The following is a 51525-nucleotide window of genomic DNA, read 5'->3' on the forward strand; positions in this document are numbered from 1 at the left end:
GATTAGAATCAATGTCATGCGCTTGTACAACCAATTTTTGTGCCGGACAGCCGTGGGACAAGCCCGGCCATGACGGCCTCCTGGAAATGTGTGACTCCCTTAGCCCTAGAGGGGGGAGGGTCGAACCGCGCAGCGATTCGGGGTGGGGTTTCACGGCAAAGACTCGGGGAGCCCCCTTCCAGGGCGCCGGCCTCGCCTCGGATCAGGAAATATAGCTGAGATAGGGCTTGTAATAGGGCAGCACATGCCGCATCGGCGCGCCCCCCCACAGCCCGAGCGCAATGAGCAGATTATAATAGACATTCTTGGCTGGCATGCCGCGCAGGACGGCGGCGACGCCCCTGGCGACGCTGCTCCGCGTGTGCCAGTCGACATTGAAGGAGAGCGAGCAGTCGAGGCTTCTCACATGGTGCAGCACGCCCGGCGGCATATAGAGAAGGTCGCCCGCCTCGACGACGACCTCGGCGCGCCGCGCGTCGCGGAAGAGCGGGAAGCGATCGAAGTCCGGGCGTTCCGCATCGACGCCGCACCAGCGCCAGTCGCGCGGATAGCATTTGGCCAGATCCTCGTGCGGAACCAGAATGAAGCGCTTGCGGCCCCACACCTGGAAGAACAGATTGTGCGTGAGCAGGCAGTCGAAGTGCAGAGGCGTGAGGCTGGCGGTCGGGCCGAGAAACATCTGGGCGAAGCTGGTCCAATGCGCGCCGTACCAGCGCGGGAAGAAGGCGCTCGGAAAAGGGGCGAGATCGAGCGCGGCGCCCGGCAGCATGCTGGTCAGGGGAATATCGTGAAGATAGGCGGGCGTCGCGGCCTCGCCGCCCGCGGCGACGAGACGCTCATGAGCTTCGAGGCCATCGATATAGGCGTCGAGCCGCGATCGCGTCACCCGAATGCCCGTCGCGCTCCACTCTTTCAGAACGACCGGCCTGCCGCCGGCTTTTTCGCGCAGGCCGGAGAGAGTCCAATGCGCGAGCGCATCGCATCGAGACAAGGCGCGGCGCAGGACGACCGGGCGTCGCCGCGCCACATGGCTGCGCATGAACTCCTCCGGCGAGAGCTCGTCGCGCTCCTCGACCGCATAGCCGTTCGAGCTGGTCACCTTTCGCATCCTCCAAACCGGGCGGCTCGGCGCGCCCAAAGTCGCGCCGCCCTCCTCGGAAGACGACGCGCCGTTCCCGAGGATGACGCCAGTACGCCGATTTTTTTCGCTTCGCCGCGCCGCGTTGACGCGCGTGGCGCGCACCCATAGTGTGCGCGCCTTCTTCGCAACCGCAGCAAAGCGACGCCATGCCCACGCCCGACTCTCTGCCCGCCGATCTTCTCGAAGCCGCCCGCGTCTCGCCGGCCTGGCCGTTCGAAGAGGCGCGCAAGCTCGTCAAACGCGTGCAGGAGACCGGGCAGACCAGCGTGCTGTTCGAAACCGGCTACGGCCCCTCGGGCCTGCCGCATATCGGCACGTTCGGCGAGGTGGCGCGCACCAGCATGGTGCGCCACGCTTTCGAGATTCTGACCGAGGGCGAGATCGCGACGCGCCTCCTCGCCTTCTCCGACGATATGGACGGGCTGCGCAAGGTTCCGGACAATATTCCCAACAAGCAGCTGGTCGCCGCCCATCTCGGCAAGCCGCTCACGAAGGTGCCGGACCCGTTCGGCACGCACGCCAGCTTCGGCGCGCATAATAATGCGCGGCTGCGCGCCTTTCTCGACGCCTTCGGCTTCACCTACGAATTCGCCTCCTCGACGGAATATTACGCCTCCGGCCGCTTCGACGTCGCGCTGCTGCACATGCTGGCGCGCTACGACGAAGTGATGAAGATCATGCTGCCGACCTTCCGCCAGGAGCGCGCGGCGACCTATTCGCCGTTTCTGCCGATCCATCCTGAGACCGGGATCGTGATGCAGGTTCCGCTCGACGCGATCGACGCCGCCGCCGGGACGATCTCCTGGCGCGATCCGCAGACGGGCGACGCCTTCGTCACCCCGGTCACCGGTGGCAAGTGCAAGCTGCAATGGAAGCCCGACTGGGCCATGCGCTGGTATGCGCTCTCGGTCGACTACGAAATGGCGGGCAAGGACCTCATCGATTCGGTGAAGCTGTCCTCGGCCATCGTGCGCGCGCTCGGCGGACGCCCGCCCGAAGGCTTCAATTACGAGCTCTTCCTCGACGAGAAGGGCCAGAAGATTTCAAAATCCAAGGGCAATGGGCTGACGATCGAGGACTGGCTGACCTACGCCAGCCCCGAGAGCCTCGCCCAATTCATGTATCAGAAGCCGACCGCGGCCAAGAAGCTCTACTTCGACGTGATCCCGCGCAATGTCGACGACTATCTCTCCTTCCTCGAGGCCTATCAGCGGCAGGCGTGGAAGGAGCGGCTCGGCAACCCCGTGTGGCACGTGCATTTCGGCGCGCCGCCGGAGCCGGAGACGCTCGCCCATGCCGGCGAGGCCAAGGGGACGACGATCTCCTTCTCCATGCTGCTCAACCTCGCGACCGTCGCCAATGCCGAGGACCCTTCGGTTCTCTGGGGCTTCCTGCGCCGCTATGCGCCGCAGGCGTCGCCGCAAGATCATCCGCGGCTCGACAAGCTCGTCGGCTATGCGGTGGCTTATTTCCGCGACTTCGTCCGGCCGGCCAAGCGCTATCGCGCCGCCGACGAGGTCGAGCGCGGCGTGCTGACGGCTCTGTCCGAGACGCTCGCGGCTCTGCCGAGGGACGCGAGCGCCGAAGAGATTCAGACGGCGCTCTATGATGTGGCGCGCGCCGTCCCGCGCTATCAGGACTTCAAGGCCAAGGGCGCGACGGTGGAGCGGCCGGGCGTGTCGAATGATTTCTTCAACATGCTCTATGAGGTTCTGCTCGGCGAGAGCCGCGGCCCGCGATTTGGCTCCTTCGTCGCCCTCTTCGGTATCGAGGAGACGCGCGGTCTCATCGCCGAGGCGCTCGCGGGAAAGCTGGCGACGCCGGCCGCGCAATAGTGCGCGGCCGCAAGGCTCACCAGGCGAAGCCGCGGATCTCGAAGGACTTCGCGATCGAGAGGCCGGCGGTGAACTGATTGCGCGAGCCGAGATCGGAGGGGATCGGGCTCGCGCCGACGCTGCCGGTCAGCCGCTGCAGGCCGCCATAAATGGTCGCGTTCAGGTCCTTGGTGAAATCGTAGCGGAAGGTGGCGAGCCCGCCCGCCGAGGTGAAGCCGCCGGTCGCCTCATAGGGCGCGAGCCGGCCGTTGAGAGCCGACTCGGCGGGTGTCACCGAAAAATAGGCGTTCGCATAGCGATTGTCGCCGAGGCTGATGCGCGGCCCGATCGACACGGTGGCGCGGCCGTCTCCGCCGAAAATATCGGCGCCGAGAGCGGCGACAAACCCCTCATGGCCGTCGATTCCCTGCCTCAGCTCGGCGCGGGTGCGAAAATGGTCGCCGGCGCGATATTCGATGAAGCCGCCGATCTCATGGGTGAGCGAGACGGAGTGCACGCCGGTCAAGCCGTCGCGCTGGCCGCGCTTGAACACGAAATTGGCGACCGGCCCGAAGCGCAATCCATGCGTGTCGACGAGCGCGAAGCCGAAGCCGTCGTCCGGCGTCGAGAACAGCTCCGGCTCGCCGATGCGGCGAATGTCGATGGCGGGGAAAGGATAGGGCCGCAGCCTCGCCGAGCCCGGGAAGCTCGGCGCCAGCGCGCCGATGCCGCGCAAGGTCACGATCCAGCCGCCCGGAACCGCGGCCATCGGCGAATCACCCGCGTGGCCGGCGCTAGCCCCGGCGAGAAGCGCGAAGCCGAGCGCGGTTCGAATGGCATGCGAGCGCGTGAGCGGCAAGATCGGTCCTCCCTCGGGCGACGTAACCCAATGTTCACATTTTATCAGCCCGCGGCCCGAGGCGCCACAACCCGTCCCGGCCTCGGTTCAGCCAGCCAGTCTACACGCAGTTGCGGCAGCTTCGTGGTGTGGCCCGCGCAGGCGCGGGCCGCAGCATCCGGCGGCGCAACGACAAGGTGCAGAACGAGCGGCGTCGCCCCTGCGGCGGCGCCCTTGCGTTGACGGCCGTTCTCGCCGAGGCTAAGTTCGCCTCCATGCCGCACGCCGAAAACCAAAGCTCGAGCCCGTCTCTTTCGACGCCCGCCGCCGCGGACTCTCTCGACACGCCTGCTGCGGCGTCGACGCCTGTCGGCGCGAGCGCTCCCGCCGCTGCGGCCACGCCGAAGCCCGCGGCGCCCGCCGCCGCCAGGCCGACGCCCGCTGCAAAGCCCGCGGAGCCGCCGTCGGCAAAGCCGCCCGCCGCGCCCGCCGCCGCAGCCGCTCCCAGACCCGCCGCAAAACCCGCGCCGAAGCCCGGCGAGAGGCCGGCCCGTCCACCGGGCGCAGGCGCGCCGAAGCCGGCTGCGCCGCCAGCGGCGAAGCCGAACCCTGCCGCCGAAGCTCAGAACGCCGCCGCGCCGGCGCCTGCCGCTGCCGCTCCCAAGCCCGCGGCGGCCCCTAGGCCTGCCCCTGCCCCTGCCCCTGCCCCGGCGGCGGCCTCTGCTGCTGCCGCCCCTGCTTCGGCCAAGCCTGCCGCCGAGACCGACCTCGCGGCTCGGATCGCGGCGCTCACGGCAGAAAAGGACAAGATCGCCGCGGATGCGCGAGCCGCCGCCGAAGCGGCGAAGAAGGAACTGAACGCCGCGCGCGCGCAGATCGCCTCGCTCACCGCAGAGAAGGCGCAAGCGCAGACTCAGCTCGAATCGGCGCGCGACGACCTGCGCAAGCTGACGGACCCCGCGGCAACCGGCGACGCGGCTCGGGCGCAAGAGCAGATTCGGCTGCTCACCGAGGAGCGGAACCGGCTCTCGGCCGATTTCGCGCGCGTGTCGGCCGCGGCCGAAGCCGTCGCCCTCGAGCTCGCCGCCGCTCGCGAGCACATCGCCGGACTGAGCGAACTTCGGGATCGCGCCGGCGCCGAATCCGCCGAGATCCGGGCCTGGGCCGAGAATGTGCTGGCCCATGCCAATCGTCTGCACGAGCGGCTGCAATTGCTCGATGGAGAGAGCCTGACGGCCTTCATTCGGCGCCGCTACTTCCGCCGGGGCTGAGACCGAGCCGCCGCGAGCGCCAGGGCTGTTCGCTCGCGAGGACGTGGCGGCTCACACGGCGATCAGCTCCCGCTCGGTCAGCAGGAAATCGAGCCGTTGGTCGTGCGGCTCCGTCGGCACGGCGTCCGCCTCCTGACAGGCGTAGGCGACGCCGATTGCGATGACACGCTTCTTCGCGCGCAGCTCGGTCAGGGTCGCATCATAAATGCCGCCGCCATAGCCGAGACGACTCCCCTTGCGGTCGAAGGCGGAAAGCGGCGCGAACAGGATGTCGGGCTCGAGCGCCGGCTTGTCCTCCGATGGCTCGGAAAGGCCAAAAGGACCTTTGACCAGTTCGTCGCCCGGCGTGAAGGCGCGGAAAATCAGCGGACGGCGCACCGACGTCATCACCGGCAGAACCGTCGCGATCCCGGCCGCGGCGAGCGCCTCGATGAAGGGGCGCGTATTGAGCTCGCTGCGAATCGGCCAATAGACGGAGACGACATCCTCGGCGCGCAGGGCCAGCTCGCGCGTCAACGCCAGCGCGCGCTCGGCGACGCGCAGAGACGCCTCATGAGCTTCGTGCTGGGAAACGAGATCGCGGCGAGCGAGCGAGCGCCGGCGCAGGTCGGTCTTGACGTCGGCGGACATGAAACCCATTCGTCGAGAGAAGCGCGGGCCGCGTGAGCCGTGGGACATCGATCCCGGGAACCTACAACGTAGGTGGGCGCCGTAGTGACCGAGCCCACGGGCAAGGCCAGGGACAGCTCCCTTGGAGATCGATAAGGCCCCGGGGAATTAAAGTCCGACACGCACCCCGCAGCGCCGCTAATACAATGTAGTCCGACGAGGAAGCGAGCGCCAGAGGCATTCGATCGCGGAGGCATTCGATCGCGGACATGGGCCGCCCCCTCGGCGGCTACGAAGAATTCGACACGACCATCGACGCGAGGCCGCCGACGAGATGCGCGGAGCCATGCGCGAGGACGGCCGATTCCAAGCCGAAGCGCCAGTAGAGCCAACCGAATGCGAGGCCCGGCGCCAAATTGGCGATCACGACCGCGCCGACCAGCCATGCGGGGGGCTGGCCCACCACGCCGTAGAGGACTGGCAAATGCCCTAAGCCGAAGAGAATTGCCGCGACGACGATCGCGGACCAGAGGACCCACGGGGCCGGCGCGGCGGGCGCGCCGCTCAGCCGCCAGAGCAGCCAGGCGACGAATGTCATCAGGCCCCATCGGCAGATGATCTCCTCGCTCAGCCCGCCGTAGAGAATTTTCGTGATCATCGGGGGCGTCACGGCGAGCATGCGCTCCACCTCCGGGCCGTCCAATGAGAGGAAATAGGGCTCGGTGACCGCTGCATACCCGGCGAGCAGCAATCCGACGATCGCCGCCACGACGATCGCCGGCCCCGATTGCCGCTGCAGAATCCCCAGCGCCGCCGAGGCGTCGCCTTGGGCCGCCGCGCGGAGCGCCGGCGCGTCGAGCGAGACGCGCTGCGCGAGCGCGGAGCCGATGAACACCGCCACGATGACGAGAACGCCCGGCTGGATCAAAGACAATCCGCGGATCGCCATGGGCGGCAGGTTCACATCGGTGGGAGCCAATGTCTCCACAGGCGTCAGCATCAAGGATAGGACGCCGAGAAGTCCGAGAATCGAGAGAAGAAGAGAAAAAAGCATCATCGCAGCTTTCTGACGGTTTCGCGCGAGCTGAACGCGCCACGATCGCTCGAACGGCCACGGCGGCCGAGGCGCTTTCGAAGTTGTTCATTCACTCTTCGGAGGCGGCGGAAAGCCGTGCGCGAAGCGCCGTCTCGAAGCTCGCCGGATCGTCGGGGCTAATGAGCAGCTCCCGGCTGGTCCGCGGCTTGATCAAGACGAGGTTCGACAGATTCGTGGCGTAATAGTCTATAGAATTCTTGAAGGCCGAGGAGCTGTAGACGCCGTAATAGCCGCCGAACCCGCCCGAGCCGAACACCCGCATCTGCGAGCCCATGTCGCTCGAGGACACGCGTTTCGCAAATTCGATGTCGTGCAGCGCGAGGCGCCGCGGGCCGATGGCTCGATCGATAACGAGCTCGTCCTCGGTGATGGCGTAGCCGGTCGTCCTGAACAGCCAGCCGACCACGAACAATCCGAAGACGAGGCAGGCCACGGTCCATGACCATACGCCGAGGCGGTCTCTGTTGGCATACAAGGTATTCAGCGCGAAAAGGATGCCGAGCGCCGTAACGGTGCTGATGATTCGCGCGAGATTGTCCAGAGACGCCGGGAAACGCAGGATATCTCCCATCTTTCCTCTCTATAGACGCCGCGACGCTCCGGCCGCCACATGCTTTCATTACGATCGATTTTCGCGCCGCCGGCGACTAAAGTTTTCCATTGAATTATCGCCGACCAGCGCCGGTGCGGCGTCGATCATATCATCGTTCTCGATAGGCTCTAAGCTCTCGAGCAGCGGCGAGGATATGCTGGGCAGCAGCTCGTCGTCAAGGAATCGCGCAAGCAAAAGGTCCGGCACCAGCTCTTGAAAATGCTCCGCTACGACCTTGCGAACCTTTGGATCGAGATAGGCGCGCAGACAAGCTTGACACTTATGTGCATACGCGTTTTCCCACGCGATGGTCTCGTCCTTCGTAGCCGCCCATTGCAGTAGCTTCACAGGCCCCATAAATTTCATCCAGATCTTGACATAGTCGTCTTCGGCGACGGCGGTCGCCTCCCGCAGGAAGTCGTCTCCTCGAGCCATGCCGACGTTGAGTTCTGCAATCGCCCGTTGACCAAGGCCGCAGCATCCAGCGATAATTCCATCGGGATATAATGTGTAATGACTGAGGACGCTCTCGCAACCCATCGAGGCTCCAACGTTGCTCGCATTCAGCGCGCGAGCGGGGTCCATCCCTTCGGATTCGTAGGGGTCGAGAGACATCCAGGGATTTTCTGTGATATTGTCGGCACGAATGCAATCGGCGCGTATAATTTCAGGGTGCTGAAGCAGTGTCTCTTTGCTGATGAGCTTCTCGGCTCGGGTCTCGACCATGATGTGGACCGTCAGATTCCGAGCCCTCGAAGCAATAATACCCGCGACGACTCGCTCGATTGGAACATATTTGGCGTGTTCGTCGCCAGTGCTAAAATTGATTTCCGTCAATCCCGCCCCGACAAGCTGGTCGAGCATTCGGCCCGTCGTTGCTTCCACTGCCCAATGCCCATTGGTGACAAGGCGCGTTGGCATGCCTAGCGACGCCGCATGGGAAATGGCGCGCAAAAGATTGTCCCAGAGCAGGGTGGCCTCGCCACCCGTGAATACGACGATCTGGAAATTCAGCACCTTCGCTTGGTCGATCGCGTTCAGCATGACGGAAAGCGGAAGATTGGAAATCTTGCATCGGCCGACGAATGTTCCGCAGTCATTGCAGCGGGCCGTGCAGGCGCTTGTCGGCATGATGGTGAGAGAGCGGGGATGCGCGTGCTGGACGGAACCGCGCGACTGACCCGCACCCTCGGCCGCAGGAGGCAGGTCTTCGACAAAGTTATCCAGGTCTTCGACAAAGTTATCTGAGCACATGGTGGTCTTCTTTCAATTCGAATTTCGGATATGAACGTCTGATCGCGCGGCATCTACTCGACGGTACGGAGCGCGGATCGAGTCTCGACCTCGATCACGGCGCTCCGCGCCGGCACTTTTCGCAGCATCGCGGGAGCCGGCGCGCGACTGCCTCGATGTCGAGCGATGGCTTACTGATCGGAAAAAGTGGCGTGGGGATCAAACAGTTTACCCGACGCCGCGTATTCGCGCGCGTGATGAATGATCTGGTCGGCGATGCCCCGGAAATTCGCCCCGCTGACGCCGGGCGCGCCAGCGCTGTAGCCGCCGATGTAAGAGTGAGCGTAGAGCCAGGATATCGAAAATATAGCGATGATGGAGTAAGCCAACACAGCTGCGATCGCGAAGACAGGAAGAACTATGCCGGCAGGCTGGACCCTCGCCGCCCCATCAGGAAGCGCACCTCGGACGTTTTCGGCATAGAAGAGTGCGGCGGCTTCTTCTTTAGTAAGGTTTGACATCATGCCGCGCGCGAGATCACTGGTGATCGCCGCGCGATCGATGCGGTTTAAAGATAGCGCTCCAGACTTGATCTGCTCATCGATTTTTTTCGAATATGCTCTGATCCAGTTCACGAACTTCGGATTGCTCAGCAGTGTGAAGGTGAGACGATTCGATTCCGAGATGGCCAGCGATCGAAACGGCGTCGTCGCCCCCGGCGCGACCGCCGTCATCAGAACCCCGACGGGATTCGAGAGGAACGCGATCCGTAAGGAGTCGTTCGTGCTCATTCGCCTGCCGAGGTCACGAAAATGCAGCAAGAGTTCTTCATGTTGCTTCGAAGAAATAGAGACGATCATCGGATGACTCTGATCCGGGGACGGCGCCGACCCGCCCGCCAGCGCTTTCTCGGAATTCGTCACCAGCGGAAACGCCGCCATTGCCGCGACAGAAGATGTAAGAATAGCTCTGCGTGTTGGTTTCTCTGTGCGTGGACTAGTCTCGCCGAAGCTCAATCCGTCATTATTAGGACCAACGCTGCTCTTAGCATTGTCACTATCGTCGCTCATCTCATTTCTCCAAAAAATAAATATGCATCCTGCCTTCCAACGTTTCGGCCAGGTCAGGCAAAGTGGTTTCGGATAGCCAGAAAACGAATCCAGAAATATTCCACGCAACAGCTGTTATGCCAGAAAATACTTCTGTCGCCGTAGGTTCCGAAGCCGTCCATCGACGTAAAACTAATAGCACTAGGTATAAAATACGGCAACATCTACGAGCTGTAAAAAAGTAATACACAACTATTGGCTGCGATCGGCTGGCCTCGCATTTGCTTACGTAACTATCCCATTTTTGGTCTTGTGGAAATTCATCGAGTCGCCGGACGATGGTCGTAACTCGCTCGCGCTTCAGCAACAGGAGAAACGACCAAACCTGTGGCATTCAGTCGCATAAAGACGGCCCCTGTCCGGGGAAGGTCGCGACCGCCCCGAAGACGCGGCCAGCTGCCGCGCTCGGCCCTCAAGCGTGTGCGATCGGCCGAACATCGCCGTCGACGGGACGGCGGGCGCCGTCGCCGGAACTCGCCAGGCGCTCGACTCGCGTCAGGGTGAACAGACCCATCGGCGGCAGCACGCGCCGATCGATGAGCCGCATGTCCGGCCGCGCGTCGATCCAATCGCCGATAATCGACCAGGGAAAATGCACGCGCCAGCCGAGCAGCGAGGCGACGCGCTCGCCGATGAAGGATTCGAGCGTCGACAAGGGCCAGTCCGGCGAGCTCACATGGTTGACGAGCACGATCTCTCCGCCCGGGCGGACGACGCGGGCGAATTCGTCGAGCGTGTCCTCGGGACTCGGCGCGACGGTGAGCAGATAGGGCGCGACGACACAAGCGAAGCTGGCGTCGGGAAAAGCGAGGCGGCTCGCGTCCATCCGGGCGAGGCCGAGGACCTGCGCGAGGCGCTGCCGGCCGATGCGGACGGCGGCGCGCTTCAGCATCGGCTCGGAGAGGTCGACGGCGACGACCCGCGCCCCGGGCCGGAACATCGGCAGCTCCAGCCCGGTGCCGACCCCGACGTCGAGGATGCGCCCGTCGGCGCGCGAGGCGATCGCCGCCACCGCGATGCGCCCCGGTCCGAGAAGATTGGAGAAGATCAGATCATAGACCGGCGCCCAGCGCGCATAGGCCGCTTCTATCGCCGTGCGGTCGAGCGCGTGAGCGAAGATGCGAAAGCCCGGGCGCGCGTCGGTCATGTCGCCTCCCCTCCCGCCGCGAGAATCGGCTCCGGCCGATCCGCGGCCTCCGCCGCGGCGATGAACCCGCCGCCGAGCACCCGCGCGCGGGCGCCGTCGCGGTCGTAGAACACGCAGGCCTGGCCCGGCGAGACGCCGAACTCGCCCGTCTCGAACAGCACCTGCGCGCCGCCGCCGGCGAGCGGCAGCAGCCGCGCCGGAACCGGCGGGCGCGTCGAGCGCACGCGCGCCTCGATCGGGAGACCACCCGCGGGCAGATCGGACAACTCGCCCTCGCCGATCCAATTGACGTCGCGCAATCTGACGCTGCGCGTCTCCAGCGCCTCGCGCGGGCCGACGATGACGCGCGCCCGGGCGGCGTCGAGCCTCACCACATACAGCGGCTCGCTCGCGCGGCCGGCGACCGCGGCCCCGAGGCCGAGGCCGCGCCGCTGGCCGATCGTGTAATGGATGACGCCGGCGTGACGGCCGAGCACGCGGCCGTCGATATGGACGATCTCGCCCGGGGCCGCGGCGCCCGGCGACAGGCGCTCGACGATATCGGTGTAATGGCCGCTCGGGACGAAGCAGATGTCCTGGCTGTCCGGCTTCTCGGCGACGTCGAGGTCGAAGCGGCGCGCGAGCTCGCGCACCTGCGGCTTGGCGTATTCGCCGAGCGGAAAGCGCAGCATGTCGAGTTGCGCGCGGGTCGTGGCGAACAGGAAATAGCTCTGGTCGCGAGCGGCGTCCATCGCGCGGAAGAGGCCGCGGCCGCCGCGCGTCGCCCGCGAGGAGATGTAATGGCCCGTCGCCAGGGCGTCGGCGCCGAGGTCCTTCGCCGTCTCGAACAGATCGACGAATTTCACGAACTGATTGCAGGCGACGCAGGGCACGGGCGTCTCGCCGCTGGCGTAGCTCTGGGCGAAGGTATCGATCACGGTCTCGCGGAAGCGGGTCTCGAAATCGAGCACGTAATGCGGGATGCCGAGCCGGGCCGCGACGCGGCGGGCGTCGTGAATGTCCTGCCCGGCGCAGCAGGAGCCCTTGCGATGCGCGGCGGCGCCGTGATCGTAGAGCTGCAGCGTGACGCCGACGACGTCATAGCCCTCCTCGGCGAGCAGAGCGGCGACGACGCTCGAGTCGACCCCGCCGGACATGGCCACGACGACGCGGGTGTCATGCGCGGGCTTGGGCAGGCCCAAGCTGTTGGAGGCCCTGTTCGAGGCCGAAGCCCGGCTGTCGGGGATGGGTGCGCCTTCCGTCGTCATGTCGAAGAACCGTCCAAAGCGCGTTTCAGCGACGACCGCCCGCGGCAGGAAAATTCCGCCCGGACGGCTGCCGCTCGGTTTTCTCAGAGCGCTTTCCGATCGAACGGAATTTTTGTTCGATCGATCAGAGTTCGCTCCAAATCAAGAAAGCATCATCCCGGTCGAGTGGCAATCGCCCGGCCCGCGGCCGCCGACGCCTCAATCCCTATCTGCCGTTCCCGGACGGTCGTTCAAGGCCGAAAGCGATGTTTTCTGGCGTCCTTCGGCGTCGAAGTTCGACGGCGCGAGAAAGGCCTCGAAGGCGGCTTTGCGCGCCGGCCACTCGCGGTCGAGCATGGAGAACCAGGCCGTGTCGCGGCTGCGTCCCTTGACGATCATGTGCTGCCGGAACAGTCCCTCCGGAACGAAGCCGAGGCGGAGCGCGGCGGCTTTGGATTTTTGATTGGCGTCGTCGCATTTCCAGACATAGCGGCGGCAGCCGAGCGTCTCGAAGGCATGAGCGGCGAAGAGATATTGCGCCTCCGTCGCCGCCGTGCTGCGCTGGAGCGCCGGGGCATAGACGACCCAGCCGACCTCGATCGCGCGATGCGCCGGCTGGACGTCGAGATAGGCCTGAAATCCGACGGCGCGGCCGTTTCGCTTGTCGATCACGGCGAAGAACAGCGGCTCCTCGCTTCGCGCCTTCTCCTCGACGTCGGCGCGGAAGGCCGCAGCGTCGGCGAAAGGCCCGTTGAACATATAGCGCCACAAATCCTCGCGCTCGGCCCCATGCGTCGCCGCATAGAGATCGTCGGCGTGAGCGGCGGCGAGCGGGACGAGCGTCGCGCGCGCCCCCTCGAGGCGGACGCGGGCCGGCGAGCGGAAGCCGGCGGTGGGGGGTGTCGGGGGAGCGGGCGGCGCTAATTGTGACATTATTGTCCCAGTGTTCGAGCGAAAGCGTTCCGAGGCGTCATAACGCATCGATTTGGCATGGAACATGCCGTAGCTTGTCGACCGGCCTCGACGCCGGCGCCGGGAGGATGCGGACCCGCGGAGTCTTCATGAGGAGATCTGTCGATGACGCCCTATTCGATCATGATCCTGATCTGCTCCCTTTCTGTGGCGCCGAGCGACTGCCGGCCCGAAACGGCCATCGACGTGGTGCAGGGCCCGAAGGTTTCGAACATCCAGCAATGCGGGCTGATGGGCCAGTCGACGATCGCCGGCGTGGCGATCGCGCCGCGCGACGGAGAGGAATATATGAAGATCGTGTGCCGGCGTCCGGCGTAGTCTAACGGCTTGCGTCGACGAATTCGAAGGCTCGAGAGCGAGCCTCTAAGGCTCGCGATCCAGGGCAGCGCTAGGACCGCGAGCCTTAGAGGCTCGCTCAAACGGTCGAGAGCCGCGTCATGCCCGCGCTTGTCGCGGACGAGCCCGGCCCTGACGGCGGAACCCCCGGGAATCATCGACCCGACTTCGGAGCCCCCTGTCACATTACCGCCGTATTGTCCGCGCCGTCCATCGCTGCTAAGAGGCCGGCTTGGTCTTCGAGTAAGGATCCCAGTCTATGGCGGCGATGAAAATTCTCGCTGGCAACTCCAATCGCGCTCTCGCCGAAAATATCGCCGCTTATCTCGGCGTTCCGCTGTGCCGCGCGCAGGTGCGGCGCTTCGCCGACATGGAGGTGTTCGTCGAAATTCAGGAGAATGTGCGCGGGCAGGATACATTCATCGTGCAGTCGACGTCTGCGCCGGCGAATGATCACCTGATGGAGCTGCTCATCATGATCGACGCGCTGAGGCGGGCCTCGGCGCGGCGCATCACCGCGGTGCTGCCCTATTTCGGCTATGCCCGGCAGGACCGCAAGCAGGGGCCGCGCACGCCGATCTCCGCCAAGCTCGTCGCCAATCTCATCACTCGCGCCGGCGCCGACCGTGTGCTGACCGTCGATCTGCACGCCGGGCAGATCCAGGGCTTCTTCGACATTCCGACCGATAATCTGTTCGCCGCGCCGGTGATGGTCGCCGACATCAAGCAGCGCCAGAACTTGCGCGACGTGATGGTGGTCTCGCCGGACGTCGGCGGCGTGGTGCGCGCGCGCGCGCTCGCCAAGCGCATCGACGCGCCGCTCGCCATCGTCGACAAGCGGCGCGAGCGCGCGGGCGAATCGGAGGTCATGAACATCATCGGCGACGTGACCGGCCGCAATTGCATCCTGATCGACGACATCGTCGATTCCGGCGGCACTTTGTGCAACGCCGCCGAAGCGCTGCTGGCCAAGGGCGCGAATTCGGTCTCGGCCTATATTACCCATGGCGTGCTGTCGGGCTCGGCGACCGCGCGCATCGCCGGCTCCAAGCTGAAGGAGCTGGTGCTGACCGACACGATCGCGCCGACCACTGCGGTGCAGGAAGCGCACAACATCCGCGTCATCCCGATCGGCCCGCTGATCGGCGAGGCGATCGCGCGCACGGCGCGCGAGGAGAGCGTGTCGAGCCTGTTCGATTGATAAGGCGCTCCTTCTCCCGCATGGAGAAGGAGCGTTGCTACATCACGACCGTCAGCCGCTGCGCCGCTCGCGTGACGCCGGTGTAGAGCCAGCGGGCGCGGTGCTCGCGGAAGGCGTGGGATTCGTCGAACAAGGCGACAGTATCCCATTGCGAGCCCTGCGCCTTGTGCACGGTCAGCGCATAGCCATAGTCGAACTCGTCCGAATCCTTGCGCTGCGCGTAAGGAATTTCGGCGTCGCCGCCGTCGAAGAATTGCGGCAGCACGCCGACCCGCTGCAGCTTGCCCGCCGCCTCCTCCGATTCGACGAGCAGGCGCACCTTGCCGCGCCGCACCGCGCCCGCGCTCTTCACCGCGAACAAAGCGCCGTTGAGCAGGCCCTTCTTGCGGTTGTTGCGCAGGCAGACGAGCTTTTCGCCGGTCTGCGGCAGCGCGCCGGAAAAGCCGCGCAGCTGCCGCAGCCGGGCGTTATAGGCGCGCCGCGTGCGATTGAGGCCGACCAGCACCTGATCGGCGCCGGTGACGAGCGCCGGATCGAGCCCGTCGCGCCGCACCACCTGCGTCTCGCCATAGACGCCATAGTCGAGCCGCCCGCCCTCGCGAATGATCATCGACAGGCGCACGATCGGATTATCGGCGGCCTGCCGATGCACCTCGGTCAGCATCACATCGGGCTCGGCCTCGGTGAAGAAGCCGCCGCCCTTGACCGGCGGCAATTGCGCCGGATCGCCGAGCACCAGCACTTTTTTACCGAAGGAGAGCAGATCGCGGCCCAGCTCCTCGTCGACCATGGAGCATTCGTCGATGATGATCAGCGTCGCCTTGGCCGCCTCGCTGTCCTCGTTGAGCTCGAAGCTCGGCTCCTCGGTCTCCGACTCGGTCGCGCGATAGATGAGGCTGTGAATGGTGCGCGCATCCTTGCAGCCCTTGGAGCGCATGACCAGCGCCGCCTTGCCGGTGAAGGCGCCGAACACGACCTCGCCGTCGACGCTCTCGGCGATATGGCGCGCGAGCGTCGACTTGCCGGTCCCGGCGTAGCCGAAGAGACGGAAGAGTTGCGCGCGCGGTTCCTCGAGCCAAGCGGCGACGGCGGAGAGGGCGCGCTCCTGTTCGGGGGACCAGACGGGCATGGGAAGGGAATCTCGAGTGGAGGCACCGTGGAAGATGGCGGAAGCTGCGTCCTTCGGCAAGGCTGCCGTCGGCGTGGCGCTGCGTTCGGGATGTTGCCGTCGAGACTGCCGCGGCGTCATGTGACTCCTGTTCTGCGCCGAGGGCGGACTCGCCACGAAAACCGATTGTTAGATTCATCGTGTTGTTTTTATTCGCGCTGAGCGGCATGTGGATTGATGGATCAAAACATGGAACTTGCCCTATCCAACCACGAGGAATTGCGGCTTTTCGAAAACGAGATCGTCTCTCGAATCCGAAACTTGGAGTTCTCGCTCGCGGAACGGCGCGTCGAGGACGCGATCGATCGGGCGGCGTCCGCTTCGTTGAAGGCTGCGAGCGGCATTCCGGCTGGATCCGTGCGGATCGATGGATGGCGCCACCTGTGCTCCGATCTCGTGAAGGCCGACGCCGCCTTGCGGGAGGAGGCCTGCGCCGGAGCGGTGTTTGCGGATTTGGTTCTCGACAACCGCACTTCCTCTCCAGGCCTCTGTCTGGATCGAAGTTTTTACGGTGGTTTCGAACAGCGCGAAAACGGCTTTGCAAGGGGAGTGGGCGATTTTCCGCGCATCGGCGCCGGGCGGCCGGTTTGTGTAATCGGGCTGGAACCGCTGATGGCGCTTCAGCGTGCGCCGCGGACGGGCAACCCCGATCATTTTCGGGCGCGCGTCGACCGCCTGCTCGCCGGTCTGATGCTGATCATCAAGGTTCATAAAGCTTTGTACACTCACCTGACGGCCGATGGGCTGCCACTGCCGGTCAGCATCTTTCTGGAAACGGATCGAAGCAGGCCGGAAAGCGACGATCTTGGACCACATAGTTGGAGCTTTATCGAAGGGTCGGCGATCAAAATACTATCGCCACGTGAAGCCGACGACGTTCTCGCCGAACGGCGAGCGCAAGACGACAGCGATCATCAGCTCGACATCAATAGGCGCATCGCCGAGTTGCGTGAACTCCACCGGCTGATGCGTCTGTATCCATTCTACCGCATCATCGGCCGCCGCCGGCTGGGTGACGTGGTGACCAATCTATTGCAGCTTTGGTGCAAGAGCTTGCGGATACCGGAAGTGGGCGTCGATTGGCGGACAAGCCGCGCCGAGTTCGAACGAGCGCTCCAGACAATCGCCGGAGCAACGGATGTTTCTTCCGTCGAAGATGCGCTCGACTTTCGCCACGTCGACGCATTGCACAGGAATTGGCTGAAAATCGCCAAGGAACATGGCTATGCCATTCCGCAGCCCCAGCGCACTCTTTTTGAGATCGCGCTGGCGCACTCGCTCGAATTCGGCGGCCCGATCGTGCGATGTCGGTGGGAGCTCGCCGAAGATTACTCCGTAATCTCAGGCCGCGAGACATAGCGCTCGATTGCCGGCTTCAAACGGCCTTTCCGCAAGAGACCGCGTTCTTGAAAGCGGCAAACGGTCAGCCAAAGCCCGCCGTCGACAAGCTGCCAAAAATGATTTTCAGACGATCCGCAGCGTTGCGCCGCCCTCACGCCCCATTCCCCGTAAAACTCCGCGGCGCCGGCGCCAGCACTCTCGCCGCGCCGCCGGAAATCTCCAGCACCGACAGGCCGCGGTCATTGGAGCCGTCCGCCTTGAAGCGGAACACGCCGTCGGCGCCATTGAAGCCGGACGGATTGGTGAGCACGCTCTCCGAATAGCGCTGCGAGCCCTGGCTGCGCGACAGCGCGATGGCGAGCGACACCGCGTCATAGGCGAGCGTCGCGATGCGGGCCGGATCGGAATTGAACTTGGCGCGATAGCGCTGGGCGAGCGCATTGAAGCCCGTGTTCTCCGGCGCGACGAACCAGGCGCCTTGCAGCGCCGGCAGCTTCAACACGCGCGCGTCGTTCCAGAGGCCCGTGCCGAGAATTTGGATGCGCTTCAGATCGAGCCCCGCCGCCAGCAATTCGCGCGAGACGGCGGCCATGGCCTCGGCCTGCTCGGGGACGAACAGAGCGTCGATCTGCTCGCTCGCCGCGGCGATGCGCTGCACCGAGGGCTGCAAGGCGCCGGGCTTGTACCGCTCGATAGTGAGGACGCGCAGGCCATGCTCGGCGGCGCTCTGCTGAAACTGGGCCAGCGCGACATTGCCATAATCGCCCTCGGGCGCCAGCACGGCGACGGATTTCTTGCCGCGCTCGGCCGCATAGGCGACGATGCGGTCGACATAGGATTCGACCTGAAAGGACAAGAGATAGACGCCATGGCCGGCGACCGAGGAATCGGTCGAGAAGGCGATGACCGGCTTGCTCGCGCTGCGCGCGACGCGCGCGGCCTCGCGCACCGAGCCGGCGAACACCGGGCCGATGACGATCTCGGCGCCCTCGCTCAGCGCCGCCTGCGTCGCCTGCGCCGCGCCGGCGGGCGTCGAATGATCGTCCTTCACCAGGATCGTCACGTCGTTGGTGCCGCTCTCGGCATAGGCGAGCTTGGCGGCGTTGCGCAGCGAGGCGCCGACCTGACTCGGCCCGGAGGCCTGGCTCAGCGGCACGATCAGCGCGATGCGCGTCGCGCCATTGCCGATCAGCTCGCCGCTGTCGGCGAGCGGCCCGACCTCGACCTGGCCGACGGGGGCGGCGAGCTTCAGATCGCGCGCGCCCGGCACACCGGGACCCGAGAGCGGGTTGCAGGCGAAAAGCGACAGCGACGCGCCGGTAACGAGCAGCGCGCGCGCCAGCCCCGCAAAGCTGCGACGTGTAAATTCGCCGACATGACCCATGATTCGAACCAAGCCTCCCGCTCGAACGGCGCGACGCGATCACCGTTCTATACGCGATCGCGGAAAGCAAACGGCAACCCCTAAAATTTACCAGATGTGATTTTTGCGGGGAAATTGCGGCCTTGAAGGCCGCGCCGCCGTTCTATAAAACGAACGAGCGGCCGATTATCAGAACAGAAGCCGCGCAGGCGCAGGAGAATTTCGATGTCCGCGAGCAGAGAGGATGCGCCTCGGGCGCCGGGATACGCCGCTTTCGGCCTGCGCGCCGAGGCGGAGAAGATCGAGCCGGGACTGCATCTCGTCGCAACGCCGATCGGCAATCTGAAGGATATTTCCTTCCGCGCGCTCTCCACTCTCGCCGCGGCCGACGCCGTGGTCGCCGAGGACACCCGCGTCACCAAGACGCTGCTGGCCCATTATGGGATTGCGACGCCGCTCGTCGCCTATCACGAGCACAATGCGCAGGTGATGCGGCCGCATCTGATCGCGCGGCTCGAGGCCGGCGCGGCGCTGGCGCTCGTCTCCGACGCCGGCACGCCGCTCATTTCCGATCCCGGCTACAAGCTGGTGGCGGAGGCGCTGGAGCGCCGAATCAAGGTCACCTCGGTGCCGGGACCTTCGGCGGTTCTGGCGGCTCTCGTCATCGCCGGCCTGCCGACCGACCGCTTCTTTTTCGAGGGGTTCCTGCCGCATAAGAGCGGCGCGCGGCGCGCGCGCCTCGCCGAACTCGCGCGCATTCCCGGCACTCTCGTGTTCTTCGAATCGCCGCGGCGCGTCGCCGAGACGCTGGAAGATTGCGCCGCCGTGCTCGGCCCCCGCGAGGCGGCGATCGCGCGGGAGCTGACCAAGCTCTACGAATCGGTGCGCCGCGGCCGGCTGGATACGCTCGCCGCCGCGCTGCGCGACGAGGAGCCGCCGAAGGGCGAGATCGTGCTGCTGATCGCGCCGCCGGAGGCAGGGGCGGAGGAAACGAGCGAAGCCGATCTCGACGCGAAGCTCGAGGCGGCGCTCGCCGATCATTCGGTGAAAGACGCCGCGAGCGTGGTCTCGGCCTCGACCGGCCGGCCGCGCCGCGAAGTCTATGCGCGGGCGATCAAGCTCGCGGCGGGGCGTCCCTCGTGAGCGCGGACAGCGACGCGCGGCGCGCGCGCCATCTCGGCGGGCTGCGCGCCGAGACGATCGCGACTCTCTGGCTGCGCTGCAAATTCTATACGATCCTCGCGCGGCGCTACCGCCTGCGCGGCGCCGAGATCGACATCATCGCGCAGCGCGGCTGCACGATCGCCTTCGTCGAGGTGAAGGCGCGCGCGACTCTGCAAGAGGCGATGACGTCGATCACCGAGGAGAAGCGCCGTCGCATCTCCCGCGCGGCGGCGCGCTGGCTCGCCGCCAACCCTTGGGCCGCGGATCACGTGCTGCGCGCCGACGCGGTGTTCATCGCGCCGCGCCGCCTGCCGGTTCATGTGGAGCAGGCGATGGATCTCGATTTGTGGTGATCTCCTCGCCTCCCGCTCGCGCGAGAAAGAAGCGCCGTTCCCAGCGAATAGCGAATAGAATTCTATTCGCAATGGCAATCGGGTGAAGGATAAAATCCCCGAGCCTCGTCCTGAGGAGCCGCGGGAGGCGGCGTCTCGAAGGACGAGGGTGATGGGAGGTATCCCTGCCCGCCCCCTACTTCTGCGCCCAGGCGTCCAGCGCGTCGAGAAAGACGCGCTCGCCGGCGGGGCCCTTCTCCAGCGCGATCGTCGCGGCGCGGCCGTTCTCGAGCTGCATCGGCAGGTCGATGATCAACGGCGCGCGCAGCAGCGTCAGATTGCGCGCCTCGGGATTGCCGGGCAAAAGGCCGATGAGGAAGTTGTTCGCGGTGATCGGCACCAGAACGCCCGCCACCTGCTCGCCCGACTGCGCCTCGGGGCGGCGCATCTGCAGCGCCGCGATCGTCTTCACCCCTTTGAACTCGCCGCCCGGCGCGAATTGGAACGACACATTGATCGTGTGCGAGGCGGAGAGGGCGGGATCGAGATTCTTCTGAATGACGAGGGCGGCTTTCAGCTGCGCGCCGGGAATATCGATGTCGCCGCGGATCGCGGGGGTCAGCGCTTGTCCGGCGCCGGTCGGCACGCTCTCCAAACGCCAGATCACCGTGCCCGAAAAGGTCTTGACCTTGCTCGCCTCCTCCGGCGCGGCCACCCATAGCTCGGCCTTTTGCGCCACGGCGACAGGCTGCGCCTTCTGGGTCTGGTCGGTCGGCTTGCTGGACTCGACCGGCGCCGCCGGCTCGCCGCCGCCGACGCGGTCGGCCAGCTTGCCGCCTTCCGCCGGCTCCTCGCCGGTCTGCGGCCCCAGCGTCAGCCTGGCGAGATCCTCGGGGCGCTCCCGAAATTGCAGCGCCAGCAACGCCACCAGCGCGACCACGGCGGCCAGCACGCCGGCGATCACCAGAACGCGCCGGGTATTGCTCGTCGGCTCCGGCAGAGAGGGAAGCGGCGCGGCCGGACGCTGCGGCGTCGCCGGGGCGCTCCCCTCCTCGCGCGCGGGCTCGGCTTCTCGCAGCGGCTGCTCGACAGCCGGCGTCGGCTCGGAGGTCGGCGTCGGCGCGGGCGCGACAGCCGGCTCCTTGCGCTCGGCGCCGGCCGCAGCGGCGCGAACCGCCTCCAGCTCCACCCTTGCAATGGCTTCGTCGAGCGCGCGGCCCTCGGAGTCGATGTCTTCCTCGGCGACCGGCGGCTGAATGCCGCGCAGCTGCTTGAACAACGCCTTGCGGGCGCGCTCATAGACAGCCTGCCGCGACTCGGGCGCAGATTGCGGCAGAGCGGCGACTGCGCGAGAGAGCAGCGAGTAGTAGTCAGCCATGCGACTTCAAGAGCATTTCGCGCGATTCGCGTCAATCCTCGAACGGATTCTGCACGAGAATCGTGTCGTCTCGTTCAGGGCTCGTCGACAAGAGCGCGACCGGCGCGCCGATCAGCTCCTCGATCCGCCGCACATATTTGATCGCCTGAGCCGGAAGGTCCGCCCAGGAGCGCGCGCCCCCGGTCGTCCCCTTCCACCCCTCGATCGTCTCATAGACCGGAACCACGCGCGCCTGCGCCGCTTGCGAGGCGGGCAGGCGATCGATGCGCGCGCCATCGAGAAGATAATGTGTGCAGACGTTGATTTCGTCGAGGCCGTCGAGAATATCGAGCTTGGTCAGAGCGATCCCGTCTATGCCCGCGGTCTTGACCACTTGCCGCGTCAGCACGGCGTCGAACCAGCCGCAGCGGCGACGGCGCCCGGTATTGGTGCCGAACTCGCGGCCACGGTCGCCGATCAGCTCGCCGATGGCGTCGGTGAGCTCGGTCGGGAACGGCCCGCCGCCGACGCGCGTCGTATAGGCCTTGGCGATGCCGAGCACATAGCCGATCGCGCCCGGCCCGAGGCCCGAGCCGCTCGCCGCCGCGGCCGAGACCGTGTTGGAGGAGGTCACGTAAGGATAGGTGCCGTGGTCGACGTCCAGCAACACGCCCTGCGCGCCCTCGAACAGGATGCGCCGGCCGGCGCGGCGCTCTTCGGCGAGCAGCTCCCACACCGCGTCCATGAAGGGCAGAATTTTTGGCGCGACGCTGAGCAGCTCCTCGCGAATGGCCTCCAGCTCGATGTCCGGCAGGCCGAGGCCGCGGCGCAGCGGATTGTGATGGGCGAGCAGGCGCGTGATCTTGTCGTCGAGCGTGTCGGGCTCGGCGAGATCCATCACGCGAATGGAGCGGCGGCCGACCTTGTCCTCGTAAGCGGGGCCGATGCCGCGCTTGGTGGTGCCGATCTTGACGCCATTGCCGGCCGCTTCCTCGCGATGCGCGTCGAGCTCGCGGTGCAGCGAGAGAATGAGCGGCGCATTCTCGGCGATCTTTAAATTCTGAGGACTTATCGCGACGCCCTGCGCGCGCAGCCGCTCGATCTCGCCGACGAGAAAGTGCGGATCGACGACGACGCCATTGCCGATGACGGAGAGCTTTCCCGGCCGGACGATGCCGGACGGCAGCAGGGCCAGCTTATAGGTCTCGCCGTTGATGACGAGCGTATGCCCGGCGTTGTGGCCGCCCTGGAAGCGCACCACGACATCGGCCTCTAGCGAGAGCCAGTCGACGATCTTGCCTTTGCCCTCGTCGCCCCATTGGGCGCCGACCACGACCACATTCGCCATGGGCTCCGCCTCGAATCCCTTTAGAACGCGCGAGAGCCCCGGCGCGTAACGCCGGGGCTCGTTACCACGGTGATTTAGCGCATCGAGGGGCGTGAGGTCAAAGGCGATCGGGCGAACGCCGAAAACGGCGCTTTCCCCGCTCATGCGCGGGAGGGGCCGGAGCGCGCAGCGATCCGGGGCGGGATTGCGTCGCCAGGACCAAGGCGGATTGCTCCCCGGGCGGCTCCGGCGCCGTTTCTCGCTCGCCCGGCCGCCCCGACCTCCGATCCGGAGCCATGTCCGATCCGGCGCCATTGACGCGACCGGAGCGCGTAAATACAACCTTGACCATTGGACGTCATTGATACTGGGAGGCGCCACGCGGACGTCGGCGAGCGCCGCTCTCTCGACGCCGATTCGAGCAAGCTCGCGATATCGTTCGAATAGGTTGGGACACCATGTCGACCAGCGAGACGACGGCGAATTTCCTCGTTCATCACGCCTCGCTCGAAGCGTCGCATGGTCTCGACGAGTCGACATTCGACGACGTCCGCTTCGTCGGCGTGGTCCTGGTCGCGCGCATTCCCGAGCTGATCGACGATTTCTATGTGTGGCTGAAGGCGTTTCCGGAATTCGAGCGTTTTCTCTCCGACCCGAAGCTCCTGCAGCGGCTGAAGGGGCAGCAGCACGACTATTGGAAAGACTTTCTCTGCGCCGATATCGACGACGCCTATGTCGAGCGTCGACGCGTGATCGGTCAGGTTCATGCGCGCATCGAGCTCGGGCTGCTCATCTATCTGCTGGCGATGGAGTTCGTCTCCGCCTGGATGCTGCGCGCCATAGCAGCCGACGAGCGCCTCGCCGCGCGCGCCTCCGCCGCTCTGTCCGTTCGACGGCTGATCGCCTTCGATTCGGCGATCGTCGTCGACACTTATGGCGCGCGCACCGCGCAGAGCCTCGAGGCGCATCGCGCGCGCCTGCAGCACATCGCCGGCGTGATGCAGGCGGTGACCGGAGGCGACCTCGACCATCGCATCGCCCCGACGGGCTCCGACGATCTGCTCGGCACGACGCTGAACGACATGGTGCGCAGCCTGCGCAACATTGCCCATGAGATGGAGCTCATCGCCGAGGGCGACTATTCGGCAGATCCGGCGCCGAGAAGCGAGAAGGATCGGCTCGGACTATCGCTGCAGTCGATGACCCGCGCGCTGCGCGAGGCGGCGGCGCGCAACGAGCGTCAGGTCTGGATCGCCGAGACGCAAACGGCGCTCGGCCGGGCGATGAGCGGAAACCCGAGCCTCAGAGAACTCTCGCAGCGCGTGCTCTCGCTCCTCTGCCGTTCGCTCGATGCGCAGGTGGCCGTGCAATATGTGCTCGAGGAGGGCAGCCACGTCCTCCGCCTGACCGGCTCCTATGCGACCAGCTCCGGCGTTCCCGCGACGATCGAGCTCGGCCAGGGACTCGTCGGCCAAGCGGCCCTCGAGGCGCGGCGCATCATCGTGACCGACGTGCCCGAGGACAGCATCCGCATCCAATGGGGCGCCGGCGCTGCGGTTCCCCGCAATCTCGTCATTTTCCCGCTCGTCCACGACGGCGTGACGCGCGGCGCTGTCGAGCTCGGCTCCTTCTCGGCGTTCTCGCCGCGCCAGCTCGAGCTGCTCGACATCATCGCGGCGAGCCTCGCCCAGGCGATCGACGCCGCCGAGTCGCGCGCAAAAATTCAGGCGCTCTTGGAAGAGTCCCGCGCGCAGGGCGAGGAGCTGACCGCGCAGCAGGAAGAGCTGCGGCAAGTGAACGACACGCTGGAAGAGCGCACGCATGCGCTGGAGCTGCAGCGGGAGAGCCTGCTGGCGACCGAGGTCGCGCTGCGGCTGAAGGCGACCGAGCTCGAGCGGGCGAGCCGCTACAAATCCGAATTTCTCGCCAATATGTCGCACGAGCTGCGCACGCCGCTGAACAGCACGCTCATTCTCGCCAAGCTGCTCGCCGACAACAGAAGCGGAAATCTGACGCCCGAGCAGGTCAAATATGCGCAGAGCATCACGTCGGCCGGCAATGATCTGCTCGCGCTCATCAACGATATTCTCGATCTCTCCAAGATCGAAGCCGGCAAGATCGATCTCGACATCGAAGCGACGCCGATCATTCCTCTCGTGAGCGCGCTCGAGCGGCGCTTCGAGCCGCTCGCCGCGGAGCGCAAGCTCGATTTCCGCGTCGCCGTCGAGCCGGGCTGTCCCGAGTCGATCGAAACCGACGGCCAGCGCGTCCATCAGATCCTGTCGAATCTTCTGTCCAACGCCCTGAAATTCACCGAAGCGGGAGAAGTGCGCCTCACCGTGGCGCGCGACGGCGACAAGCGTCTCGCCTTCACGGTGAAGGACACCGGCATCGGCATAGCGGCGGATCAGCACGAGATCATCTTCCATGCCTTTCAGCAGGCCAATGGCGGAAGCAATCGCCAATTCGGCGGCACGGGCCTCGGTCTTTCGATCTCGCAGGAATTCGCTGCGCTGCTCGGAGGCGAGCTCAGCGTGCGCAGCGCGCTCGGCGAAGGAAGCGCCTTCACGCTGCGTCTCCCGCTGCGCACATTGTTCGCCTCGACCGTCAGAGCGCCGGCCGCCGCGACGGAGCCGCCGCCGCCCGTCGGCGTGGCGCCTCCCGCGATCGCGGACGATCGCGCTTCGATCGACGACTCCCGCAAGATCGTCCTCATCGTCGAGGACGACCCTCATTTCGCCGAGATCCTTCGCGACCTCGCCCGCGAGCTCGGCTTCAAATGCATCGTCGCCGGAACGGCGGACGACGCGATTCAGCTCGCTCGCGCCTTTCGGCCGGAGGCCGTCGTGCTCGACATCGGGCTTCCCGATCAATCGGGCCTCGCCGTGCTGGAGCTGGTCAAGCGCGACCCCGCGATCCGCCATGCGCCGATTCACGTCGTCTCCGTCCATGATTATCAGCAGGTCGCGCTGGAAATGGGGGCGGTCGGCTATATCTTGAAACCGGCCAAACGCGAGCAGCTCGTGTCCGCCTTCCAGATATTGGAGGAAAGGCTGTCGCGCGAGGCCAAATCCATTCTCGTCGTCGAGGATGAAGGCGTGCAACGCGACGCGCTGATCGAGCTGCTCGCGGCCGATGGAATCGACATTGTCGCGGTCGACGCGGCGGAGGCCGCGCTGGCGGCGATCCGCGACCAGAGATTCGATTGTATCGTTCTGGATCTGATGCTGCCCGGCGTCAGCGGATTTGATCTGCTGCGCGAGATGAGCAAGGGCGGCGGCCGCAGCCTGCCGCCGGTCATCGTCTATACGGCGCGTTCGCTGACGATCGACGAGGAGCAGGAGCTTCGGCGCCTGTCGAAGTCGATCATCATCAAAGGCGCGCGCTCGCCCGAGCGCCTCATCGAGGAGGTGACGCTGTTTCTGCATCAGGCGGAATCGAAGCTGTCGCCCGAGCAGCAGCATATGCTGGAGGTGGCGCGCAGCCGCGAATCCGCGCTCGACGGCCGCCGCGTCCTGCTCGTCGAGGACGATGTGCGCAACATCTTCTCGCTGACGGCGATGCTGGAGCGCGAAGGCGCCAAGGCTCACATCGCGCGCAACGGCGTCGAGGCGCTCGAATGGCTCGGTCGCGAGCCGTCGATCGATTTCGTGCTGATGGATATCATGATGCCGGAAATGGACGGGCTGGAGGCGATCCGCGAAATTCGCAAGAGGAAAGAGCTCGCCTTCCTGCCGATCATCGCTTTGACCGCGAAGGCCATGGCCGACGACCGCCAGCAATGCCTCGACGCCGGCGCCAATGACTATGTCGCCAAGCCGATCGACGTCGAAAAGCTGCTCTCCCTGATCCGCGTATGGATGCCCAAGTAATGGCTTCTCGATCGCAGCAAACGGCGGAGATCGAGCTCGACCTGCTGCTCGAAGCCATTTATCGCGTCCATCAATATGATTTCCGCGGCTATGCGCGTTCGTCGATTCGGCGCAACGTCGCACGCGCGAGCGCCGCGCTCGGCTGCGCGACGACCACCGAGCTGCTCGATCGCATCGTTCACGATACGAACGCTTTCGCCGAATCGCTTCGCCATCTGACCATCCAGGTCAGCGACCTGTTCCGCGACCCGAGCTATTTTCGCCTCCTCCGCGAGACGGTCGCGCCTCATCTCGCCACCTATCCGTCTCTGCGGATCTGGATCGCCGGATGCGGCACGGGCGAAGAAGCCTATTCGATCGCGATTATCCTGCACGAGGAAAGACTGCTCGAGCGCACGCTCATCTATGCGACCGATATCGACATGGAAAGCATGGCGATCGCGCGCGCCGGCGCCTATGAGGCCTCGCGCATGGGACAATTCGAGGAGAACTACCGATCCTCCGGCGGCCGCGCGCGGCTCTCGGACTATTTCGTCGTTTCGGGATCGCGCGCCGTGGTCGATCCGCTGCTGCGGAGGCGCGTCTTTTTTTACGACCACAGTCTCTCGACCGACGCCTCCTTCATGGAGGCGCAGTTGATTTCGTGCCGGAACGTATTGATCTATTTCGACCGGCAGCTTCAAGAGCGCAGCATCGCGCTGTTTCGCGATTCGCTGTGTCCGCGCGGCTTCCTGGGGCTCGGCCATGGCGAGACGCTGGCGTTCTCCCGCCATGCGAGCTGTCTGGAGCTGGTTTCGGGCGATGAACAAATCTATCGGGTGAAATGATGAAGGCCGTCGCAAACTCGCCGTCTGGGAGATCGAGCCGCCTGCCGCCGCATGTCGCCGACGGCGACGAGACCGCGTCGGGCGACCGACCGATGGTTCTCCTCGTCGACGACTGCGCGGATAATCTCCTCGCGCTGGAGGCGATGCTGCGATGCGACGATTTCGTGATCGCGACCGCGCTCTCGGGCCGAGCCGCGCTCGACATTCTTCTTGCCCACAATGTCGCCGTCGCCATCATCGATGTGCAGATGCCGGAGATGGACGGCTTCGAGCTCGCGAAGCTGATGCGCGGCGTCGAGAAGACGCGCGACGTGCCGATCGTCTTCGTCACCGCCGGAACGCGCGAGACGTCGCGCATGTTCAAAGGATATGAGATCGGAGCGGTCGATTACCTCTGGAAGCCGATCGACGAGCAGATCCTGCGCAGCAAGGTGGATGTCTTCGTGCGTCTCGAGCGGCAGCGGCAGCTGCTGCTGCAGGCCGAGCGCATGCGCGAGATCTTCGTCGCCATTCTCGGTCACGACCTGCGCAATCCGCTGCAGGGAATCGTGACGGCGACCGAGCGCGGCTTGCGCCTCGCCAAGGACGAGGAGGCGCGACGAACGCTCGAGACCATCCGCCGGAGCGGCGATCGCATGGCGCGCATGATCGCGCAAATTCTGGACGTCACCCGCATAAGGGCCGACGCCGGATTGGCCATTCGCCGCGCGCCCGCCGAGCTGCGCCGCGTCGTGGAGCAGATCGTCGACGAATTTTCCGCGCATGAAAGCCTGTTTCGCGTCGAATATGTCGGCGACACGCGCGGCAGCTGGGACGCCGACAGGCTCTTGCAGCTCGTCTCCAATCTCGTCGGCAACGCCGTCGAGCATGGGCCGGCGGGCGGCTATGTGCATATTCGCGTCGATGGACGCGCGCCGTCCTGGGTGAAGGTCGAAGTGCGCAACGGCGGCTGCGGCCTGCCGAGGAGCCTGCGCGAGGTTCTGTTCGAACCGTTTCGCAGCGGCGACCGCACGCGCGGCCTCGGCCTCGGACTGTTCATATGCAAGCAGATCGCCGACGCGCACGGCGGCGTCATCGACGTCGAATCGAGCGACGAATCGGGGACCTGCTTTCGCATATCGCTCCCCCGCCACGGCGCGGCCGAAGCGCCGTTCGCAGATTCGTTCTCCGCTCAGACGGTTCTCGGGCCTCGACGGGACGGCGCGAGGAGCGCGGCGGGCAATCCCTGCGCGACGCTCGCAGAGACGAGACGCGTGATCCTGCTCGTCGACGATGATGCGGGCGTGCGCGAATCGCTCGAGCTCGCCCTGGTCCTGGAAGGCTTCACCGTGGCGACCGCGGCCGATGGCGAGGAGGCGGCGGCGCGTGTCGTGGACGAGCGCGTGCTGCCGGACATCATCGTGAGCGATTACTATCTACGCAAGGGCGCGACGGGCTCACAGATCGTGATGCGGCTGCGCGAAATGCTCAATCGCGACGTGCCGGCCATCATTCTGACCGGCGGCGGATCGCTCCTCCCGGCGAGTCGAACCGCGCTTCAGAACAGCGTGCGGCTGAGCAAGCCCACCGAGCTCGAGCAATTGACGAAGACGATTCACGAGCTGATCGCGCGATCGACGAAATGAAGTGGATCAGGGGCGCATGAAGCGGCGGTAGGCCTTACCGACAGGCCTTGCGGGGGCGCGAATCTTCCTTGTCCGGACGGCGCGGCTTCCGGCCAGCGCCGCAGGCTGCGGCGAATGGAGCAATTCTGGTCGATCGCCTGTCGCGAAGGCGGCTTGCGGACGCGCATCATTTCCGGCGTGCAATCCGCGAAGCCATCAGATACGCTCGTTTCGTTCACCTTACGCCAGCCCGCTCGCCCTTCTTTCGCCGAAGGAGCCGCTACAGAACGCCTGCCGCACCGAATATCCAAGGTCCGGGTTCCTCGACGTGTCTCGGGAACTCCCGAGACGAGCGAGACGGGAAGAAATGATGACGCATTCGGACGAGCATCGACGGCGCTACGGCATGACGGCGCAGGCCCTGCATTGGCTTTCGGCGCCGGCGGTTGTTGCCGCCTGGGGACTTGGCCTGCTCGGCGAAGAATTTCCGAAGGGCGCGCCCCGTGAGACCGCCGAATTTGCGCATATTATCGTCGGCGAGGCCGTCGTCGCACTGCTCGTGTTGCGAGTCGCCTGGCGCTTCATCGATCCTCCTCCGCCAGCGGAGCCGAGCGCCATGGGACGCACAGCCGATGTCTTGGCGAAGGTCGGTCATCTGGCGCTCTATGCGCTGCTGTTGGCGGCGCCGGCCCTCGGTGTCGCAACGCTCTTCGCCGGCGGCGAGCCGCTATCGATTTTTGGCGTCGCCGACATCCCCTCCCCTTGGGTCGAGGATCGAGCCTTCAAGCATTCTCTCGAAGAAATTCACGAGCTTCTCGCGCATGGTCTCATCGCGCTGGTCGGAGTTCATTCGATCGCGGCGATCGTCCATCATTGCGTGTATCGGGACGATACGCTCAAACGCATGCTGCCGCGCGGACTTCTCCGCTAGAGCGCTGTCCGATCGAAGAGGATCGTCAGAGGAGAGGGCGCGAAGCGCCGGTCGACCACAGTCCGTCGAGATGCGCGCCGGTCGACGCCTCGTCTCGCCCGGGATTATGACGTTCAACGGCTTACGAGCCATTGGTGCCCAGGAGAGGACTCGAACCTCCACGGCTTTCACCACTGGTACCTGAAACCAGCGCGTCTACCAATTCCGCCACCTGGGCCCGCCGCTCTCATACGGTTGCCGGATGCGCCTTGTCAATGGCCGGAGCGAATCTGTGCAGCGCGCGAGGACGCGCTGCGGGCGCAGCCTGCGCCGGCTCGGGCAACATCCCAAATTTGTTGGCGTTTTTCTTTGGGATCGACGCCGGGCGCGGAACTTTCGGTCGCGGCGCGGGTTGGCGGGTCGGGGCGCTCGGGAGAACGAACATGCAGAAAGGCCAGGCTCGGGAGCCGTCCGGGCGCGAGGCCGCCAAGCGCGGCTTCGCCGCCATGGACGAGGCCAAGCAGCGCGAGATCGCCCGCAAAGGCGGCGAAAGCGTTCCCGCGGAGAAACGCAGCTTCTCGAAAGATCACGAACTCGCCGCTCAGGCCGGACGCAAGGGCGGGCAGAGCGTTCCGGCGCAGGAGCGCAGCTTCTCGAAGGACCGCAATCTCGCCGCCGAAGCGGGACGCGAGGGCGGCAAGAAATCGGGAGGTCCGCACGCCAAGCCCGCCGAAAAGGAAGGCGCGACCGCAGCGAGAGCCGGCCGCAAGGGCGGCGACAGCTGACGCTCGCTCAGTCCGGCGTCTGTCGGAATCGCGGAAAGGCGAGGCCCATCGACACCAGCGTGAAGAGGCCGAGCGCGATCGTGTCGGCATAAAGATCGGCGAAGTCGGAGGGGCGCTCCCTTCTCCCGCTCGTAGCGGAATGCGGTCCCGCGAAGCGGGGGCAGATGAGAATTCCAGCCGTCACGATGGCCTGCCTTCGACCGCTTCCGACCGATCTCGTATCTCAGCAACCATCATCCGGCCCTCGCGTCAGCGAGGGCCGCCTTCTCCTGCGACGCAGGAGAACAGCCGAACGTCGAAAGTCTTGCGCTTCCGGCCAGCCGCCAAATCTCTGCCGCGGCTCAATCAAGGCCCGGTCCACGTGGCCGGTCCACGCGGCCAGGAGCAAAAAACGAGCGGCGAATCATCACCCGAGGGGTTTTCTCTTTCGCTAAAACGTGAAATCGCTCTCGCTCGCAATTTCGCTCCAGGGACAAACGATGGCCGAAACAGAAGAACTCCCCCCGCGCGAAGCCATGGATTACGACGTCGTGATCGTCGGCGCCGGCCCGGCGGGCCTCGCCGCGGCGATCCGGCTGAAGCAGATCGCGCCGGACCTCTCCGTCGTGGTCATCGAGAAGGGCTCGGAGCCCGGCGCGCATATACTCTCCGGCGCCGTGATCGACCCGATCGGCCTCGACCGCCTGCTGCCGGACTGGCGCGAGGACCCGGAGCGGCCGTTGAAGACCGAGGTCCATGACGACCAATTCCATCTGCTCGGGGCGAAGGGCGGCGTCCGCATTCCCAATGTGTTGATGCCCAAGCTCATGAGCAACCACGGGAACTTCGTCGGCTCGCTGGGCAATGTGGTGCGCTGGCTCGCCGCCCGCGCGGAAGGTCTCGGCGTCGAGATCTATCCGGGCTTCGCCGGCGCCGAGCTGCTCTATGACGACAATGGCGCGGTGCTGGGCGTCGCGACGGGCGACATGGGAATCGGCCGCGACGGCAAGCCGAAGGACAGCTTTACCCGCGGCATGGAGCTGAGGGGCAAATATACGCTGATCGCCGAGGGCGCGCGCGGTTCGCTCGCCAAGCAGCTCATCGCCAGATTCGGGCTTTCGGACGGGCGCGAGCCGCAAAAATTCGGCATCGGGCTCAAAGAGCTGTGGCGCATCGACAAGGCCAGACACAAGCCCGGGCTCGTGCAGCATTCGTTCGGCTGGCCGCTCTCTTCCGACACCGGCGGCGGCTCCTTCCTCTATCATTTCGAAGAAGAGTATGTGTCGATCGGCTTCGTCGTGCATTTGAACTATTCGAATCCGACGCTGTCGCCCTTCGACGAGTTCCAGCGCTTCAAGACGCATCCGCTGATCGCCCCGACGCTCGAGGGCGGCCAGCGCATCTCTTATGGAGCGCGCGCGCTGACCGAAGGCGGCTGGCAGAGCGTGCCCAAGCTCTCTTTCCCCGGCGGCGCGCTCATCGGCTGCGCGGCCGGCTTCATGAACGTCCCGCGCATCAAAGGATCGCACAACGCCGTGCTGTCGGGAATGCTCGCCGCCGAGCATGCGGCGAAGGCGCTGGCTGCGGGCCGCGCCCATGACGAGCTGGCGAGCTATGAGGCGGCCTGGCGCGGCTCGGACATCGGTCGCGATCTGAAGCCGGTCCGCAACGTCAAGCCGCTCTGGTCGAAATTCGGCACCTATCTCGGCGCGCCGCTGTTCGGCTTCGACATGTGGACCAACGAGCTGTTCGGAGCCTCGCTGTTCGGCACGCTGAAGCACGGCAAGCCGGACCATGCGACCCTGAAGCCGCTGAACGAGGTCGCGCCGCTCTCCTATCCCAAGCTCGCGAGCAAGGTCGCCTTCGACAAGCTCTCCTCCGTGTTCGTCTCCAACACCAATCACGAGGAGGACCAGCCGGTCCATCTGAAGCTCGCCGATCCGTCGATCCCGATCGGGACGAATCTGCCGCTCTATGGCGAGCCGGCCCGGCTCTACTGTCCGGCCGGCGTCTATGAGGTGGTCTATGCCGAGGAAGCGACGAAGAGCGATCCGCGCTTCGTCATCAACGCGCAGAATTGCGTGCACTGCAAGACCTGCGACATCAAGGACCCGGCGCAGAACATCGACTGGGTTCCGCCGGAGGGCGGCGGCGGCCCCAATTACCCGAATATGTGACGCGCGTTGCGGCGGGGCCGGCGCCCCGCCGCGCCTTCGCGGTCAGTAGTAATAACGGCGGCGGCGCCAGGGGCGCGGCCCCCAGAAGCGGCGGCGCCAACAGCGGCGGCGCCAATAGCGGCGGCGCGGACGCCAATAGTAGCGCCGATAGCCCCACTGACTCTTTTCGACCTTCGCCTGCTCGAGGTCGGCCGGCGTGGCCACCGCGGCTTCGGGGTTCGGCGCGGCAGGCGTCGTCGGCGCGGGCGCCGGCAGCGAGGTCAGAGCCAGAGCCTCTGTGGAAACGCCGACGGCCGAGGCTGCCGCTCCGGCGATCATGAATTTCAAGAATGCGCGTCTTTTCATGAATGCATCCTCTTGCGAACAGGCCTTCGGGACGCCGCGGAGCGTCCCTCGACGAGGCGACGATCTGATAACGGCGCCGCCAAAGTTTGGTTCTCCGCCAGGAAACTTTTTTTTCGCTGATGCGTTTAGCCTCTGCCCGGAATGGGGCGGGCCGATCGCCGAGGATGAGGGAGAGGCGTTTTTCCGGCGGCTTATCGCCACGCTTACGCCGTTCGCGCCCTGTAGTCGAGCTCTAGGTGGGACGGCGAGGTGGTCCGGCTCTTGCGTAAAGCGCGAGGCCGACACGCCAACCACAGAGAATTGCGGGATTTCCTTCATGCGCTGGCATGTTCGGTCGCCGCGGGTTCGTTCGGGATTCGGAGAGAAGGCCATGCTCGTCACCGATCTGATCCATTCATGTTCGAACGACAAGGTCGCGCAGGCCGCGACCTGCTGCATCGGCGGCGCCTTCGCGGAAAGAGTGCGCGCCGCCGCGCGGGAAAATGGCGTCAGCGAGGGTCGGTTCGTGTCGGTGATCATGCGTGATTTTGCCCTGCGCGCGGGTGACGAGGCCCGCGCCGAGCTCGCGCGGCTGATCGCCGGTTGTGACCAGCCGATTCTGCATGGCTTGCGACGCGTGGTCGAAGCCGCGCTCGAGGACGGCGCGCTGTTTTCGGACCAGGGCGAGGAAATGGGCGCGCCTCTCTTCCGTCGCGGCGGCCTCTCCTGCACCGCGATGGCGCGTCTCGAACGGGCGCGGCTCCAAGCGTTCTGATCGGCGTTCTGATCGGCCCCCTTGCCCGGATGCGGGCTCGCGCGCGATGCTGGCGCTGGTCGCGTCGAGGCGGATGATGGCAGGACTGATCGACGAAGCGCAGATTGTCGCAATTCTGACGACCTACGGCTATTGGGCCGTATTCGTCGTCGTGGCGCTGGAGAGCGCCGGGATTCCCTTGCCCGGCGAGACGATGCTGGTCGGCGCGGCGATTTACGCCGGCCATTCCGGCAATGTGCGGATCGAGCTCATCATAGCGGCGGCGGCGGCCGGCGCCATCATCGGCGACAATATCGGCTTCTGGATCGGCCGCGAGTTCGGCGTGAGCCTGCTCATGCGCTATGGCGGCCATGTGGGCGTCGGCCCGCCGCAATTGCGGCTCGGCCAATATCTGTTCATGCGCTGGGGCGGGGCGATCGTCTTCTTCGGCCGCTTCGTCGCCCTGCTACGCATTCTCGCCGCGGTGCTCGCCGGCGCCAATCGCTTCGACCCCTTGAAATTCCTGTTCTACAACGCCGCCGGCGGCATCTGCTGGTCGTTCCTGTTCGGGATCGGCGGCTATGTGTTCGGCATTGCGATCACGCGGATCGCCGGGCCGATCGGCTGGATCGGCCTTGCCGGCGCCGTTTTCGGCGTCGTCGCGCTATGGCGTTATTGGAAGATCAACGAGGAGCGGCTGATGAAGGAGGCCGAGGCGCATTTCGCGCGGCCGGAACGTCGCCGCTAGTGGCCTGCTTCATCGAATTTGATGGGCTTCGAGAGCGAGCCTGAAGGCTCGCTCTTTACCATTCGAGTCGCTCCGCTCGAAGGCGAGCATCGCCTGCTTGCGGGGAAGGCCCCAATGATAGCCGGTGAGCGCGCCTCCCGCGCCGATCACCCGATGGCAGGGCACGACGAAGGCGATCGGATTTCGCCCAACCGCGCCGCCGACGGCGCGCGCCGCAGACGGGCGGCCGAGGCTGCGCGCGATCTCGCCATAGGTCGTGGTCGCGCCGGGCGCGACATCGAGCAGCCGCCGCCATACATCGAGGTCGAAGCGCGATCCGACCGGCGCGAGGAGCAGCGGACGGTCCGCCCGCCATTCGGCCGGATCGAAGACGCGCCGCGCGAAAGCCGCGGTCGCGGCCGCGTCGGCGGCGAGGCGCGCCTTCGGCCAGCGACGGCGAAAATCGTCGAGCGCCGCCTCCCGATCGCCATCGACGAAGCCGAGCCCGGCGAGCCCGCGCCCTTCGGCGAGCAGCAGCGCCTCGCCGAAGGGCGAGCGATGAAAGCCGAAGACGAGCTCGAGCCCTGCGCCGCCGGCTCGCGCGAGGGACGCCTCCAGAACGGCGGCGGGCGCGCGCCGATCGGCGGCTGTCTCCCGATGGTCCGAGGCCATGGTCATGATTTTGATCCCCCCTTCCCCGACGATCTCCTCCGGTGAAGCTTTCCGGGCTTGATTATGTCCGCTGCTCTTGCTGTAACGCGCCGCACAATTTCTCGAACTCCGGAGAGTAACGAAATGACAGAATGGCCCGTCCACGCCAAGATCACCGGCCCGATCGTGCTGATCGGCTTCGGCTCCATCGGACGGGGCATCTTGCCGCTCATCGAGCGCCATTTCGACTATGACAAGAGCCGCTTCACCGTCGTCGATCCGGTCGACACGCATCGCGAGATGCTGGACATCCGCGGCATCGCCTTCCAGAAGGTCGGACTGACCAAGGACAATTACCGCGAGGTGCTGACGCCCCTGCTGACCAAAGGCGAGGGCCAGGGCTTCGTCGTCAATCTCTCGGTCGACACCTCCTCGCTCGACATCATGAAGCTCGCGCGCGAGCTGAACTGCCTCTATGTCGACACGGTCGTCGAGCCCTGGACGGGCTTTTATTTCGATTCGAAGCTCGGCAATGAGGCGCGCACGAATTATGCGCTGCGCGAGACCGTGCTGGAGGAGCGCCGCCGCAATCCGGGCGGGCCGACCGCGGTGTCCTGCTGCGGCGCCAATCCGGGCATGGTGTCCTGGTTCGTGAAGCAGGCGCTGCTGAACATCGCCGCCGACGTCGGCCTCGCGGTCGAGGAGCCGAAGACGCGCGCCGACTGGGGCCATCTGGCGGCCAAGCTCGGCGTCAAGGGCATTCACATCGCCGAGCGCGACACGCAGCGCGCCAAGGACCCCAAGCCGCTCGACGTCTTCGTGAACACCTGGTCGGTCGAGGGCTTCGTCTCCGAGGGGCAGCAGCCCGCCGAGCTCGGCTGGGGCACGCATGAGAAATGGCTCCCCGAAATCGCAGGCACACATGCTTCGGGCTGCGGAGCCGCGATCTATCTGAAGTCGCCGGGCGCCAACACGCGCGTGCGCTCCTGGACGCCGACGCCGGGGCCGCAATATGGCTTCCTCGTCACCCACAACGAGTCGATCTCGATCGCCGACTTTCTCACCGTGCGCGATCCTTCGGGCGCGGTGGTTTATCGGCCGACCTGTCACTACGCTTATCACCCGGCCAATGACGCCGTGCTGTCGCTGCACGAGATGTTCGGCGCCGCCGGCAAGATGCAGCCGAGCTGGAAAATCCTCGACGAGAACGAGATCGTCGACGGCATCGACGAGCTCGGCGTGCTTCTCTACGGCCACGCCAAGAACGCCTATTGGTACGGCTCGCGCCTTTCCATCGAGGAGACGCGCGAGCTCGCGCCCTATCAGAACGCCACGGGCCTGCAGGTCAGCTCGGCGGCGCTCGCCGGCATGGTGTGGGCGCTCGAGAATCCGACCGCCGGCATTGTCGAGGCCGACGAGGTGGACTTCCGCCGCTGCCTCGAGGTGCAGACGCCCTATCTCGGCCCGGTGGAAGGATTCTACACGGATTGGACTCCGCTCGAGGGTCGTCCGGGCCTCTTCGCCGAGGACATCGATCTCGAGGACCCGTGGCAGTTCAAGAATATTCTGGTGCGGTAAACGGCGCCTCGACGCTGCGCCCCTTCTCCCGCGCGCGACGCTTCGCGGGAGAAGGATCGCCCCTCGAATCGGGGGCTACTCCGCTTCGATCAGCGCCGGCGGCAGGCCCGCCGACCGCCGGCTCCACATGGACTGGAACAGACCTTCGAGATCGCGCGTGTAGGTCGCGACATCGAACAGAGCGGCCCCGGCACGGTTGCGGGCGAGCTTCGCCCGCAGTTCCGCGAGGCTGGCGGGCTCGGCGGCGAGCCGCAGGGCGAGCGCGAAATAATCATCGAGATCGGCCGCGATCAGCTCCGTCAGTCCGACGGCGCGCAGCAGGCTTCCCGCGACTCGCGACGGAAAGGTCGAGCCGCTGCAGGTAACGACGGGCGTCCCGGCCCATAGAGCGTCGCTCGCCGTCGTATGGGCATTGTAGGGCGCCGTGTCGAGGACGAGATCGGCGAGCTGCAGCCGCGCGAGATGATCGCCTTGCGTCATGTCCGGCGCGAAGACGAGTCGATTGCCGTTCACACCCCGCTTCCACGCCTCATTGCGCAGATTGCCTTCGGCGGTCGGCGCGGCGAGCAGCCAGAGGACGCTGCCGGGCGCAGCGTCGAGCAGCCGGCACCAGACATCGAAGATTTCGGGCGTGAACTTATAGGCCTGATTGAAGCAGCAGAACACGACGCCCTGCTCCGGCAGGCCCATGGCGGCGCGCGTCGGCCTGTCGCCGATCGGTCCGGCGCGGCCGCGCGGCTGATAGCTGTGCGGCATGTAGGCGAAAGATTCCGAATAATCGGCGGCGGTCTCGCGCGGCGTCACATAGTCGTCGGTGATGATGTAGTCGCACAGCTCCGCGCCGAGCGTGCCGGGATAGCCGAGATAGTTCACCTGCACGGGCGCCGGGCGCAGCATCGGAATGCCGCTGCGCGCATTGAAGGTGAAGCCCTTGAGGTCGATCAGAATGTCCACCTCGTCGCGATGGATCGTCCGCGCCGCGTCGCCGTCGGAGAGCGCGCTCACATCGGTGAAGCTGTCGAATGTGTCGACCAGCCGACGGCGCATCGCCTTGCCGTCGTCCGCCCCATAGGAGTAGGCGTTCACGGAAAAGCGGCCGCGATCATGCGCCTCCAGCGTCTCGATCAGCAGCAGCGCGGTCGCGTGATCGTGGAAATCATTGGAGAGATAGCCGAGCTTGATCTTCCGCCCATCGGCGGCGCGGAAGCGGAAGTCGAGGGCCTTTCGCTCCGTGGCGGCGGCGGCGCGGCGATCGCGGGTCCACAGCTCGGAGCAGCGGCGCTGGTCCTTGGCGTCGACGCCCGGCTGCGAAAGCAGCAGAAAGGGCGACAAGGCGCCGGAGCTGTCTGCGTCGAGCAGACGCTCGAGCGCCTTCCCATCCTCGGCGAACTCGCCCCATTCGCACATGCTGCGGCTGCGTCCGGGCGATCGCATCGTCGCCTCCCAGGTCTGAGCTCAACTCGCCTGGGCATGAAGGCGCGTGTCGCCTTCCGGATCAGACACAGAAGACATGCAATCCATGCGCCAAAAGGCGAGAACTCGCCGCCGCGCCCAGGGCAATCGGGTGAAGGACCATAGCCCCATCACCCTCGTCCTGAGGAGCCCGCGAAGCGGGCGTCTCGAAGGACGAGGGTGATGGGGAGAACCCTTTGATTTCGCCCTGCGGCCGTCCTTCGAGACGCCGCCTACGGCGGCTCCTCAGGACGAGGGTCAGGGATTTTTATCCTTCACCCGATTGCCCTGCCGCCGTCGCTTCTCCCGCGCGCGGGAGAAGCGACGGCGCGGAATGACTCCGCCTATATCCCCGCGCCGTCTCCGAGCGTCTCCTCGGTCGAGAAAATGCGCACATTGGTGAGCGACAACGGCACGCTGCTGCCGAGCTTGGCTCCGTCGCGATCATCCGTGTCGACCTCGACCGTCTGGTCGTAGCCGGGAATGGAGATGGAGGCGCGCAGGCCGGCCGCCGTGCGCCGCACCGCCTCGACGCGCCCCTCGAGCGCTCCGAGAGCGCCGCCGTGCAGGGCGATGTCGGCCGGGCGGAAATAGACGCGCGCCGGGCCGTTGCGCAGATTCTCCGAGGAAACGTGCAGCTCCTTGCCCTGGAAGATCACCTTGCCGTCCGCGACCTGCACCGGCAGCGCCAACGCCTCGCCGACGAAGGACAGCACGAAGGGCGAGGCCGGGCGGTCATAAAGCTCGTCCGGCGTGCCGATCTGCTCGATGCGGCCCTTGTCCAGCACCACGACGCGGTCGGCGAGCTCCATCGCCTCGTCCTGGTCATGCGTTACGAAGACGGTGGTGAGGCCGGTCTGGCGATGCACGTCGCGCAGCCAGCGGCGCAGATCCTTGCGCACGCGCGCGTCGAGCGCGCCGAACGGCTCGTCCAGCAGCAGCACGCGCGGTTCGATGGCGAGCGCGCGGGCGAGCGCCACACGCTGCCGCTGGCCGCCGGACAGCTGCGCGGGAAAACGTCCGCCGAGACCGTCGAGCTGCACGAATTCGAGCAGCTTTTGCGCGCGCTCGGCAATCTCCGCGCGCGAGGGGCGCGAGCGGCGCGGACGCACCTTCAGCCCATAGGCGATGTTGTCGGCGACGGAGAAATGCTTGAACAGCGCATAGTTCTGAAACACGAAGCCGACGCGCCGTTCCTGCACCGACAGCGTCGTCGCGTCCTCGCCGTCGAACAAGATGCGCCCGCGCTCGGGCGAGGAGAGCCCGGCGATGGCGCGCAGCAGCGTCGTCTTGCCGGAGCCCGACGGCCCGAGCAGCGCGACCAGCTCGCCGCGCGCGATCGTCAGATTGACGTCGCGCAGCGCGGGATAGTCGCCGAAATCCTTCTCGACGCCCTCGATGTGGATCTCGACGCCATGCGGACGCGGCGCCTCCTCAGTGGCGGCGCCGGCCGGCGATTTGATCGGCGTAGCGCCATTCGAGAAGCGTCTTGAGTCCCAGAGTGACGAGAGCCAGCCCAGCCAGGAGGGAGGCGAGAGCGAAGGCCGAGACGATGTTATACTCATTGTAGAGGATCTCCACCTGCAGCGGGATCGTATTGGTCAGTCCGCGAATATGTCCGGACACCACCGACACCGCGCCGAACTCGCCCATGGCGCGGGCGTTGGCGAGGAGCACGCCATAGAGCAGGCCCCATTTGATGTTGGGCAAAGTCACGGTGAGAAAAGTGCCAAAGCCGCTCGCCCCGAGCGTCAGCGCCGCCTCCTCCTCCACCGTGCCCTGCTCCTGCATCAGCGGGATCAGCTCGCGCGCGACGAAGGGAAAGGTGACGAAGATCGTCGCCAGCACGATGCCGGGAATGGCGAAAACCACCTGTATCCCATGCGCCGAGAGGAACGGCCCGAGCAGGCCCTGCGCGCCGAACACCAGCACATAGACGAGGCCCGAGACGACCGGCGAGACGGAGAAGGGCAGATCGATCAGCGTGATCAGCACGCTTTTGCCGGGAAAGGAAAATTTGGCGATCGACCAGGCCGCGCAGAGGCCGAAGGCGGCGTTGAGCGGAACGACGATCGCCGCGACGATCAGGGTCAGCCAGATCGCCGCGCGCGCGTCCGGCTCGTCGAAGCTCGCGAAAAATGCTCCGGCGCCCTTGGCGAACGCCTCGGTGAAGACGACAGCCAGCGGCAGCAGCAGGAACAGGCCGAGGAAGCCCACTGCAACGCCGATCAGCAGCCAGCGCGTCAGCGGCGCCTCCTGCGTCACGCTGCGTGGAGCGGGAACGCCGATCGACGGCGCAACAGCCTCAGACATGGCCGAACCTCTTCTGGCTCCAGGCCTGGATCAGATTGATGGCGAGCAGGACGGAGAAGGAGATGGCCAGCATGATCGTGGCGATCCCGGTCGCGCCGGCATAGTCGAACTGCTCGAGCTTCACGATAATCAGCAAGGGCGCGATTTCCGAGACATAGGCGAGGTTGCCGGCGATGAAGATCACCGAGCCATATTCGCCCACGCTGCGCGCGAAGGCCAGAGCGAAACCCGTCAGCAGCGCCGGAGCGAGCGGCGGGATCAGCACGCGCCACACGGTCTGCGCGCGGCTCGCGCCGAGCGTCGCCGACGCCTCCTCGAGCTCCGCGTCGATCTCGGCGATCAGCGGCTGCACCGTGCGCACCACGAAAGGCAGGCCGACGAACACCAGCGCGACGAGAATGCCCCAGCGGGTGAAGGCGATTTTGATGTCGTAATCGGCGAGCGGCTCGCCGATCCAGCCATTGGGCGAATAGAGCGCGGCGAGCGAGATGCCGGCGACCGCCGTCGGCAGAGCAAAGGGCAGATCGACGATCGCGTCGAGGAAGCGCCGGCCGGGGAATTCATAGCGCGACAGCACCCAGGCGGCGACGAGGCCGAAGACGACGTCGATCGCCGCCGCGGCGAAGGAGATGAAGAAGCTGGTGCGCAGAGCCGCGGCGACGCGCGGCTCGGTCGCGACGGCAAAAAGCCCCGAAAGCCCGAGCTCGGAGGCGCGAAGGACCAGCATCGAGAGCGGAAACAGGACGACGAGGCTCAGGTAGAAGATGGTGAAGCCGAACGTCGGCCCGAACCCGGGGATCACGCTCGGAGCCGTGAAGCTCCGAGCCTTTTTCTTCGCAGGGGCGACTGAGGCGCTCATCTTATTTTGTGGCCGCATCTTGCTTCTGGATCTCGTCGAAGACGCCGCCGTCGGCGAAATGCGTCTTCTGCGCCTTGGCCCAGCCGCCGAAAACCTTGTCCACGGTGAACAGCTCGAGCTTCGGCAGCCGCTTCAGATCCTCCTTCGCCGCGAACTCCGGATGCGCGGGACGGTAATAATTCTTGGCGATGATCGCCTGTGCGGTGGGCGTGTAGAGGAAATTCAGATAGGCTTCGGCGACCGCGCGCGTGCCCTTGGCGTCGACATTGCCGTCGACCACGGCGACCGGCGGCTCGGCGAGGATCGAGGCGGGCGGAACCACGATCTCGAACTTGTTTTTCCCGAACTCCTCCGACGCCAGAAACGCCTCGTTCTCCCAGGTGATGAGCACGTCGCCGAGGCCGCGCTGGGCGAAGGTGATGGTGGAGCCGCGGGCGCCGGTGTCGAGCACGGGCGCGTTTTTGTAGATCGCCTTGACGAACTCCTTCGTCTTCTCCTCGTCGCCTTTGAACTTCTCGAGGCCGTAGCCCCAGGCCGCGAGATAGTTCCAGCGCGCGCCGCCCGAGGTCTTAGGATTGGGCGTGACGACCGCGATCCCCGCCTTGGCGAGGTCGTCCCAATTCTTGATCTTCTTCGGATTGCCCTTGCGGACGAGGAAGACGATCGTCGACGTGTAGGGCGCGGCGTTGTTGGGCAGCTTCTTCTGCCAGTCGGGCGTGATCTTGCCCGATTTGTTGACGATGGCGTCGATGTCGGCGGCGAGCGCCAGCGTCACGACATCGGCGGAAAGGCCGTCGATGACCGCGCGCGCCTGCGCGCCCGAGCCCGCATGCGAGGCCTGAATCTCGATCGTCTCGCCGGTCTTCGCCTTCCAATCGGCGATGAAGGCCGGATTAATGGCCCTGTACAGCTCTCGCGTCGGATCATAGGAGACATTGAGCAGCGCCGTCGCCGCCTGCGCCGCCTCGGCGAGCAAGATCGACGCGCCCGCCAGCACGGCGAGCGCTTTTGCGAGACCCTTACGTGACAATCCGGCGCGCAGCATGTTTTCGTCTCCTTGGTCTATAAATTCACTCATGTAATGGACTAATCTATTCCGCGCCGCCTGTAAACCGGCCAGCAGCCTCGCCACCGCGGCTTTTTTCGGCCACGCGCCGTCAGCGGCGCCCGCGCGCGCCGCGCTTCGTCGCTGCCGCCCCGCGCCGGCTGGTCACGAAAAGAGCGGCCGCCAGCAGACCGGCCGCGCCGATGAGGAGATAAGGCGTGAGCTCGTAATGGCTCTTGCCCACCGAGAATGGAAAGCGGGCCGTCCAATGCTCGCCCGCCGGCCCGTCGACCGTGAGCAGCCCGACATAGTCGCCGGACTCGGCGAACACATGCTCGAAGGAGAAGGTCCCCTTCGGATAGACCTGCGGCGGCAGAAACGCCGCGGTCGCCGCGTCGAGCGCGGCGGCGTCCTCGGTCTCCCCCGCATCTCGCAGAATGCGAAAGGCGACCTTCATCTCGCGCAGTTCCGGCTCGGCGTAATCGAACACGAAAATGGTCTCACCGGTCGCCGGCGCGTCCTCGCAGAACTTGCGATGCGAGGACACGGGCTGATAGCCCGCGAAATAGATGAGTTCCGGGCCGACCTTCAGGACGCAGGCGTCGTGATCGAGGCCGAGATCGCCGCGCGCGACGAGGCGCGCCGGAAGCAAGGCGAAGCCGATCGTCATCGCGACGAACAGAATGGCGCGAGCCGACATGCGCGGTCCTCCGAGTGTCTTCGGCGGCGCTTCCGCCGTTTTCCGCCTTTAGGCCCGGAACGTCTCCGAGGCAAGCGCTCGACGGGCGCGCAACGTGAATGGATTCTTAAGCCGTTCTGCGCAAAATTGTCACATGACGGATCGAAGCGCGCGTGGGCGGCCGCGCCTTCGAAGACATGACGTCGCGCCGTCGTGCCGGTTTCGACCCGGCTGTCCCGAGGGGCTTCGGCGGCTGCTCGCCCGACCGGCCCCGGTTCGTCCCATTCTCATTTCCCGCCAGCGGAAGCCTCCTCGGCTTTCCGCGCGCTGCGCCCGGAGTCCGCGCAATGACGTTCTCGATATCCCGCGTCGTCACGACGCTCGCCGTTTCGACGCTTTTGCTCTTTCTCCTATTCGCAGCGGCAAATCGTTTCGTCCTCGAGGAGCTGCGCATCGGCGGCGTCCCCTACCAGAAGATCGTCGCGGGGAGGGAATTCGTCGCCGATCTGCAGCCGCCGCCGCTCTATCTCGTCGAAGCGGCTCTCGAGATCGAGCACGCCGCCGCCGGGACCATTCCGCCGCAGGAGGCGGAGTCCCGTCTCGCTCGGCTGCGCGGCAAATATGAGGAGCGCAAGGCGTTCTGGACGCGCTCGGAGCTGTTGCCGGCGGAGCTGATCGCGAAGCTGCGCGGGCCGGCCGAAGGGGCCGAGATTTTCTGGCGCGAGGCTCTCGATTCCTATCTTCCGGCGCTGCGTCGCGGCGACGCCGTCGCCGCGGGCGCCGCTCTGCAGCGGGTCCAAGCGAGCTTCACTGCGCATCGCGAGCAGGTCGAGCGCCTGTTCGAGGCGAGCGCCGCCTTCTCCGGCGCGATGGAGCGGGATGCGACCGCCCTGCGCTGGCGGCTCGACGCCGCAAGTCTCGCCGGCATCCTCGTGATCGCCGCCTGCGTCGCCGGCGGCTGCGTCTTCCTTCGGCGCCGCTTCGTCACGCCGATCGTGGCGCTCGCCGATCATGTGACGCGCCTCGCGCGGGGCGAGCACGACGAGCCTCCGCCTTACGCCGGGCGACGCGACGAGATCGGGCTCATCAACGGCGCCGTCGCCGTCTTCCGCGAATGGATGGAGAAGACCCGCCTCGCCGAGGCCCGCGCGGCGGAAATGAGCGCCGAAGCGGCCGCCCGCCAGAAGGATAAGGAGGCGGGGGCCAAATGGTATATCGAGAACCGCGACTTCTTCTTCTCCGAATACACCATCGGCATGGATCGCCTCGCCGCCGGCGATCTGGAGGCGCGTCTCGACAAGGAGTTCATCAAGGACTACGAGGCGCTGCGCGCCCGCTTCAACTCCGCGGCCGAGCGCATGCAGCAGGCGATGCGCAGCATCGCCGTGCGGAGCGGGGCGATCGGCGAGAGCACGCGGGAGATCGCTCGCGCGGCCGAGGACCTTTCGCAGCGCAACGAGCAACAGGCCGCGACTCTGGCGCAGACGGCCTCGGCTGTCCACAGCATCACCGACACGGTGAAGAAGACCGCCGACAGCGCAGTCGAAGCGCGCGAAATCGTCGGCGCGGCGAAGACGGGCGCCGTCAAGAGCGAGAAGATCGTCGGCGACGCGATCGAGGCCATGAGCGGGATCGAGAAATCTTCCTCGCAGATCGGCCAGATCATCGGCGTCATCGACGAGATCGCCTTTCAGACCAATCTCCTCGCGCTCAACGCCGGCGTCGAGGCGGCGCGCGCGGGCGACGCCGGCAAGGGCTTCGCCGTGGTGGCGACGGAGGTGCGCGCGCTCGCCCAGCGCTCGGCCGAAGCGGCCAAGGAGATCAAGGAGCTGATCGCCGCCTCCGACGCCAAGGTGCAGGACGGCGTCGCGCTGGTCGCCCAGACCGGCTCGTCGCTGCGGCTCATCGTCGACCAGGTGAACAAGATCGACGCCGTGGTGACGGACATCGCCGCCAGCGCCGAGGCGCAGTCCCGCGGCCTGCGCGAGATCAACACCGCCGTGCAGGAGATCGACCAGGTCACGCAGAAGAACGCCGCAATGTCGGAGGAGACCCATGCCGCGAGCCGCTCGCTCGCCGAGGACAGCGTGGAGTTGATGACGCTCGTCTCGCGCTTCAAGATCGGCGAGATCGAGCCCCCACGCCGTCACGTCGCGCCGGCGCCGCGGCCGGCGCCGATTCGCGCGGCTGTCGGACGAGGCGCCGCGGCGGTCGCGGTCCGCAAGCCGGAAGCAAATGCGGACGAATGGGCGGAGTTCTGACCGGAGCCATCGTCGACGCGCCACTGAGGCGTTGCGCCGCCGGGACGATAGCGATCGTCCCGGCCTCGCCCGCTATGGACAGCGGGCCCGGCGCGTCATTTCTGGCATTCGCGGCAGAAGAAGGTCGATCGCCCGCTCTGCGCGACCCGTGAGACCTGCCCCCTGCAGCCGGGCGTCGGACACGGCGCGTCTTCCCGGTCATAGACGCGGAAGGAATGCTGGAAATAGCCGAGCGAGCCGTCCGTCTGGCGATGGTCGCGCAGGCTCGACCCGCCCGCCTCGATCGCCTCGCGCAGCACCTCGCGAATAGCGCCGACGAGATCGATGAGGCCGCGCTTCGGCCGCCCCTTCGCGTCGATCAGCGCGCCCGCGGCGCGCAAGGGCGAAAGATGCGCGCGATGCAGCGCCTCGCAGACGTAAATATTGCCGAGGCCGGCGATGATCCGCTGATCGAGCAGCGCCGCCTTCAAAGGCGCCTTGCGGCCGGCGAGCGCCGCCGCCAGCCGCTCGGGCGTCAGCTCCGGCCCCAAGGGCTCGACGCCGAGGCCGGCGAACAGAGGATGCGCCGGCAGCTCGGCGAACGGAACCAGCAGCATGAAGCCGAAGCGGCGCGGATCATTGTAAGTGACGCGCGCCCCGCTCGCGAAATCGAACACGACATGGTCGTGCGCCGCCTTCGTGTCGCGCGCGCGATGAAAGACGCCTTCCGGATCGAAGGCGTCGATGCGGAAGGAGCCGCTCATGCCGAGATGCATGACGAGAGCGGTCTCGTCGTCGAGCGCGCCGACGAGATATTTGGCCCGCCGTCCGAGCGCCGCGACGCGCCGGCCTTCGAGCCGCGCCGCAAAGCTCTGCGGAAAGGGAAAGCGCAGATCGCCCCGTCGCAGCTCGACGCGCTCGATCGGCGATCCTGTGAAGACGGGCTCGAGACCGCGCCGGACCGTCTCGACCTCGGGCAGCTCGGGCATGAGAGGGCTCGACAGCTCCACCGAGCGCCGGCGAGTTCCGAAAGCTCTGTCGGCGCGAGGCGTCTCAATCGGGCAGGCGGCACGGATTGTCAATCTTATGGCGGTATTCGGCCAGCATGTCTCGGCCGGAACGCTCTTTTATCACGCTCGACGGGCTGCGCGCCGTCGCCGCATTTTTCGTGATCACGATCCACGCGCCCGCGTTCTTCACGCCCGGCGCCGCAGCGACAGGCGTCGACCCGTCCGCAGCGACCGCGCGCTTGTTCTTCGAGAGCTATCTCGCGGTGGATTTCTTCTTCGTGCTGAGCGGGTTCGTGCTGTGTCACGCTTATGCGCGGCGCATCGGGTGCGACCTCTCGCGACTGGACTTCATCAAAACGCGAGTCATCCGCCTCTATCCGCTCTATGCGCTGTCTTTCGTCTTCTCCTTGATCGTTCTCCATGAACGAGTCGCCACTGGCGAGACCGGCGCGTCCAGCGCCGTCAAGAACGTCTTGTTCGGCGTCGCCTTTCTTCCCGCGCCGTCATTGTCGAGCAGCACATTTCTGTTTCCGCTCAACGGGCCCGCATGGTCCTTGTTCGCCGAGCTCGTCGCCAATGTCGCGTTCTGCTTCGTCGCCGAGGCCGGGACCGTCACGCTCGTCGCGATGGCGGCGGCGGCCGGATGCGCGCTCTCGGCGGCCGTGCTGCTCGGGGCGCTCGGCTTCGGCGACGCCGACGCCGGCGCCTTGAACCACGGATTCCGCTGGAGCGCGGTCGGAGCGAGCCTTCTGCGCGTCGCCTTTTCGTTTTTCGCGGGGGTCCTCACTTATCGCATGTGGAGCCGCCGGCGCTCATCGATCGCTCTGCCGCCGTGGCTGGCGGTCGCCGCTCTCGCCGCCGCGCTCGCGGCGACGCCTCCGCCCGCGCTGCAGACGGCGTATGATCTGGCCGTCACCCTGTTCGTGTTCCCCGTCCTCGTCTGGGCGGCGGCGAGCTCCACTCCGTCCGGCGCGACAGCCCGGCTGTTCGCGGCTCTGGGCGCGGCGTCTTACGGCGTCTATGTGCTGCAAGCGCCGCTCTATGATTTGACCATCGCCGTCTTCGGAAAATGGCGGGCGGAGATTGCGAGCTTTCCCTTTGCATGGGGCCTCGTCTTCATCGCCTTTGTGCTCGGCGTCGCCACTGTCGCCGACAAATGGCTGGATCGGCCGATCCGAGCGGCGCTCTCGGCGCGCTTCGTCGCGCGCGGGCGGGCCGCCGCGACCGACGAGATTGCGCTCGGCTCGTGACGCCCCCAACCCTCCCCGCGCTGCGCCGGCGAGGGAGAGTGAGGGGGGCGGCGGTTAAATCCGCGATTTCTTCCACGCCGCGAGGGCGACCGGGACGATGGGCCGGATCAGCGCCTCCATCGCCTCGGCGTAGACGCGAATCTCATATTGCGCGTGGGCGTCGGCGCGCAGCGACAGGAAGCGGAACAGGTTGAGAAGATTGGTCTTGGCGAACATGTGGCTGTAGGTCGAGAGCGGCAGGACCGTGCGGGCGAGCTCGCGCGGCCAGCCGGCGGCGAGCAGCTCTCGATAGGTCGCAAAAGACGCCTCGCAGGCGGCGCGCAGCTTCTCGGCCTCGGCCCGGCGCGCCTCGATCTCGCCGCCCGGCTGGCGGCCCTGCTTATTGGCCACCGCCTGCTCGCCGATCATGTCCGGATCGGGGACGTAATAGAGTTCGGGCAGCTCGCGATAGCGGCCGGAAAGCTCGTTGTACGTCCAGGTGCGGTGGCGGTGCCATTGGCGGATGACGAAGATCGGCGCCATCACCTCGAACTGCAGCTCGACCGCCTCGAAGGGCGTCGTGTGCTTGTTCCGCCACAGATAGTCGATGAGGCGCGCGTCCGAGCCCTCGTTCTCGCCCGCCCGCCAGGCCGCGTCATAGGAGACGCGCGCGGCGCGCGCGATCGAGAGGTCCGAGCCCATATGCTCGACGAGGCGGACGAAGCCGTGATCCAGGACGTTGATACAATTTGTCATTCTCGATCTCGCCGCGCCGCTCACGCGGCCCTTCCCTCGCCTCGCCGAGGCAATGCGGTGAAGGAACAAAGCCCGACCCCTCGTCCTGAGGAGCCCGCGAAGCGGGCGTCTCGAAGGACGGCCCAGGGAGGAATCCAGCGGACTCGCCCTGCCGCCATCCTTCGAGACGCCGCCTGCGGCGGCTCCTCAGGATGAGGATCGCGGATTCTGTCCCTCACCGGATCGCCCCCGCCCATTTCCGCCCCGGCCATAGCCATGGGCGAAAAGGCGCGTTATATCGCCCGGAACGCCATCTGACGCGAGCAATTTCGGACATGACCTCAGACCATGAGACCTCGACCCATTTCGGCTACTCCGAGGTGGGGCTCGACGAAAAGCAAGGCCTCGTGGACGACGTCTTCCACAAGGTGGCGCGCCGCTACGACATCATGAACGACCTCATGTCGGCGGGCATGCACCGGCTGTGGAAGGACGAATTCGCCGCCAAGGTGCGGGCGCGGCGCGAGGGCTTTCGCCATCTCGACGTCGCCGGCGGCACCGGCGACGTCGCCTTCCGCATCGCCAAGGCCTCCCCGGCCGACGCGAAGATCGTCGTGCTCGACATCAATGGCGACATGCTGGACGTCGGCCGCGACCGCGCCAATGAGCGCGGCCTCGCGGACAAGCTGGAGTTCGTCCAGGCCAACGCCGAATCCCTGCCGTTCCCGGACGCGCATTTCGACGCCTATACGATCGCCTTCGGCATCCGCAACGTGCCGCGCATAGAGGTCGCGCTCGCCGAGGCGCACCGCGTGCTGAAGCCGGGCGGGCGGTTCCTCTGCCTCGAATTCTCGCAGGTCTCGGTTCCCGGCCTCGACAAGATCTACGAGGCCTATTCGTTCAACGTCATTCCGGCGATCGGCAAGCTCGTCGCCGGCGATTCCGAGCCCTATCGCTATCTGGTCGAATCCATCCGCCGCTTCCCGCGTGCGGAAGAGTTCGAGCGGATGATTCGCCGCGCGGGCTTTCGCCGCACCGGCTTCGAGCGGCTGACGGGCGGCGTCGTCGCCATTCATTCCGGCTGGAAGCTCTGATCCTCGAGGACGAACGGCGGCTTCTCGTGATCATCGGCCTCGGACATTTCTTCCGACTGGCGCGCGCCGGGCTCATCCTGACGCGCGAAGGCGTGTTCAAGGGCGTCGATCCGGCGCTTCTGCCGGTGGCGCTGCAATTTCCGCTGCGCGTCGGCAATCTCCTCGCCAAGCGCGACAGCGGCGGCGCGCCGCAGGCGCTGGTGCGCGCCTTCGCCCAGATCGGCCCCTCTTATGTGAAGCTCGGCCAGTTCCTGGCCACGCGCCCCGATGTCGTCGGCGGCGAGATCGCCGACGCGCTGACCGCGCTGCAGGACCGTATGGAGCCCTTCGGCCGCGCCGCCGCGGTCGCGATCATCGAAAGCGCCTTCGGCAAGAAGATCGACGAGATTTTCCTCTCCTTCGGCGAGCCGGTCGCCGCCGCCTCCATCGCCCAGGTGCATCAGGCCCGCGTCGCCTATCCCGACGGCGAGCGCAAGGTCGCGGTGAAAGTGCTGCGGCCCGACGTCGAACGGCAGTTCCGGCGCGACTTCGCCGATATGTATATTCTCGCGCGCGCCGCCGAGCGCTTCTCCGCGGAGGGACGGCGGCTGCGGCTCATCCAGGTGGTCGACACGCTGGCCCGCTCGGTGAAGCTAGAGACCGATTTCCGCCTCGAGGCGGCGGCCGCTTCCGAGTTCCACGAGAATATCGTCGATGATCCCGATATTCGCGCGCCTTCGGTCGATTGGGACCGCACGACGCGCGAGGTGCTGACGCTCGAATGGATCGACGGCGCGCCTTTGTCGGACCTCGCGCGCGTCGCGGCGCAAGGCCATGATCTCGAGGACCTCGGCCGCAAGGTGCTGCAGTCCTTTTTGCGCACGGCGATGCGCGACGGCTTCTTTCACGCCGACATGCATCAGGGCAATCTATTCGTCGACCGCAAGGGGCGCCTCGTCGCCATCGATTTCGGCATCATGGGCCGGCTCGGCTTCAAGGAACGGAGGTTTCTGGCTGAAATCCTGTTCGGCTTCATCACCCGCGACTACAAGCGGGTGGCGGAGGTGCATTTCGAGGCCGGCTATGTGCCGCCGGTGCATTCGGTGGAGGAATTCTCGCAGGCGCTGCGCGCCATCGGCGAGCCGCTGCATACGATCAACGCGCAGGATATTTCCATGGCGCGGCTGCTCACCCTGCTGTTCGAGGTGACGGCGCTGTTCGACATGCGCACGCGCACCGAGCTGGTGCTGCTGCAGAAGACCATGGTGGTGGCCGAAGGCGTCGCCCGCTCGCTCGATCCGACGCTGAACATCTGGAAGACGTCCGACCCTGTGGTGCGCGGCTGGATCGAGGACAATCTCGGGCCGCAGGCCAAGCTCGAGGACGCCGGCAAGGCGGCGCTGGAAGTCGCCAAATATGCGACGCGCCTGCCCAAGCTGCTCGCCGACGCCGAAGCGGCGGTGGAGACGCTGGCGGCCGCCGGCTCGCGCGGCGTGCGCCTCTCCGCAGAATCGGTGGAAGGCCTCGCCCGCGCGCGCCGCTCGGCGGACCGCTGGTTCCTGCTGGCGCTGGCGGTGGTCGTGCTGTTCGCCTGGCGACTGCTGCGCTGACCGCGCGGCTCGTCACCACCGCGCGATCAGCCGCCACATCTCACTTGCCGCCGCGATGAAGCGACGGAAACACGGCCGCGTCGGCCGGTCCTCCCATGGTCGCCGCCACGCCGGCGGTCACGGAGATGAGGGCGACGGCGACCAGCAGTCGGCGGAGAATGGCGGAATTGATCAAGGCGGCGGCTCCCGAGCTTGCTTGCCGCGACACGGCGGCGTTGGGAGCATCAATCACGCAAAAGCCGGCCTCAGACTGTGCGGTGGCGCACATCGTCAAAATGCGAGCCTCAGAGGCTCGCAATCCCCCCACGTCAATTCATCCGGCGTGAGCGGCCCCAGGTCGATCGGGTGAAGGATGAATTCGGGTTAACGAGCAGAGAATTTTCAGCGTCATGGCCGCGCTTGTCGCACGGCTGTCCGGTTCAAGATAGGCATAGTATTATCTCGTATTGGCGTGG

The 51525-nt window shown here is 66.2% G+C and carries 46 protein-coding genes and 1 tRNA gene; 20 read left to right on the forward strand and 27 right to left on the reverse strand.

Features of this window, described 5'->3' with window-relative positions:
* Positions 1-202: 202 nt before the first annotated feature.
* On the reverse strand, positions 203-1099 hold the full coding sequence (locus K3F48_RS18480; protein WP_370631452.1) for a cupin-like domain-containing protein: 897 nt from the start codon (positions 1097-1099) through the stop codon (positions 203-205).
* A gap of 188 nt (positions 1100-1287) precedes the next feature.
* Here K3F48_RS18480 and K3F48_RS18485 point away from each other — a divergent pair, with 188 nt between their 5' ends.
* Positions 1288-2976, forward strand: a complete 1689-nt coding sequence (locus K3F48_RS18485; RefSeq protein WP_222576907.1) for a lysine--tRNA ligase — start codon at positions 1288-1290, stop codon at positions 2974-2976.
* A 16-nt stretch (positions 2977-2992) separates the two neighbouring features.
* Here the strand turns inward: K3F48_RS18485 and K3F48_RS18490 are convergent, their stop codons facing one another.
* On the reverse strand, positions 2993-3814 hold the full coding sequence (locus K3F48_RS18490) for a MipA/OmpV family protein (RefSeq protein ID WP_222576908.1): 822 nt from the start codon (positions 3812-3814) through the stop codon (positions 2993-2995).
* Positions 3815-4068: 254 nt separating this feature from the next.
* Here K3F48_RS18490 and K3F48_RS18495 point away from each other — a divergent pair, with 254 nt between their 5' ends.
* A complete protein-coding gene (locus K3F48_RS18495) occupies positions 4069-5064 on the forward strand; it encodes a hypothetical protein (protein ID WP_222576909.1) in 996 nt (331 codons plus the stop codon).
* Between the two features lie 51 nt (positions 5065-5115).
* On the opposite strand, the gene K3F48_RS18500 is transcribed toward K3F48_RS18495, so the two are convergent.
* The 8 genes from K3F48_RS18500 to K3F48_RS18535 form a co-directional block, all read right to left on the reverse strand.
* Positions 5116-5694 carry a 5-formyltetrahydrofolate cyclo-ligase gene (locus tag K3F48_RS18500; protein ID WP_222576910.1) on the reverse strand — a complete coding sequence of 193 codons (579 nt, stop codon included), beginning with the start codon at positions 5692-5694 and terminating at the stop codon, positions 5116-5118.
* A gap of 268 nt (positions 5695-5962) precedes the next feature.
* The gene (locus K3F48_RS18505; RefSeq protein WP_222576911.1) at positions 5963-6730 is read right to left on the reverse strand and encodes a CPBP family intramembrane glutamic endopeptidase; all 768 of its coding nucleotides are present in this window, start codon (positions 6728-6730) and stop codon (positions 5963-5965) included.
* 88 nt (positions 6731-6818) lie between these two features.
* Positions 6819-7340, reverse strand: coding sequence for a PH domain-containing protein (locus K3F48_RS18510; RefSeq protein ID WP_222576912.1), 522 nt, complete (start codon positions 7338-7340; stop codon positions 6819-6821).
* Positions 7341-7388: 48 nt separating this feature from the next.
* Complete coding sequence (locus tag K3F48_RS18515; RefSeq protein ID WP_222576913.1) at positions 7389-8615, reverse strand: radical SAM protein; 1227 nt, start codon at positions 8613-8615, stop codon at positions 7389-7391.
* A 170-nt stretch (positions 8616-8785) separates the two neighbouring features.
* Positions 8786-9664, reverse strand: coding sequence for a hypothetical protein (locus tag K3F48_RS18520; protein WP_222576914.1), 879 nt, complete (start codon positions 9662-9664; stop codon positions 8786-8788).
* A gap of 451 nt (positions 9665-10115) precedes the next feature.
* Entirely contained in the window at positions 10116-10850 is a 735-nt protein-coding gene (locus K3F48_RS18525) for a class I SAM-dependent methyltransferase (protein ID WP_222576915.1), read from the reverse strand.
* Complete coding sequence (gene mnmA, locus K3F48_RS18530) at positions 10847-12097, reverse strand: tRNA 2-thiouridine(34) synthase MnmA (protein ID WP_255609368.1); 1251 nt, start codon at positions 12095-12097, stop codon at positions 10847-10849. The genes K3F48_RS18525 and mnmA overlap by 4 nt, the downstream gene beginning before the upstream one ends.
* A 198-nt stretch (positions 12098-12295) precedes the next feature.
* Positions 12296-13009, reverse strand: a complete 714-nt coding sequence (locus K3F48_RS18535) for a GNAT family N-acetyltransferase (protein WP_222576916.1) — start codon at positions 13007-13009, stop codon at positions 12296-12298.
* Positions 13010-13153: 144 nt separating this feature from the next.
* Between K3F48_RS18535 and K3F48_RS18540 the strand changes: the two genes are divergently transcribed.
* Positions 13154-13366 (forward strand): hypothetical protein, encoded by a 213-nt coding sequence (locus tag K3F48_RS18540; protein ID WP_222576917.1) that lies wholly within the window; start codon positions 13154-13156, stop codon positions 13364-13366.
* 286 nt (positions 13367-13652) lie between these two features.
* On the forward strand, positions 13653-14585 hold the full coding sequence (locus tag K3F48_RS18545) for a ribose-phosphate pyrophosphokinase (RefSeq protein ID WP_222576945.1): 933 nt from the start codon (positions 13653-13655) through the stop codon (positions 14583-14585).
* A gap of 37 nt (positions 14586-14622) precedes the next feature.
* Here the strand turns inward: K3F48_RS18545 and K3F48_RS18550 are convergent, their stop codons facing one another.
* Positions 14623-15714 (reverse strand): ATP-dependent RecD-like DNA helicase, encoded by a 1092-nt coding sequence (locus K3F48_RS18550; RefSeq protein WP_222576918.1) that lies wholly within the window; start codon positions 15712-15714, stop codon positions 14623-14625.
* 228 nt (positions 15715-15942) lie between these two features.
* Between K3F48_RS18550 and K3F48_RS18555 the strand changes: the two genes are divergently transcribed.
* Positions 15943-17112: a hypothetical protein gene (locus tag K3F48_RS18555; RefSeq protein ID WP_222576919.1), complete on the forward strand. Its 1170-nt coding sequence runs from the start codon at positions 15943-15945 to the stop codon at positions 17110-17112.
* A 133-nt stretch (positions 17113-17245) separates the two neighbouring features.
* Here the strand turns inward: K3F48_RS18555 and K3F48_RS18560 are convergent, their stop codons facing one another.
* Positions 17246-18478, reverse strand: coding sequence for a penicillin-binding protein activator (locus K3F48_RS18560; RefSeq protein ID WP_222576920.1), 1233 nt, complete (start codon positions 18476-18478; stop codon positions 17246-17248).
* Positions 18479-18682: 204 nt separating this feature from the next.
* Between K3F48_RS18560 and rsmI the strand changes: the two genes are divergently transcribed.
* Together rsmI and K3F48_RS18570 are read left to right on the forward strand one after the other, a co-directional pair.
* Entirely contained in the window at positions 18683-19600 is a 918-nt protein-coding gene (gene rsmI, locus K3F48_RS18565; RefSeq protein WP_222576921.1) for a 16S rRNA (cytidine(1402)-2'-O)-methyltransferase, read from the forward strand.
* Complete coding sequence (locus K3F48_RS18570) at positions 19597-19974, forward strand: YraN family protein (RefSeq protein ID WP_222576922.1); 378 nt, start codon at positions 19597-19599, stop codon at positions 19972-19974. Before rsmI ends, K3F48_RS18570 begins: the two co-directional genes overlap by 4 nt.
* A 175-nt stretch (positions 19975-20149) precedes the next feature.
* Here the strand turns inward: K3F48_RS18570 and K3F48_RS18575 are convergent, their stop codons facing one another.
* Together K3F48_RS18575 and K3F48_RS18580 are read right to left on the reverse strand one after the other, a co-directional pair.
* Entirely contained in the window at positions 20150-21331 is a 1182-nt protein-coding gene (locus tag K3F48_RS18575) for a hypothetical protein (protein WP_222576923.1), read from the reverse strand.
* Between the two features lie 31 nt (positions 21332-21362).
* Positions 21363-22658: an adenylosuccinate synthase gene (locus K3F48_RS18580; RefSeq protein ID WP_222576924.1), complete on the reverse strand. Its 1296-nt coding sequence runs from the start codon at positions 22656-22658 to the stop codon at positions 21363-21365.
* 437 nt (positions 22659-23095) lie between these two features.
* Between K3F48_RS18580 and K3F48_RS18585 the strand changes: the two genes are divergently transcribed.
* The 4 genes from K3F48_RS18585 (at position 23096) to K3F48_RS18600 (ending at position 29871) form a co-directional block, all read left to right on the forward strand.
* Positions 23096-26509 (forward strand): response regulator, encoded by a 3414-nt coding sequence (locus tag K3F48_RS18585; RefSeq protein ID WP_222576925.1) that lies wholly within the window; start codon positions 23096-23098, stop codon positions 26507-26509.
* Positions 26509-27336 carry a protein-glutamate O-methyltransferase CheR gene (locus K3F48_RS18590; protein ID WP_222576926.1) on the forward strand — a complete coding sequence of 276 codons (828 nt, stop codon included), beginning with the start codon at positions 26509-26511 and terminating at the stop codon, positions 27334-27336. The genes K3F48_RS18585 and K3F48_RS18590 overlap by 1 nt, the downstream gene beginning before the upstream one ends.
* Positions 27337-27428: 92 nt before the next feature.
* Positions 27429-28961, forward strand: coding sequence for a response regulator (locus K3F48_RS18595; RefSeq protein WP_255609373.1), 1533 nt, complete (start codon positions 27429-27431; stop codon positions 28959-28961).
* A 346-nt stretch (positions 28962-29307) separates the two neighbouring features.
* Positions 29308-29871, forward strand: coding sequence for a cytochrome b (locus K3F48_RS18600; RefSeq protein ID WP_255609375.1), 564 nt, complete (start codon positions 29308-29310; stop codon positions 29869-29871).
* Between the two features lie 132 nt (positions 29872-30003).
* Here the strand turns inward: K3F48_RS18600 and K3F48_RS18605 are convergent.
* Positions 30004-30088 (reverse strand) — tRNA-Leu (locus K3F48_RS18605).
* Between the two features lie 268 nt (positions 30089-30356).
* On the opposite strand from K3F48_RS18605, the gene K3F48_RS18610 reads away from it, so the two are divergent.
* Positions 30357-30635: a KGG domain-containing protein gene (locus tag K3F48_RS18610; protein ID WP_222576947.1), complete on the forward strand. Its 279-nt coding sequence runs from the start codon at positions 30357-30359 to the stop codon at positions 30633-30635.
* Between the two features lie 7 nt (positions 30636-30642).
* Here the strand turns inward: K3F48_RS18610 and K3F48_RS18615 are convergent, their stop codons facing one another.
* On the reverse strand, positions 30643-30819 hold the full coding sequence (locus K3F48_RS18615; RefSeq protein ID WP_222576928.1) for a hypothetical protein: 177 nt from the start codon (positions 30817-30819) through the stop codon (positions 30643-30645).
* 295 nt (positions 30820-31114) lie between these two features.
* On the opposite strand from K3F48_RS18615, the gene K3F48_RS18620 reads away from it, so the two are divergent.
* Positions 31115-32791, forward strand: a complete 1677-nt coding sequence (locus tag K3F48_RS18620; RefSeq protein WP_222576929.1) for an electron transfer flavoprotein-ubiquinone oxidoreductase — start codon at positions 31115-31117, stop codon at positions 32789-32791.
* A 42-nt stretch (positions 32792-32833) separates the two neighbouring features.
* On the opposite strand, the gene K3F48_RS18625 is transcribed toward K3F48_RS18620, so the two are convergent.
* On the reverse strand, positions 32834-33136 hold the full coding sequence (locus tag K3F48_RS18625) for a hypothetical protein (RefSeq protein WP_222576930.1): 303 nt from the start codon (positions 33134-33136) through the stop codon (positions 32834-32836).
* Positions 33137-33506: 370 nt separating this feature from the next.
* On the opposite strand from K3F48_RS18625, the gene K3F48_RS18630 reads away from it, so the two are divergent.
* On the forward strand, positions 33507-33890 hold the full coding sequence (locus K3F48_RS18630; RefSeq protein WP_222576931.1) for a hypothetical protein: 384 nt from the start codon (positions 33507-33509) through the stop codon (positions 33888-33890).
* 76 nt (positions 33891-33966) lie between these two features.
* Positions 33967-34617, forward strand: coding sequence for a DedA family protein (locus tag K3F48_RS18635; protein WP_222576948.1), 651 nt, complete (start codon positions 33967-33969; stop codon positions 34615-34617).
* Between the two features lie 9 nt (positions 34618-34626).
* On the opposite strand, the gene K3F48_RS18640 is transcribed toward K3F48_RS18635, so the two are convergent.
* Complete coding sequence (locus K3F48_RS18640) at positions 34627-35274, reverse strand: methylated-DNA--[protein]-cysteine S-methyltransferase (RefSeq protein ID WP_305080296.1); 648 nt, start codon at positions 35272-35274, stop codon at positions 34627-34629.
* 117 nt (positions 35275-35391) lie between these two features.
* On the opposite strand from K3F48_RS18640, the gene K3F48_RS18645 reads away from it, so the two are divergent.
* Positions 35392-36825, forward strand: a complete 1434-nt coding sequence (locus K3F48_RS18645; protein WP_222576932.1) for a homospermidine synthase — start codon at positions 35392-35394, stop codon at positions 36823-36825.
* 75 nt (positions 36826-36900) lie between these two features.
* Here the strand turns inward: K3F48_RS18645 and K3F48_RS18650 are convergent, their stop codons facing one another.
* The 6 genes from K3F48_RS18650 to K3F48_RS18675 all read right to left on the reverse strand — a co-directional run bounded on the left by K3F48_RS18650 (position 36901) and on the right by K3F48_RS18675 (position 43194).
* The gene (locus tag K3F48_RS18650; RefSeq protein WP_222576933.1) at positions 36901-38259 is read right to left on the reverse strand and encodes a UDP-N-acetylglucosamine-peptide N-acetylglucosaminyltransferase; all 1359 of its coding nucleotides are present in this window, start codon (positions 38257-38259) and stop codon (positions 36901-36903) included.
* A 362-nt stretch (positions 38260-38621) separates the two neighbouring features.
* Positions 38622-39797 (reverse strand): sulfate/molybdate ABC transporter ATP-binding protein, encoded by a 1176-nt coding sequence (locus tag K3F48_RS18655; RefSeq protein WP_255609389.1) that lies wholly within the window; start codon positions 39795-39797, stop codon positions 38622-38624.
* The gene (gene cysW, locus K3F48_RS18660) at positions 39712-40590 is read right to left on the reverse strand and encodes a sulfate ABC transporter permease subunit CysW (protein WP_222576934.1); all 879 of its coding nucleotides are present in this window, start codon (positions 40588-40590) and stop codon (positions 39712-39714) included. Before cysW ends, K3F48_RS18655 begins: the two co-directional genes overlap by 86 nt.
* Entirely contained in the window at positions 40583-41449 is an 867-nt protein-coding gene (gene cysT / locus K3F48_RS18665; protein WP_222576935.1) for a sulfate ABC transporter permease subunit CysT, read from the reverse strand. Before cysT ends, cysW begins: the two co-directional genes overlap by 8 nt.
* A 1-nt stretch (position 41450) precedes the next feature.
* The gene (locus tag K3F48_RS18670) at positions 41451-42494 is read right to left on the reverse strand and encodes a sulfate ABC transporter substrate-binding protein (protein ID WP_222576936.1); all 1044 of its coding nucleotides are present in this window, start codon (positions 42492-42494) and stop codon (positions 41451-41453) included.
* 112 nt (positions 42495-42606) lie between these two features.
* On the reverse strand, positions 42607-43194 hold the full coding sequence (locus tag K3F48_RS18675) for a hypothetical protein (protein WP_222576937.1): 588 nt from the start codon (positions 43192-43194) through the stop codon (positions 42607-42609).
* Between the two features lie 326 nt (positions 43195-43520).
* Here K3F48_RS18675 and K3F48_RS18680 point away from each other — a divergent pair, with 326 nt between their 5' ends.
* Positions 43521-45434: a methyl-accepting chemotaxis protein gene (locus K3F48_RS18680; RefSeq protein ID WP_222576938.1), complete on the forward strand. Its 1914-nt coding sequence runs from the start codon at positions 43521-43523 to the stop codon at positions 45432-45434.
* Between the two features lie 95 nt (positions 45435-45529).
* Here K3F48_RS18680 and mutM read toward each other — a convergent pair whose 3' ends face one another.
* Positions 45530-46402 (reverse strand): bifunctional DNA-formamidopyrimidine glycosylase/DNA-(apurinic or apyrimidinic site) lyase, encoded by an 873-nt coding sequence (mutM, locus tag K3F48_RS18685; protein WP_222576939.1) that lies wholly within the window; start codon positions 46400-46402, stop codon positions 45530-45532.
* A 116-nt stretch (positions 46403-46518) separates the two neighbouring features.
* Here mutM and K3F48_RS18690 point away from each other — a divergent pair, with 116 nt between their 5' ends.
* Positions 46519-47673 (forward strand): acyltransferase, encoded by a 1155-nt coding sequence (locus K3F48_RS18690; RefSeq protein WP_222576940.1) that lies wholly within the window; start codon positions 46519-46521, stop codon positions 47671-47673.
* Positions 47674-47727: 54 nt separating this feature from the next.
* On the opposite strand, the gene thyX is transcribed toward K3F48_RS18690, so the two are convergent.
* Entirely contained in the window at positions 47728-48408 is a 681-nt protein-coding gene (gene thyX / locus K3F48_RS18695) for an FAD-dependent thymidylate synthase (protein WP_222576941.1), read from the reverse strand.
* 314 nt (positions 48409-48722) lie between these two features.
* Between thyX and ubiE the strand changes: the two genes are divergently transcribed.
* Both ubiE and ubiB read left to right on the forward strand, forming a co-directional pair.
* Positions 48723-49481 carry a bifunctional demethylmenaquinone methyltransferase/2-methoxy-6-polyprenyl-1,4-benzoquinol methylase UbiE gene (ubiE, locus tag K3F48_RS18700; protein ID WP_222576942.1) on the forward strand — a complete coding sequence of 253 codons (759 nt, stop codon included), beginning with the start codon at positions 48723-48725 and terminating at the stop codon, positions 49479-49481.
* 26 nt (positions 49482-49507) lie between these two features.
* Complete coding sequence (gene ubiB, locus K3F48_RS18705) at positions 49508-51070, forward strand: 2-polyprenylphenol 6-hydroxylase (RefSeq protein ID WP_222576943.1); 1563 nt, start codon at positions 49508-49510, stop codon at positions 51068-51070.
* 40 nt (positions 51071-51110) lie between these two features.
* Here the strand turns inward: ubiB and K3F48_RS24540 are convergent, their stop codons facing one another.
* Positions 51111-51245 (reverse strand): hypothetical protein, encoded by a 135-nt coding sequence (locus tag K3F48_RS24540; protein ID WP_255609384.1) that lies wholly within the window; start codon positions 51243-51245, stop codon positions 51111-51113.
* Between the last annotated feature and the right edge of the window lie 280 nt (positions 51246-51525).

The organism is Methylosinus sp. Sm6 (assembly GCF_019802345.1).
In the GTDB taxonomy this organism is placed as follows: Bacteria; Pseudomonadota; Alphaproteobacteria; order Rhizobiales; family Beijerinckiaceae; genus Methylosinus.

Excerpts from the sequence above, each read along its gene's own strand:
- K3F48_RS18485 (WP_222576907.1), top strand. The coding sequence starts at position 1,288 with ATGCCCACGCCCGACTCTCTGCCCGCCGATCTTCTCGAAGCCGCCCGC.
- K3F48_RS18495 (WP_222576909.1), top strand. The coding sequence starts at position 4,069 with ATGCCGCACGCCGAAAACCAAAGCTCGAGCCCGTCTCTTTCGACGCCC.
- K3F48_RS18500 (WP_222576910.1), bottom strand. The coding sequence starts at position 5,694 with ATGTCCGCCGACGTCAAGACCGACCTGCGCCGGCGCTCGCTCGCTCGC.
- K3F48_RS18505 (WP_222576911.1), bottom strand. The coding sequence starts at position 6,730 with ATGATGCTTTTTTCTCTTCTTCTCTCGATTCTCGGACTTCTCGGCGTC.
- K3F48_RS18510 (WP_222576912.1), bottom strand. The coding sequence starts at position 7,340 with ATGGGAGATATCCTGCGTTTCCCGGCGTCTCTGGACAATCTCGCGCGA.
- K3F48_RS18515 (WP_222576913.1), bottom strand. The coding sequence starts at position 8,615 with ATGTGCTCAGATAACTTTGTCGAAGACCTGGATAACTTTGTCGAAGAC.
- K3F48_RS18520 (WP_222576914.1), bottom strand. The coding sequence starts at position 9,664 with ATGAGCGACGATAGTGACAATGCTAAGAGCAGCGTTGGTCCTAATAAT.
- K3F48_RS18525 (WP_222576915.1), bottom strand. The coding sequence starts at position 10,850 with ATGACCGACGCGCGCCCGGGCTTTCGCATCTTCGCTCACGCGCTCGAC.
- mnmA (WP_255609368.1), bottom strand. The coding sequence starts at position 12,097 with ATGACGACGGAAGGCGCACCCATCCCCGACAGCCGGGCTTCGGCCTCG.
- K3F48_RS18535 (WP_222576916.1), bottom strand. The coding sequence starts at position 13,009 with ATGTCACAATTAGCGCCGCCCGCTCCCCCGACACCCCCCACCGCCGGC.
- K3F48_RS18540 (WP_222576917.1), top strand. The coding sequence starts at position 13,154 with ATGACGCCCTATTCGATCATGATCCTGATCTGCTCCCTTTCTGTGGCG.
- K3F48_RS18545 (WP_222576945.1), top strand. The coding sequence starts at position 13,653 with ATGAAAATTCTCGCTGGCAACTCCAATCGCGCTCTCGCCGAAAATATC.
- K3F48_RS18550 (WP_222576918.1), bottom strand. The coding sequence starts at position 15,714 with ATGCCCGTCTGGTCCCCCGAACAGGAGCGCGCCCTCTCCGCCGTCGCC.
- K3F48_RS18555 (WP_222576919.1), top strand. The coding sequence starts at position 15,943 with ATGGAACTTGCCCTATCCAACCACGAGGAATTGCGGCTTTTCGAAAAC.
- K3F48_RS18560 (WP_222576920.1), bottom strand. The coding sequence starts at position 18,478 with ATGGGTCATGTCGGCGAATTTACACGTCGCAGCTTTGCGGGGCTGGCG.
- rsmI (WP_222576921.1), top strand. The coding sequence starts at position 18,683 with ATGTCCGCGAGCAGAGAGGATGCGCCTCGGGCGCCGGGATACGCCGCT.
- K3F48_RS18575 (WP_222576923.1), bottom strand. The coding sequence starts at position 21,331 with ATGGCTGACTACTACTCGCTGCTCTCTCGCGCAGTCGCCGCTCTGCCG.
- K3F48_RS18580 (WP_222576924.1), bottom strand. The coding sequence starts at position 22,658 with ATGGCGAATGTGGTCGTGGTCGGCGCCCAATGGGGCGACGAGGGCAAA.
- K3F48_RS18585 (WP_222576925.1), top strand. The coding sequence starts at position 23,096 with ATGTCGACCAGCGAGACGACGGCGAATTTCCTCGTTCATCACGCCTCG.
- K3F48_RS18590 (WP_222576926.1), top strand. The coding sequence starts at position 26,509 with ATGGCTTCTCGATCGCAGCAAACGGCGGAGATCGAGCTCGACCTGCTG.
- K3F48_RS18595 (WP_255609373.1), top strand. The coding sequence starts at position 27,429 with ATGGTTCTCCTCGTCGACGACTGCGCGGATAATCTCCTCGCGCTGGAG.
- K3F48_RS18600 (WP_255609375.1), top strand. The coding sequence starts at position 29,308 with ATGATGACGCATTCGGACGAGCATCGACGGCGCTACGGCATGACGGCG.
- K3F48_RS18610 (WP_222576947.1), top strand. The coding sequence starts at position 30,357 with ATGGACGAGGCCAAGCAGCGCGAGATCGCCCGCAAAGGCGGCGAAAGC.
- K3F48_RS18620 (WP_222576929.1), top strand. The coding sequence starts at position 31,115 with ATGGCCGAAACAGAAGAACTCCCCCCGCGCGAAGCCATGGATTACGAC.
- K3F48_RS18625 (WP_222576930.1), bottom strand. The coding sequence starts at position 33,136 with ATGAAAAGACGCGCATTCTTGAAATTCATGATCGCCGGAGCGGCAGCC.
- K3F48_RS18630 (WP_222576931.1), top strand. The coding sequence starts at position 33,507 with ATGCTCGTCACCGATCTGATCCATTCATGTTCGAACGACAAGGTCGCG.
- K3F48_RS18635 (WP_222576948.1), top strand. The coding sequence starts at position 33,967 with ATGGCAGGACTGATCGACGAAGCGCAGATTGTCGCAATTCTGACGACC.
- K3F48_RS18640 (WP_305080296.1), bottom strand. The coding sequence starts at position 35,274 with ATGACCATGGCCTCGGACCATCGGGAGACAGCCGCCGATCGGCGCGCG.
- K3F48_RS18645 (WP_222576932.1), top strand. The coding sequence starts at position 35,392 with ATGACAGAATGGCCCGTCCACGCCAAGATCACCGGCCCGATCGTGCTG.
- K3F48_RS18650 (WP_222576933.1), bottom strand. The coding sequence starts at position 38,259 with ATGCGATCGCCCGGACGCAGCCGCAGCATGTGCGAATGGGGCGAGTTC.
- cysW (WP_222576934.1), bottom strand. The coding sequence starts at position 40,590 with ATGTCTGAGGCTGTTGCGCCGTCGATCGGCGTTCCCGCTCCACGCAGC.
- cysT (WP_222576935.1), bottom strand. The coding sequence starts at position 41,449 with ATGAGCGCCTCAGTCGCCCCTGCGAAGAAAAAGGCTCGGAGCTTCACG.
- K3F48_RS18670 (WP_222576936.1), bottom strand. The coding sequence starts at position 42,494 with ATGCTGCGCGCCGGATTGTCACGTAAGGGTCTCGCAAAAGCGCTCGCC.
- K3F48_RS18675 (WP_222576937.1), bottom strand. The coding sequence starts at position 43,194 with ATGTCGGCTCGCGCCATTCTGTTCGTCGCGATGACGATCGGCTTCGCC.
- K3F48_RS18680 (WP_222576938.1), top strand. The coding sequence starts at position 43,521 with ATGACGTTCTCGATATCCCGCGTCGTCACGACGCTCGCCGTTTCGACG.
- mutM (WP_222576939.1), bottom strand. The coding sequence starts at position 46,402 with ATGCCCGAGCTGCCCGAGGTCGAGACGGTCCGGCGCGGTCTCGAGCCC.
- K3F48_RS18690 (WP_222576940.1), top strand. The coding sequence starts at position 46,519 with ATGTCTCGGCCGGAACGCTCTTTTATCACGCTCGACGGGCTGCGCGCC.
- thyX (WP_222576941.1), bottom strand. The coding sequence starts at position 48,408 with ATGACAAATTGTATCAACGTCCTGGATCACGGCTTCGTCCGCCTCGTC.
- ubiE (WP_222576942.1), top strand. The coding sequence starts at position 48,723 with ATGACCTCAGACCATGAGACCTCGACCCATTTCGGCTACTCCGAGGTG.